The sequence below is a fragment of the Vibrio variabilis genome, assembly GCF_003263785.1.
Taxonomy (GTDB): Bacteria; Pseudomonadota; Gammaproteobacteria; order Enterobacterales; family Vibrionaceae; genus Vibrio; species Vibrio variabilis.
On sequence record NZ_JYJK01000085.1, the window covers coordinates 1 to 57,671 of the forward strand.

Annotated in this window: 45 protein-coding genes and 12 pseudogenes (1 of these 57 running past the window's edge); 26 read left to right on the forward strand and 31 right to left on the reverse strand. The window is 45.0% G+C overall.

Annotated elements, in window-relative coordinates; genetic code table 11:
* Positions 1–255, reverse strand: a 255-nt coding sequence (locus tag TZ48_RS14725; RefSeq protein WP_162674600.1) for a redoxin domain-containing protein, incomplete at its 3' end; no start/stop codon positions are given.
* A 361-nt stretch (positions 256–616) separates the two neighbouring features.
* Between TZ48_RS14725 and TZ48_RS14730 the strand changes: the two are divergent.
* The 4 genes and pseudogenes from TZ48_RS14730 (at position 617) to TZ48_RS14745 (ending at position 4,250) form a co-directional block, all read left to right on the forward strand.
* Positions 617–1,986, forward strand: a pseudogene (locus TZ48_RS14730) (glutathione synthase).
* A 167-nt stretch (positions 1,987–2,153) separates the two neighbouring features.
* A pseudogene (msrP, locus tag TZ48_RS14735) lies at positions 2,154–3,160 on the forward strand (protein-methionine-sulfoxide reductase catalytic subunit MsrP).
* Complete coding sequence (gene msrQ / locus TZ48_RS14740) at positions 3,160–3,828, forward strand: protein-methionine-sulfoxide reductase heme-binding subunit MsrQ (RefSeq protein WP_112479710.1); 669 nt, start codon at positions 3,160–3,162, stop codon at positions 3,826–3,828. Before msrP ends, msrQ begins: the two are co-directional and overlap by 1 nt.
* 110 nt (positions 3,829–3,938) lie before the next feature.
* Positions 3,939–4,250: a hypothetical protein gene (locus tag TZ48_RS14745; RefSeq protein WP_042500037.1), complete on the forward strand. Its 312-nt coding sequence runs from the start codon at positions 3,939–3,941 to the stop codon at positions 4,248–4,250.
* A 48-nt stretch (positions 4,251–4,298) separates the two neighbouring features.
* Here TZ48_RS14745 and TZ48_RS14750 read toward each other — a convergent pair whose 3' ends face one another.
* The 5 genes from TZ48_RS14750 to TZ48_RS14765 form a co-directional block, all read right to left on the reverse strand.
* Positions 4,299–5,330: a hypothetical protein gene (locus TZ48_RS14750; RefSeq protein ID WP_112479711.1), complete on the reverse strand. Its 1,032-nt coding sequence runs from the start codon at positions 5,328–5,330 to the stop codon at positions 4,299–4,301.
* A complete protein-coding gene (locus TZ48_RS14755) occupies positions 5,327–6,643 on the reverse strand; it encodes an esterase/lipase family protein (RefSeq protein WP_239670895.1) in 1,317 nt (438 codons plus the stop codon). Before TZ48_RS14755 ends, TZ48_RS14750 begins: the two co-directional genes overlap by 4 nt.
* Before the next feature lie 56 nt (positions 6,644–6,699).
* The gene (locus TZ48_RS14760; RefSeq protein ID WP_112479713.1) at positions 6,700–7,365 is read right to left on the reverse strand and encodes a hypothetical protein; all 666 of its coding nucleotides are present in this window, start codon (positions 7,363–7,365) and stop codon (positions 6,700–6,702) included.
* Positions 7,341–7,514 (reverse strand): hypothetical protein, encoded by a 174-nt coding sequence (locus TZ48_RS24435; RefSeq protein ID WP_162674601.1) that lies wholly within the window; start codon positions 7,512–7,514, stop codon positions 7,341–7,343. The genes TZ48_RS14760 and TZ48_RS24435 overlap by 25 nt, the downstream gene beginning before the upstream one ends.
* Before the next feature lie 219 nt (positions 7,515–7,733).
* Positions 7,734–8,756: an AraC family transcriptional regulator gene (locus TZ48_RS14765; RefSeq protein ID WP_112479714.1), complete on the reverse strand. Its 1,023-nt coding sequence runs from the start codon at positions 8,754–8,756 to the stop codon at positions 7,734–7,736.
* A 123-nt stretch (positions 8,757–8,879) separates the two neighbouring features.
* On the opposite strand from TZ48_RS14765, the gene TZ48_RS14770 reads away from it, so the two are divergent.
* The 6 genes from TZ48_RS14770 to TZ48_RS14790 all read left to right on the forward strand — a co-directional run bounded on the left by TZ48_RS14770 (position 8,880) and on the right by TZ48_RS14790 (position 12,191).
* Positions 8,880–9,191, forward strand: a complete 312-nt coding sequence (locus tag TZ48_RS14770) for a hypothetical protein (protein ID WP_112479715.1) — start codon at positions 8,880–8,882, stop codon at positions 9,189–9,191.
* Between the two features lie 11 nt (positions 9,192–9,202).
* Positions 9,203–9,832, forward strand: coding sequence for an arginase family protein (locus tag TZ48_RS14775; protein WP_112479716.1), 630 nt, complete (start codon positions 9,203–9,205; stop codon positions 9,830–9,832).
* A gap of 9 nt (positions 9,833–9,841) precedes the next feature.
* Entirely contained in the window at positions 9,842–10,621 is a 780-nt protein-coding gene (locus tag TZ48_RS14780; RefSeq protein WP_112479717.1) for an aminotransferase class V-fold PLP-dependent enzyme, read from the forward strand.
* Complete coding sequence (locus tag TZ48_RS24440) at positions 10,609–10,749, forward strand: hypothetical protein (RefSeq protein ID WP_162674602.1); 141 nt, start codon at positions 10,609–10,611, stop codon at positions 10,747–10,749. Before TZ48_RS14780 ends, TZ48_RS24440 begins: the two co-directional genes overlap by 13 nt.
* Positions 10,749–11,171 carry a globin family protein gene (locus tag TZ48_RS14785; protein WP_112479718.1) on the forward strand — a complete coding sequence of 141 codons (423 nt, stop codon included), beginning with the start codon at positions 10,749–10,751 and terminating at the stop codon, positions 11,169–11,171. Before TZ48_RS24440 ends, TZ48_RS14785 begins: the two co-directional genes overlap by 1 nt.
* A gap of 96 nt (positions 11,172–11,267) precedes the next feature.
* Complete coding sequence (locus TZ48_RS14790) at positions 11,268–12,191, forward strand: polyprenyl-phosphate transporter (RefSeq protein ID WP_112479719.1); 924 nt, start codon at positions 11,268–11,270, stop codon at positions 12,189–12,191.
* 64 nt (positions 12,192–12,255) lie between these two features.
* Here the strand turns inward: TZ48_RS14790 and TZ48_RS14795 are convergent, their stop codons facing one another.
* The 4 genes and pseudogenes from TZ48_RS14795 to TZ48_RS14810 all read right to left on the reverse strand — a co-directional run bounded on the left by TZ48_RS14795 (position 12,256) and on the right by TZ48_RS14810 (position 15,429).
* Entirely contained in the window at positions 12,256–13,347 is a 1,092-nt protein-coding gene (locus tag TZ48_RS14795) for a porin family protein (protein WP_112479720.1), read from the reverse strand.
* A gap of 2 nt (positions 13,348–13,349) precedes the next feature.
* A complete protein-coding gene (locus tag TZ48_RS14800; protein WP_420822942.1) occupies positions 13,350–13,781 on the reverse strand; it encodes a hypothetical protein in 432 nt (143 codons plus the stop codon).
* Positions 13,782–13,907: 126 nt separating this feature from the next.
* On the reverse strand, positions 13,908–15,011 hold the full coding sequence (locus tag TZ48_RS14805) for a porin (RefSeq protein WP_112479759.1): 1,104 nt from the start codon (positions 15,009–15,011) through the stop codon (positions 13,908–13,910).
* A gap of 2 nt (positions 15,012–15,013) precedes the next feature.
* Positions 15,014–15,429: pseudogene (locus tag TZ48_RS14810) on the reverse strand (hypothetical protein).
* A gap of 165 nt (positions 15,430–15,594) precedes the next feature.
* Here TZ48_RS14810 and TZ48_RS14815 point away from each other — a divergent pair.
* From TZ48_RS14815 to kdgR, 3 genes are all read left to right on the forward strand, one after another.
* Positions 15,595–18,354: a hybrid sensor histidine kinase/response regulator gene (locus tag TZ48_RS14815; RefSeq protein WP_112479722.1), complete on the forward strand. Its 2,760-nt coding sequence runs from the start codon at positions 15,595–15,597 to the stop codon at positions 18,352–18,354.
* A gap of 97 nt (positions 18,355–18,451) precedes the next feature.
* A complete protein-coding gene (locus TZ48_RS14820; RefSeq protein ID WP_112479723.1) occupies positions 18,452–19,156 on the forward strand; it encodes a DUF445 domain-containing protein in 705 nt (234 codons plus the stop codon).
* Between the two features lie 192 nt (positions 19,157–19,348).
* Complete coding sequence (gene kdgR, locus TZ48_RS14825) at positions 19,349–20,131, forward strand: DNA-binding transcriptional regulator KdgR (protein WP_112479724.1); 783 nt, start codon at positions 19,349–19,351, stop codon at positions 20,129–20,131.
* A 74-nt stretch (positions 20,132–20,205) separates the two neighbouring features.
* On the opposite strand, the gene TZ48_RS14830 is transcribed toward kdgR, so the two are convergent.
* The 5 genes and pseudogenes from TZ48_RS14830 to TZ48_RS14855 all read right to left on the reverse strand — a co-directional run bounded on the left by TZ48_RS14830 (position 20,206) and on the right by TZ48_RS14855 (position 26,008).
* Complete coding sequence (locus TZ48_RS14830) at positions 20,206–20,823, reverse strand: right-handed parallel beta-helix repeat-containing protein (RefSeq protein ID WP_112479725.1); 618 nt, start codon at positions 20,821–20,823, stop codon at positions 20,206–20,208.
* Positions 20,820–21,413, reverse strand: a complete 594-nt coding sequence (locus TZ48_RS14835; RefSeq protein WP_112479726.1) for a hypothetical protein — start codon at positions 21,411–21,413, stop codon at positions 20,820–20,822. Before TZ48_RS14835 ends, TZ48_RS14830 begins: the two co-directional genes overlap by 4 nt.
* Before the next feature lie 282 nt (positions 21,414–21,695).
* On the reverse strand, positions 21,696–23,480 hold the full coding sequence (locus tag TZ48_RS14840; RefSeq protein WP_112479727.1) for a sodium:solute symporter family transporter: 1,785 nt from the start codon (positions 23,478–23,480) through the stop codon (positions 21,696–21,698).
* A gap of 428 nt (positions 23,481–23,908) precedes the next feature.
* On the reverse strand, positions 23,909–25,060 hold the full coding sequence (locus tag TZ48_RS14845) for an iron-containing alcohol dehydrogenase (RefSeq protein WP_112479728.1): 1,152 nt from the start codon (positions 25,058–25,060) through the stop codon (positions 23,909–23,911).
* 130 nt (positions 25,061–25,190) lie between these two features.
* A pseudogene (locus TZ48_RS14855) lies at positions 25,191–26,008 on the reverse strand (sulfite exporter TauE/SafE family protein).
* 242 nt (positions 26,009–26,250) lie between these two features.
* Here TZ48_RS14855 and TZ48_RS26360 point away from each other — a divergent pair.
* From TZ48_RS26360 to TZ48_RS14875, 4 genes are all read left to right on the forward strand, one after another.
* Complete coding sequence (locus TZ48_RS26360) at positions 26,251–26,541, forward strand: cyclic nucleotide-binding domain-containing protein (RefSeq protein WP_112479731.1); 291 nt, start codon at positions 26,251–26,253, stop codon at positions 26,539–26,541.
* A 269-nt stretch (positions 26,542–26,810) separates the two neighbouring features.
* Positions 26,811–27,146 (forward strand): YidH family protein, encoded by a 336-nt coding sequence (locus TZ48_RS14865; protein ID WP_112479732.1) that lies wholly within the window; start codon positions 26,811–26,813, stop codon positions 27,144–27,146.
* Positions 27,143–27,424 (forward strand): DUF202 domain-containing protein, encoded by a 282-nt coding sequence (locus TZ48_RS26365; RefSeq protein ID WP_112479733.1) that lies wholly within the window; start codon positions 27,143–27,145, stop codon positions 27,422–27,424. The genes TZ48_RS14865 and TZ48_RS26365 overlap by 4 nt, the downstream gene beginning before the upstream one ends.
* The gene (locus TZ48_RS14875; RefSeq protein WP_112479734.1) at positions 27,421–28,734 is read left to right on the forward strand and encodes an anaerobic sulfatase maturase; all 1,314 of its coding nucleotides are present in this window, start codon (positions 27,421–27,423) and stop codon (positions 28,732–28,734) included. The genes TZ48_RS26365 and TZ48_RS14875 overlap by 4 nt, the downstream gene beginning before the upstream one ends.
* 154 nt (positions 28,735–28,888) lie before the next feature.
* On the opposite strand, the gene TZ48_RS14880 is transcribed toward TZ48_RS14875, so the two are convergent.
* From TZ48_RS14880 to rhaB (TZ48_RS14900), 5 genes and pseudogenes are all read right to left on the reverse strand, one after another.
* On the reverse strand, positions 28,889–30,262 hold the full coding sequence (locus TZ48_RS14880; RefSeq protein WP_112479735.1) for a sulfatase family protein: 1,374 nt from the start codon (positions 30,260–30,262) through the stop codon (positions 28,889–28,891).
* Between the two features lie 47 nt (positions 30,263–30,309).
* The gene (rhaM, locus tag TZ48_RS14885) at positions 30,310–30,624 is read right to left on the reverse strand and encodes an L-rhamnose mutarotase (protein WP_112479736.1); all 315 of its coding nucleotides are present in this window, start codon (positions 30,622–30,624) and stop codon (positions 30,310–30,312) included.
* A gap of 11 nt (positions 30,625–30,635) precedes the next feature.
* The gene (rhaD, locus tag TZ48_RS14890; protein WP_112479737.1) at positions 30,636–31,448 is read right to left on the reverse strand and encodes a rhamnulose-1-phosphate aldolase; all 813 of its coding nucleotides are present in this window, start codon (positions 31,446–31,448) and stop codon (positions 30,636–30,638) included.
* Positions 31,448–32,712, reverse strand: a pseudogene (locus TZ48_RS14895) (L-rhamnose isomerase). The gene rhaD and the pseudogene TZ48_RS14895 overlap by 1 nt, the downstream one beginning before the upstream one ends.
* A 12-nt stretch (positions 32,713–32,724) precedes the next feature.
* On the reverse strand, positions 32,725–34,098 hold the full coding sequence (gene rhaB / locus TZ48_RS14900) for a rhamnulokinase (RefSeq protein WP_112479738.1): 1,374 nt from the start codon (positions 34,096–34,098) through the stop codon (positions 32,725–32,727).
* A 701-nt stretch (positions 34,099–34,799) separates the two neighbouring features.
* Between rhaB (TZ48_RS14900) and TZ48_RS14905 the strand changes: the two genes are divergently transcribed.
* Positions 34,800–36,299, forward strand: coding sequence for a BNR-4 repeat-containing protein (locus TZ48_RS14905; protein WP_239670896.1), 1,500 nt, complete (start codon positions 34,800–34,802; stop codon positions 36,297–36,299).
* 71 nt (positions 36,300–36,370) lie between these two features.
* Here TZ48_RS14905 and TZ48_RS14910 read toward each other — a convergent pair whose 3' ends face one another.
* On the reverse strand, positions 36,371–36,628 hold the full coding sequence (locus TZ48_RS14910) for a hypothetical protein (protein ID WP_112479739.1): 258 nt from the start codon (positions 36,626–36,628) through the stop codon (positions 36,371–36,373).
* A 298-nt stretch (positions 36,629–36,926) separates the two neighbouring features.
* Positions 36,927–37,619: an oligogalacturonate-specific porin KdgM family protein gene (locus tag TZ48_RS14915; RefSeq protein WP_112479740.1), complete on the reverse strand. Its 693-nt coding sequence runs from the start codon at positions 37,617–37,619 to the stop codon at positions 36,927–36,929.
* A 304-nt stretch (positions 37,620–37,923) separates the two neighbouring features.
* Here TZ48_RS14915 and TZ48_RS14920 point away from each other — a divergent pair, with 304 nt between their 5' ends.
* On the forward strand, positions 37,924–38,514 hold the full coding sequence (locus TZ48_RS14920) for a DJ-1/PfpI family protein (RefSeq protein WP_112479741.1): 591 nt from the start codon (positions 37,924–37,926) through the stop codon (positions 38,512–38,514).
* A 164-nt stretch (positions 38,515–38,678) separates the two neighbouring features.
* Here the strand turns inward: TZ48_RS14920 and TZ48_RS14925 are convergent, their stop codons facing one another.
* Positions 38,679–40,124, reverse strand: coding sequence for a BNR-4 repeat-containing protein (locus TZ48_RS14925; protein ID WP_239670897.1), 1,446 nt, complete (start codon positions 40,122–40,124; stop codon positions 38,679–38,681).
* 165 nt (positions 40,125–40,289) lie between these two features.
* A complete protein-coding gene (gene rhaB / locus TZ48_RS14930) occupies positions 40,290–41,666 on the reverse strand; it encodes a rhamnulokinase (protein ID WP_112479742.1) in 1,377 nt (458 codons plus the stop codon).
* Between the two features lie 337 nt (positions 41,667–42,003).
* On the opposite strand from rhaB (TZ48_RS14930), the gene TZ48_RS14935 reads away from it, so the two are divergent.
* On the forward strand, positions 42,004–42,963 hold the full coding sequence (locus tag TZ48_RS14935; RefSeq protein WP_162674605.1) for an AraC family transcriptional regulator: 960 nt from the start codon (positions 42,004–42,006) through the stop codon (positions 42,961–42,963).
* A gap of 235 nt (positions 42,964–43,198) precedes the next feature.
* Here the strand turns inward: TZ48_RS14935 and TZ48_RS14940 are convergent, their stop codons facing one another.
* From TZ48_RS14940 to TZ48_RS14950, 3 genes and pseudogenes are all read right to left on the reverse strand, one after another.
* The gene (locus TZ48_RS14940; RefSeq protein ID WP_239670898.1) at positions 43,199–44,290 is read right to left on the reverse strand and encodes a glycoside hydrolase family 88 protein; all 1,092 of its coding nucleotides are present in this window, start codon (positions 44,288–44,290) and stop codon (positions 43,199–43,201) included.
* Positions 44,291–44,482: 192 nt separating this feature from the next.
* Positions 44,483–45,339: pseudogene (locus TZ48_RS14945) on the reverse strand (nuclear transport factor 2 family protein).
* A gap of 112 nt (positions 45,340–45,451) precedes the next feature.
* Complete coding sequence (locus TZ48_RS14950) at positions 45,452–46,330, reverse strand: helix-turn-helix domain-containing protein (RefSeq protein WP_112479744.1); 879 nt, start codon at positions 46,328–46,330, stop codon at positions 45,452–45,454.
* A 124-nt stretch (positions 46,331–46,454) separates the two neighbouring features.
* Between TZ48_RS14950 and TZ48_RS14955 the strand changes: the two genes are divergently transcribed.
* Complete coding sequence (locus TZ48_RS14955; protein WP_112479761.1) at positions 46,455–47,291, forward strand: helix-turn-helix domain-containing protein; 837 nt, start codon at positions 46,455–46,457, stop codon at positions 47,289–47,291.
* Between the two features lie 98 nt (positions 47,292–47,389).
* A pseudogene (locus TZ48_RS14960) lies at positions 47,390–48,728 on the forward strand (MATE family efflux transporter).
* Between the two features lie 20 nt (positions 48,729–48,748).
* Here the strand turns inward: TZ48_RS14960 and TZ48_RS14965 are convergent.
* A pseudogene (locus TZ48_RS14965) lies at positions 48,749–49,646 on the reverse strand (LysR family transcriptional regulator).
* 107 nt (positions 49,647–49,753) lie between these two features.
* Between TZ48_RS14965 and TZ48_RS14970 the strand changes: the two are divergent.
* Positions 49,754–51,771: pseudogene (locus TZ48_RS14970) on the forward strand (alkyl/aryl-sulfatase).
* A gap of 65 nt (positions 51,772–51,836) precedes the next feature.
* Here TZ48_RS14970 and yegD read toward each other — a convergent pair.
* Positions 51,837–53,188, reverse strand: a pseudogene (gene yegD / locus TZ48_RS14975) (molecular chaperone).
* Between the two features lie 163 nt (positions 53,189–53,351).
* Entirely contained in the window at positions 53,352–54,059 is a 708-nt protein-coding gene (locus TZ48_RS14980; RefSeq protein WP_239670899.1) for an acyl-CoA thioesterase, read from the reverse strand.
* Between the two features lie 243 nt (positions 54,060–54,302).
* Here TZ48_RS14980 and TZ48_RS14985 point away from each other — a divergent pair, with 243 nt between their 5' ends.
* From TZ48_RS14985 to TZ48_RS14995, 3 genes and pseudogenes are all read left to right on the forward strand, one after another.
* A complete protein-coding gene (locus TZ48_RS14985; RefSeq protein ID WP_112479746.1) occupies positions 54,303–55,295 on the forward strand; it encodes a zinc transporter ZntB in 993 nt (330 codons plus the stop codon).
* Between the two features lie 82 nt (positions 55,296–55,377).
* Positions 55,378–55,922, forward strand: a pseudogene (locus TZ48_RS14990) (TetR/AcrR family transcriptional regulator).
* A pseudogene (locus TZ48_RS14995) lies at positions 55,919–56,966 on the forward strand (alcohol dehydrogenase family protein). Before TZ48_RS14990 ends, TZ48_RS14995 begins: the two co-directional pseudogenes overlap by 4 nt.
* Positions 56,967–57,011: 45 nt before the next feature.
* Here TZ48_RS14995 and lpdA read toward each other — a convergent pair.
* Positions 57,012–57,671, reverse strand: the 3' end of a protein-coding gene (gene lpdA / locus TZ48_RS15000; protein WP_112479747.1) for a dihydrolipoyl dehydrogenase. The gene runs 750 nt beyond the window's last position; only the last 660 of its 1,410 coding nucleotides appear in the window; its start codon lies beyond the right edge, outside the window; the stop codon is at positions 57,012–57,014.

The window sequence follows — 57,671 nt, forward strand, 5'->3', positions numbered from 1 at the left end:
GTCTGAGCTGTCGTGCCATGCTTTGTGCGTAAAGTGTGTGTCTGTTGATACTGAGTAAACTTCTACGCCGCGCTCTTGAAGTTCTGCATAGTGGTCTGCAAGGTCGCCAAGCTCTGTTGGGCACACGAATGTGAAGTCTGCTGGGTAGAAGAAGAATACAGCCCACTTACCTTTCACGTCTTGCTCTGTGATTTCTACGAATTCGCCTTGTTTGAATGCTGTTGCTGAAAATGGCTTGATAGTCGTGTTGATCATAATTTTACTCTCTCAATCTGGTCTTGTTATTTGGTGTGGCACTGTCCTGCGCCGATGGATATATATTGCAATGAGAGCGCGTTTTTGAAAATTCGTCTGTGCCTATCTATTCAATTGGTATTTTCTATCACTAGTGATTGGCTTTAGCTATCGATGTTGACAACCTAAAAATTGGCAGTATTATTTCGACTTTATTGGAAATGTAGTTAACCTTAGTTTTTATTTCGACTGGCGTCATCAATCAAGCCATCATCCACGAAGATGAAAAGCGTCAACCATTGCCAGGTTATAGGTACGAATAATGAACACCCCAGCACTTGCTATCCAAGATGCCATCAACTGGATGATGACCCACAATGTCATGTTAAAAGCGACGCCAGGAAGCAGCAAACATGCTGCCGTAAGCCTCACGCCTGCAACGATTTCCGAAGCCCGCTTCAATGCACTTAGTGAATCAGCGCCTATCTTTGGTCAATTGATCAACGCGGTGGCTGAAAATCATCAGTTTCTTCAAGAAGCGATTGAACCCGTTGCCCAAGGCGATGCGTTTTTCCGTGAGCTACTTGCGATGCACAAAGCGATTCACCAAAAAGGCAATGCCAAACGTACGCCGCTGCTCATGATGCGCACAGATTTTATGGACGACCAAGAGCTGGGGCCACAACTTATTGAGTTTAATGGCATTGCAGCAGGAATGGGCCGTTTGGGCAGCGTACTCATGAACTTCATCGCTATCTGCAAAAGCAATCTCCAAATGCGTTTAGCAACTGGAACGAAAACCCGCATGCAAAACTTATCGATAACTTGGCTATCACCCGTTTAGCCGAGGGAATTGTGCATGCAGCGCAGAGCATTAAAGCGCAGACTGAAGAACAAGACCGCGCTAAATTTTTAATGGTGGTGCAAGAAAATGAGGACAACATTTTCGATCAGTTCTTGCTCGAACAGCAGTTGCGTGAGATGGGTATTGAAACCTATCGACGCACCTTCAAACAGCTACATAGCTCACTGACCACCGGAGAACATGAGCGCCTAATACTCGATGGTGTGGGCGGTATTGATGTGGTGTATTTACGAGCGGGTTATCAATATTGTGATTACGCCGCGCATGATCTGGATAGCAAAAAGTGCTGTGATACCTTAATGAACACGCGTATTTTCATTGAGCAACATAAAGTTGCCGTCAATGCGACAGTGAGCCAGCAACTCGCCACCAGTAAGCGAGTGCAAACACTACTCACGTCGATGACGGCTGAGCAACTGACACGTTTCGATCTGACCTTGGAGCAAGCAGAGCGCGTAAAAGGTCTCCTCGGTGACATGAGGCTGGTGAATGAGGAAAGCTACGACTTTATCAGCACTGAAGATGTCGACAATTGGGTGCTCAAAAACCAAGGAGAAGGCGGCGGACACTGTATTTTTGGCGAGGATATTCCTCAAAAATTGCAACAACTGACCCCGGATCAATATGAGACTTGGGCGCTGATGCGACGAGTTCGCCCAGCACCAAGACGAACGCCAGCTCTCGTAGTAAGAGAGGGTGTGGCAGATACCGTCGATGACCTAATTAGTGAACTGGGACTTTTCACGGTTCACTTAGATGGCAAGCAGGTGACTGCAGATGGTGGATATGCTGGCTATTTGGTGCGAAGTAAAGCATCAACGACCACCGAAGGCGGTGTACATAGTGGATTAGGCGTCCTAGACTCTCTTGCGTACGAGGATAATTGAGCGCCCTTTTGTACAATGTCAGCAAAATCTGCGCGGGCAGGCGTTCCAGACAACGACGACATCCAAAACAAAAAAATGAAAGACTTTTTGCTCTAACTCGGTCTAATTAAGCCTATAAACGATAAATTCGTCGATTGCGAACACGCAAGCATCATCAGGGGAAGAGCATGTTTATCAAGAAGAATCATCGCTGGGCATTATCAGAGAACGACGCGACGCCAGAGTCCGTGTACAAAGAGCGTCGTGAGATATTGAAAAAGCTCGGGATTGCTGCAGTGGGAATGCCGCTTGCTGCCAATGCACAGGCGGGCATCTTTGACATTTTCTCTTCCAGTGAAACCAAAGCAACAGCTGACCCAAGAATCGATCTTTCTGTCACTAAGCCCGAGCAATATCAAGCCAAGTTATCGCTAACCCCAGAAAGTAAGGTACTTAAATACAATAACTTTTACGAATTTGGCACCGACAAAGCCGATCCAGCCAACAACTCATCTGAGTTCATCACCGACCCATGGACAGTGGAGATCGATGGCTTGGTCAACAACCCAATCAAGCTCGACTACGATGACATTTTTAATAAGTTTACACTTGAAGAGCGCATCTACAGACTTCGCTGTGTAGAGGCTTGGTCGATGAACATTCCGTGGATTGGTTTTCCCCTTGCTGACCTAATTAAAATGGCAGATCCCCAAAGCGGAGCGAAATACGTGGCATTCGAAACGCTTTACGATCCAAAACAGTTTCCCGCTCAACGCTCATGGAGCAGTATTGATTACCCTTATGTCGAGGGACTAAGATCGATGAAGCGATCAACCCGCTCACGCTTATCTCTGTTGGACTTTACGGCAAAACGCTTGCCCCGCAAAACGGTGCACCACTAAGGCTTGTTGTGCCATGGAAGTACGGTTTTAAAAGCATTAAGTCCATTGTTCGTATTCGCCTTACTGACAAAGAGCCGCCAACAACCTGGAACCGCTCTGCACCAAGCGAGTATGGCTTCTATGCCAACGTCAATCCACAAGTCGATCACCCAAGATGGAGCCAAGCGAGCGAGCGCTTTATTGGTGAAGGAAGCCTATTAAGCAGTCGCAGGCAACCTACCTTGATGTTTAATGGTTATGAAGAAGAGGTCGCACACCTATACAAAGATATGGACTTGAGGAAGTTCTATTAATGAAGCTCTCTCCTAAGTCCATCATTGCGCTAAAGGTGCTCATTCATACTGTGTCACTCGGCTTTTTTGCTCTACTAGTCATAGCCATCAACAATGACAGCTTAGGGGGCGACCCAGTACAGAGCATTATTCATTTTACCGGCATCAGTGCGCTCAATACTCTGTTTATAACCCTACTCGTTTCACCTTTAGCAAGATGGAGCAAACAGGGTCTGTTAGTACGAGTGAGACGGTTACTCGGCCTTTACAGTTTCTTCTGGGCTGTGTTGCACCTTATCGCCTTTGCGACGCTAGACCTTGGGTTAGACTGGAGCCTACTCGCCTCAGAGATCGTAAAACGACCGTACCTCACTGTCGGTGCTGCTGTTTGGATTATATTGCTACTGCTATCGGTTACATCGACGCAAGCCATGATGCGCAAGCTTGGTTCAAAGTGGCAAAAGCTGCACAACTGGGTTTATTTGGCGGCGATACTAGCGCCTATCCACTTTTACTGGTCAGTTAAATCAGAGGTGGCAGAGCCAATCATCTACATGCTCATCGCTGTATTACTCTTAGCGGCGCGGTGGAAAAGTGCTAAAAAAGCGGCTTGGGGTAAAGGCTTGATTGAGTGCTTATCGAAGGATTTGAACGGCAGCGATGACCGAATGGCTAAAGTGTGCGGTTGAGCCATTTGATTTCTGTATTTGTTGATTAGCCAGAAGTTTTTTATGAATCAAATGTTTTAACATTGCGTTGTTCGCAGTCGTTTTAACACTGACACAGATGGTGATAGAAAATGGAATTAACAAGTACAAGCTGTACGCCTCGCCAAGCAAACATCAACGCCGCTCTCGGTTCTCTCGTCGTTGTCGCAGCCGCAATCTTCTTTATGGATATTTTGGATGGTGCCCCATCAATACTCTTTGCTCTTGTCGCATCGATCGCGTGTATCGCGAACTTGCGCCATTTGTTTGTTCAGCCAAATGCAGATACTGAAGAAGTCAAAGTGACCACAGAATCCGTTGAAAGCGTCTCTGCCGCTGAGCAACCAACGCCGCCACAAAAAGCGCCGCCACGTAGACGACCAAATCTATATTTAGTTAAGTAGCCACTTATAAAAAGGTTCAAACACTGCGTTAAATAACCTTCTAATACATCACTCAGAGTTTTGATGTAATCGCTCAATCATGGTTCTTACTTCTTCACTATTAAAGTCTTGGCGATGCAGTGTTTTATCTATCGCTCGAGTCATAGAGGGGCTTCGAGACTGGGCCTTCACTATAAGTCGCTCTACTCGCGGTAGGGCTGATGCACTTTGTATGGTGCTCCATTCGATTAGTGCCACGCCCGCTTCATACTGCCCCATCATCGCTAGAGATTCCAACGAAGCGTCAACTAATGCAGGAGTAGACTCTTTACTGGCGATCACATCTTTAAGTTGCGGTACCAAACGCTCATTGCTTAAGTAAGACATACTAGACAGCGCCCAGCCAACCTTACTATCCTGTTGTTCACTATTACTCCCACCGGCGACGGCAATTAAAAACTCTAGGTCACTTTCAGCAGCATTTTGAGCGATGCCACGAGCCAGATCTCCCAAATAAAGGCTATCATTGGGCAGCTTGGCAAAGCTGGCCTTCAACTGCTCCATATGACGGTCGCTCCTCGTTATGTATCGCAATGATTGCTTAGCTGCGTAAATGGTATCAGAGCTGGGTTCAACAAGTGCTCCCAACGCTTCTAGCAAGACAGCGACCGATTCTGGTGTATTAATCGACGCTAACAAACTAAGGAGGTATTCATGGGTGCGCTGTCCATCATCTGGGAGTAACAACTTTGCCCTGATCTCATTGTAGACAGCAGTATTGGGTTGTCGCTTTAGTGCTTCTATGAGGCGCTTTTCGATATCGAAGCTTTGATTACCCTCGGCGCGAGTGTCTAAAAGAGTTTGCCAGAGCGACTCCGACGACCAAACCGTTTCCATTGTTGCATCTGATTCAACGGTCTCGATACTGTCTTTGCTTAACATGGAGCCTGCAGTGTTCAAAGGTTCAACGGTATCCCGCGTGGATAGGCTTTCGACCTCTTCTTTCTTAGGCTCATCGACTCTACCGCCCCATGTACTCACCACGTAAACACAACCCAAAAACCCAGCGAGCAATATGGTACGTTTCACTGCTTGATTCATTTTGCGTTGCTCCAACCTATTGCATCTAAGACGTCTCTATAAGAGTTGAAGATATCTGTCACTTGCCTGGTTTCATCGATATGCACAATATTAGAGCTGTTATTATTCGAAGAGAAATCAACGGTCTGACCGTATTGCTCTAGTAATAGGCTCAACTTTTGGCTCGCCAATGGCACGATGCCATCACCAACCAAACTATCTCTAGTCTCACCATTTTCTACGTAGCGCAGTGTGCTTGGGTGGGGATGATCACCCTTAAACGGCGCTCCATAATCATAGAGATCATAAACACCTACATACTTTACATCAGTATCTAGTATGCCAAACCTTGTCCCACTGTATGTGAGCTCTGCCAACGACACCCCATCAAGTCCCCATACGCTACTATTTAAACTTGAAATATCTTCTGACTCTGGAGATAGAAAACCTACACTAGGCGCCATCAAGTCCATAACATACTCTCCAAGTTGGATACCCCAGTATTTTCTCTCACCAGCCAGCATCTCAATAACTTCCCAGCTATCCTCACACACACTGCCATCCTGTCTAAATTGAGTCTTAGGAGTGCACCTTTCTTCCATATATGTAAAAAATCGACCAAGTGGTGAACCTTGATGGGGAGTTCCCGTCGTAATGAGGGCTTTTACATGCTCTTTGAATTTTGAATCTAAGTTCTGGATATACGCCCGCGCAGCTAAACCTCCACGACTGTGACCAATGAGCACGACTTCAGTGTCAATGCCAAACTGATCAACTATTTGACCTATTGCCTCCTCGACCTCCTTGCCGAGCGAATTAAAGTGCGAATAATCTCCATTACACCCAATTGCTAATTCACAAATTTTCCCATCTAAACCTGTAGGCCCCAAATTGCCATAGCGATCAAAGCCACCAAAATCTAAGCTAAAGCAAGACTCTTTGCGATCATTAAACTCGGGAAGAGTAGTGATGCTCTCTTGCCATGTCAGAGTTTGGCACTTTCCCGCATAGAAGCTGTCGTCATCAATGATAGCTTTCCATGTTGAAGAGTCAGAAGCGAGACCATGCAGCCAAAGTGTCGCTTTCGCTATCTCTATCGTGTCCAGTTTTGCAGTGAGCTGATACTCGGCGTTATCCAAAGCCGAAAGCGCGATGAAATGCCGGCTCCCTGTTTGTAACCTCTGCAAACAGGTCTCCTCAACAGAAGCACTCTGGTTTGAACGACAGTCGTAGTCAAACTGAGTCGGTATCGCGGTTTGACTGACGTAGAGATCAACATCTCCAGAAAGTTGCGACAAGCCAATATTGAGCAAAATATCTTCCGGTGTCTCCACCACAAAGTAGTGCCATTGTCCCGCTTCAATTGAGTCACTAAATGGGGATGAAAGCGTCAATGCTGTAGGGCTAAAGGATGTATGCTATCCACGTCATATGGGTTGGCATCATTTTCATTAGGCACACCATCTCCATCGATATCAGGGTCATCACTGTCAGCAACCTTGTCCCCATCGGTATCTCGTTCAAGCACATTGCTGGAGTTGCGGACCACGTGAACAAACTGTTCCGGATCAGATTGAATATCGGAATAATTTTGAAGCTCGCGAGTAATGTCTGCTGGATTCTTGATTTGCTCCTCAAGTTCACTCGGTGAACTCGGTAACAACGATAGACGAACCAAATCCTCGGCGATTAATGTCATCCGCTCATTCTGACTGGCAATAAAGTCACCAAACAACGAATCGGCATCTATCTGCATTTGAGCCGCGAGTTGACTTCTCGCCTTTTCGAGAGAGATGCCTGTCTGAGTATTCAAGTACAGTAAAGTAGTAAACGGTGTAACGACCGTCTGACCCGGAGGCGCTACCATTAAAAAGTCTTGTGTCACGTATTGCTGAAAGCCTTGATCAAAGGTCTCGCCAGCATGCGATTGTACGTACACAGGATAAAGTGAAGCATCAAGGCTGTCTGGCACTTGCAGCGTTGCAATCCCTTTTGCTTGTGTGAGTGCTGAGATTTCGCTTGCACCTGTATCTAGCCAAGCCGTTGCGCCAACCAAATAACCATCGACAGCGTAATAGCATAGTCAGTGTAGACCTCTGGAATGGAAACTTTAGGTGCACCATTTTCCTCACCATCACCACCTCCGCCTCCACATCCTACTACCCAAAGTAGAGAAAGTACTGACACCCACTTGCTTTTATACATGGCTTGACTCCTTGTAATGCCATTTAATCTGTAACTTGTTAGCGTGAATTCAAAACAATACCAATCTGATTGCATAATCAACCTAACACACAAAAAAAACGAAGCAAGTTATGTGGTTAGTGACTGTTAACAAAAGCACAGTTGGTATCACGTTATGTTTAAGGAGCGGTATTAAATGGTGAGGCCTAAACGCGGAGTCAAAACTCTACTTTCTAACTCTTAAAACGGGGATTTTTCTCTCAATCGATACTGCAAAGGGGAAATGGTGTAGAAGGATTTAAAGCTACGTACAAAAGCGCTCGCCTCGCTGTAATTTAGAGTTTCTGCGATGGTGCCGATATCCAGCTCCGTACTTTTTAGCAGTTGTGATGCTACCGTCATCCGAGTTCGTAAGACTATTTCACGTAAGCTAAGCCCTTCGCGTTGCAGGTAAAAACGCAGCTGTCTTGGGGTAACAGAAAACTCATGAGCAACATCTGGCACCGTACTTTTAGTAAAGTGCGAGCTAACCACAACTTCAGACACCCTTCGTTCTATGTTGGTCAGCTTGTTACCATCAAGACTATCATTTGGTATCAATGGGTTAGATAGCAAAAGATCGATATTTGAATGTTCGAGTGAAATCGGATCATTAAGCCAACTAGTGGGGAGTTTGATGAGTGTTTGCGGCTGATTGAAACGCAGTGTACAACCAGAAAAGAGAGCTCGATACTGCTCAACGTAATGCGGCGCGGGATAGCAAAAATCGAGCACCAGCTTGTCCATATCCGCACGCTGACCAAGAATGATTCGGATCAGTAGAGCCCAATATCCCGCGGCAAAGTCTTCACTGAGTAGCTGCACCGCAGCATCGTTAACATCAATACCTGGCACTATCGTTAAGTAGTCAGACGCTTCCACCAGCGACTCTTGATAGTATGTCGTCGTCATCGCCAAAAACTGCTGAGAAAGCGTCAACCCCATACGAACACTAGAACTGGCGGCAACGACGTAGCCATATAAACCAAAATCTTGCACAGTTACGCGCTGATAAAGTTTCAAGTACAGACCTGGTATGAATGTATTGTAATGGCGCACCCAGTGCTCAGCTTGTGCCAAGTCCATATCCGCCTGATTATTGACACGCTCTGTCAGTTGGCGTTTAAGTGACAGAGCCATTGGCGGCCGCTCGTTTTCAAGCACCTCTATTAAGTACTGAACGATCACTTTAGCAAAATAGTGGTTTTGTTCGCGTAAGTTCATCCATGTCTCAAAAATCAATCTCTACATGTCTAAAATGTCAATTTTCTAAAAAAGTGTCAATTATTGAACTTCGGAAACTGCAAAGATTAGGGCTTAAAACACGACGACACGATAGGCCATTCTATGTCTGAGAAGATCCCTAATTTCTATGCCTCTCCACGCACCTTTATGGGCGCAGAGCGCATCCACAACTTAGCTGAACACAAACTCGACTATGCGATGCTTGGCGTTCCTTACGCTGAAGGGACATTCGCCCCTTATATTCAGGCGGGACAAGCAGACATGCCTAATGCCCTTCGTGATAACCCTGTGACCATTTTCTTTGATATTGGCGATGTCGGGCTCTACGACGTCGATACCGATTTAACCCTACTTGAAGGCATTAAAATCGGTGATATTGGTGATGTCGTGATAAGCCAGGAGAAGGAGAGTTAAACAGAAGCCGCATAACAAATAGCGTCAAAGCGATCTTAAAGTCAGGTGCCGTACCTATCACTGTCGGAGGCGATCACTCCATCACTTACCCGCTGGTTCGTGGTTTTGAAGACTGCGGATACCAAATCGATTTTCTCTACTTTGATGCTCACCTCGACTTTGCGGACATGCCGCTGCAGTCTGAGTTTAATCACGGTACTCAAACCACACATATCCGTAAGCTCCCTTTTGTGCGAAACATTACCGTTATCGGTGCACGCAACTCTACCGCCGCAGAATTTAGGCGAGCGAAGCAGGCGGGGATTCGAATCATTCCCGTTAGCGAAGTCGACGCACGCGGCGCAAAGGCGATCATGCAAGAAGTGATTGATGCCAATGTACCAACCTATGTATCACTCGATATCGATGGTATGGACGCAATTTACGTTCCAGGCACGACCCACCCAGAGTCGGGCGGTATGACGTTCAAACAACAAAAAGATCTGTTGTTTGAATTGAACAAAGCTGCGAAAGGTAACGTTTGTGGCTTTGATATTGTCGAGCTTTGTCCTGCTAATGACGTCAATCACGTCACCGCCCTTACCGCGTCTAAACTCACTGCCCTGATGATGGGCTATCGTAGCCATTTTTTGAATAAGTAGGTCACCATTATGCCAATCATGAAACACAACCAATCCTATTTTCCTAAGACTGGATACGGCAAAAAAGACGTTCTCAACAAGCTTGATGAACTCAAGCAAGAAATGGTACCCGTTGAGGGTGGCCGCTTTGGTATGTACTCACTAAAAGGCAGTGAAGATATCCAAGACATCGTAGAGCAAGCCGCGCTGAAATTCTTCTCGTTCAACGCGCTGTTTACATTTATGAACAAGCCAGCAGGTCAAATCGAAGATGAGCTCATCGAGATGATCCGTGAAATCTTCCACGGTAACGATGACATGCGCGCTAACTTCACAACCGGTGGGTCTGAGTCCATCTACTGTGCAATGAAGGCAATGCGAGATTGGGCACGCGAAACGATGCCGCACATTAAAGAACCTGAGATCATTCTTCCGTACTCAGCGCACTCTGCGTTTTCTCGCGGTGGCAAGTACTTCGGCATCAAGATCGTTCGAACGCCAGTTGCCGCAGATAACCGCGTGGATATCGAAGCGACCAAAGCCGCCATCAACGAAAACACCATCGGTCTTGTTGGCTCTGCGCCATGCTGGCCATTCGGTGTTTACGATCGCATTGAAGAGCTGTCTGAGTTAGCAACAGAGCAAGGTCTGTGGCTTCACGTTGATGCCTGTGTGGGTGGCTATCTTGCCCCTTCGTTAAGAAGGCAGGCTACGAGCTTCCAAACTGGGACTTCACCGTACCGGGCGTGCGCTCTATTTCCGCTGACATGCACAAATATGGCTATGCGCCGAAACCAATGTCGACTGTGATGTATCGCGGTGGTGACGAGCAGTTCCATCACTACACCGTCGTTGATGATTGGCCGTGTGGTGCGTACTTCACCCAGTCATTGGGGGAAGCCGTACTTTCGCTTCAACAGCAGGGGCATGGGCGGTAATGAACTATCTTGGTGAAGAAGGCTACGTTGAGAACGCACAACGCATCATGACCATCAAACAGATGATCATTGATGGCCTAGCTGAATCCGCTGATCTTCGCACCGCTAAAACGGATCTGTCGCTACTGATCATCGACTCTCCTACGCTAGATATCACCAAAGTCGTGGGTGGCATGTCCCAACGAGGCTGGAGCCTGCTCGGCAATGCACAGCCTCCCGCTATCCACTTGGCCATTGACCCTATTTCCGATGAGCAAGTCGAACGAATGCTTAATGATTTCCATGAAGTGGTCGAAGAAGTGAAGTCAGGTGAAGCCGATCAACAAGGTTCACTCGCCTATTCAGGAGGGCAAGGCGAAGGCTATATGCCGAAATGGGTGCGACAGGTATTCGATATGCTTCCGAAAAAACTGTCAAAATAGGCTTTTCAGTAGTAAGACGTGTAGACCAATTGACTCGTGCACTTCAACGGGCATGCATATATACTCTGCATCAACTTTTTAAACCAAGAAGAAACCATGAAGAACTATCTGACTACATTCTTAAAAGGAATGGCGATGGGTGCAGCGGACGTTGTACCTGGGGTATCGGGAGGTACGATCGCCTTTATTACTGGTATTTACGATACGCTACTTGAGAGTATTCGCCGCGTGAACCCAAGTCTATTGGGTATCTGGAAACGTGAGGGCTTTAAAGCGGCATTTGACCACATCAATGGCTTTTTCCTCATCGCTCTGTTTGGCGGTATTTTGACGTCAATCCTGTCATTGGCCAAGTTCATCTCTTGGGCGTTAGAAACGCATCCAATTCCAGTATGGTCATTTTTCTTTGGCCTAATCATGGTATCGGTGTACCACATGATTAAGCAGGTTGAGCAAAAGACGCTGTCTCGCTTTGTTTTCTTATTACTCGGCGCTGTGTTTGCCTACAGCATTACAGTGCTTAAGCCACTGCAAATGGACCCAACCAGCCTAAACATCTTCTTTGCTGGCTGTATTGCGATTTGTGCGATGATTCTACCAGGTATCTCAGGCAGCTTTATTCTTCTATTGCTTGGCATGTACACACCGGTATTAGGTGCTGTTAAAGGTCTTCAGCTAGATGTTATGGTGATTTTTGCGATGGGCTGCTTGATTGGTCTACTATCGTTCTCACACGTGCTGTCTTGGTTACTAAAGCGTTTCCGTGATTTCGCGCTAGTGTTCCTTACAGGTCTCATGCTTGGCACCTTGCCTAAGCTTTGGCCGTGGAAAGAAACTATCTCATGGCGCACAAACTCAAAAGGTGAGCAGGTACCACTTATCCAAGAAAACCTATCACCATTCAATTTTGAATCTGTGACAGGTCAACCTTCGCAACTGGCGATTGCTGTTGTCCTGATGTTGGTAGGTATAGGCCTAGTGCTCGCGCTTGAGAAAGTAGCGGAAAAAGGTGAGAAATAACTCCACCATGTAGAAGGAAAAGGCTCACCTAGTGAGCCTTTTTTGATCGTACAGAGGATGCAAGTTAGAAGACAAAGTTGACCATGATGGTGTAGAGGTTTGCATCGGTGTCTTGACCGGGAGACTGAATGAACGGGCCACTTAACGGACGACCGAATGGATCTTCTCCGTAACTCTTAAAGCGTTGCCACTCACCGTTAATAGAGACGTTATTCATCACATCATATCGAAGCCCGAGTGTAACACTGTCGCCATCTTTTCCACTGTATGGGTCATTCTCATCACTTTTCTTTAAACTCTGACCATACACAGCGTATGGAGTCAGCTTGTTGATGCGATAAGCCACACTTGCATACCAAGATGAGTTGAAGTCGTTGGTTTGCCCCTCTGCAGTCAGTTTAAGTGCGTCAAATTCATATTCTGCACCTAGCGTATAGATATCCGTAGTCGTATCCGGTGCATCCAACACCAACTGCCCACCGTTGATAACCGTTCGCTGATCATATTTTGAGGTTAAATACGCGAAGTTCCAACGATAGTATTCACCTGCCGCAACTAAGTTAATACCTCCTGTGTATTGAGTCTCTACTTCCACCACCAGTTGCGGATTAATGCGAAGGTCGTTGGTGTCTTTGAAACCAATATAAGGGGTGGCGGTCAACTGCAAGCTATCCGACAAGGGGTAGTTCCATACGGCACTCAATCCGTTGTATGCCGTGACACCAGCCAACGCATTGTATACCTCTTCTGGAGGCCTAGCGGTATTGTAAGCATGGCCGACGTAGTTGTACTCTGACAGCAAGAACAATGGCAATCTCAACCGGCCCGCTCGCAACTGGACATTGCCAAACGTGTAACCCAAGTAGGCCCACTCAAGCTGCGGCTCACTCCAATTATCCTGAGGTCGCTTTACCACCTGAACAGAGGCGTTAAAGGCATCGTTGTAGTAGTCAAGCTGTAAGCCCAAAATAGTATCGCAGTCAAAACAGTTTTCATCGTTGATAGCGCGGTTGACCATCAAAGGGGTTTCATTATCAGAGCGCGCCCAAGACAAAGAGCCGAATCCGCTCACGGAAAGATTGTCGTTGATATCAATCGCTGCTGACACTGAAGTAGACAATGCGCCAAGTGCGACAACAAGAAGTTGTTTTTTCATTATTATTTCTCCTCACTCACCACATAGAGTACGTTCGCTTCACTCGGCACCGCGTCCAGCGGCGCATAGCCAATCCTGTTTGGTTTTTCAGTCAGCCACGCCACCAGCGTGGTCACATTGGCATTGTCTATCTCTTTTGGGGGTCTTGCTTTGCCAGAAAAGGACAGGCTTGCCCAATAGGCGTTCATTTGTGCCACATCCTTACCGAGCAAGGAGTGGTAAAACTCAGAACGTTCGCTAGAAGCCTCAGGCCAATCTGCGAGTTCCACCCTTTTTCCTTGAAGTGATTTTGCTTTTCCTCGATACAGCATCCTTGCCTTACTGCGGCTGAGCTCAGCAAAATCTTGATTAAAAGTAAAAACGGCGTAGTCGGTCGCAGCAAAAGCACGACTATCCGGTGGAACAAGTAAAAAACCAACAAAGCACATGGCCATGATGACCAGTATTTTGATCGGTCGAGTTTTCGCAGAAACACTGACTAACCGCATCATCACCTCTTTAGTTGGCCATCCATTACATAGACTGGTTCTTATTTGTAAAACTAGTTACCAAGCACAACACTAGAAGACAAAGTTGACCATTAAGGTGAACACACTAGCACTGTTGTCTGGCAAAGGTGTTGACGGTATGGTAATCGACCTTTCTGGCGCAAATGCACCTGATCCATCATTGAGCACTTGTACATACTGATACTCAGCATTTATGGATACATTGTTTAGCAAATCGTATCTAACACCTAACGTCGACGTCATATTAGAGCGCTCACCTTCTTGATAGAGCTGCCCGTAAGCGATGTAAGGAGTAAACGGCGCCATTCGATAACTAGCTAAACCATACCAATCCATACGCCGCGATTCTGTCTTTTGGAACTCAAAGGTTGTTTTGAGAGCGCCGAACTCATATTCAGTGCCGATAGAGTATATTTTGACCGCATTCCTTTCGGTGCCGCTAATTGGAAACTGAGTTTCGAACGGTACGGTAACAAACCCAGTCCCCGATGAGGTCACATCAAACTCACCATCCATCACCGAGAAATTCCAACGATAATAATCGCCAATCAGCTTTGCGTTTAACCCGTAAAGGCGATCGGTTTCAAAATCGAGCTCAAAGGTTGGGCTAAACACAACTTTATTATCATCATTGAAGCCCACGTAAGGAGTCAGCGAAAGCTGGAGTTCATCAGTTAAATAATGATTCCACGTAACTGCAAAGCCGTTATAGCCAGTAATCCCAAGAAAGGCGCCGTACACTTCTGTAGGTAGCCTTGCAAGGGTATAGGCCTGCCCTACATAAAAATATTCAGATGCTAGATACAGAGGCAACCGTTGGCGTCCCGCTCGAATATCAAAATCACCCACTTCATAGCCAACGTATGCCCACTCCAGGGAAGGGTTGCTCCAATTATCTTGCGGTCGTTTTACGCCTTGAACCGATGCTTTAAATCCGTTGTTGTAATAGTCCAGTTGCAGACCAAAGGTAGTATCACAATCAAAGCAGTTCTCGTCTTTGATGAAGCGATTAATAAATAACGGAGTATCGTTGTCAGAACGAGCCCAAGACGTAGAGCCAAAGCCACTAAATGATAGGGTTTCAGTAAGTTCAATCACGGCGTGAGCTGGTGCGCAAAGTGAGGCTAGTATGAGTGTGTGAGACAGTTTCTTTATCATTACTTGCCCCCTTCAACCACATATAACACATTGGCACCATCAGGCAGCGCGCCAAGAGGGGCATAGCCGATGCGCTCCGGCTTCTGACTTAACCAATCAACCATGGCATCGATATTGGCGGCATCGATCTCTTTCGGGGACGAGCTTTACCAGAAAAAGAGAGGCTCGCCCAATAGGCATTCATCTGCGCCACATCTTTTCCTAACAATGATTGATAGAACTCCGCACGTTCCGATGAGCTTTCAGGCCAATCAGACAACTCTACTCGCTTACCTTGCAATGATTTGGTTTTACCTCGGTACAACATGCGCGCTTTACTTCGGCTGAGCTCGCTGAAGTTTGAGTTCATTGAAAAGATGGCGTAGGACTCTGCCGCGCTCACTTTAGGCGCATACAAAGAGGCGATGACAATCATGAGGCCAACCACCAACAAGCCTATGATATTAGCGAGATTTGTACATTCGAGCGAATGCCGTTTTTTAATCATTATTATTACACTCTAGCGGATTCCTTTCCTAGACTAACCATAGATTAGTTTACAAAAAGTGATGTTCAAGAATATTCACTAGGAAATCGGAATATGAATGCTTTAAACAAGATGTCGATCAAAACTCGAATCATTTTGATGGCGGTTTTGCCATTAATTGTGATTTTGGTCTTTTCCGCCTGGGAAGCGTTCCGAACACAGAAAAACCTGCAACAAATGTCGGTACTTTCCCATCAATCACAAGCACTTGGATATCTAGGAAAGTACAGCGCCATTCTTCATCAAGCACGTTTAGAGAAACTGCAGCGAACATTTGACGGTAATAAAAATGTTATATTTCCGAAACTAGACGAATGCCTCGATAAATTACAACTTGTGCTAGATAAAGCTTATTATCTGACAGATATAGATACCGTCCAAAATACGCTTAATGAACTTCGAGAGGCACAAGCAGAAATAGAGTTTGTAACCGACATTGAAGAGCTCGAAGATTGGAGCTCTTGGGTCGAAGAGCTGATTTCTGCCCTCATTGCTAAACTTGAAAGCGTTAAAGTCGATACTGGCTCACGCTCTATTGAATCTCACCTTAGTGCTCTATTCACTCTGGAGTGGATACGCTTTTGGGCAACCGAAGAGAACTGGTTCATTCATATAGACATCTATGAAGGGCACGGCGTAAATCATGGACATCATGAAGAAAGCCACGAAGCCTTGGCCACTCTATTTGAAAGGCAACAATATCTCATCGACCGATTCTTGAATATCAACGCTGATGCCTCACAAGTCAGCCTACTACTCAAAACCTTTTCTGATGACTCGTTTATCGAGAGTATTCAATTTCGCGATCGCGTGTTAAATGACGAAGGAGCCAAGCCCAAACTAGCGGAGATAATAGCCGGAGTCGAGGCTCTAGACCGTCGCTTAGATTTGATCCAGCAAGCAACAGAGCAAATCAATACACAGCTTTCGAGTGATATGAGGTTAGGGATCAGTGCCCTGGAGACGAGGTTGTGGCTCACCATCGGGATTACCGTCTCTGTGATGCTAGCGCTACTCATTCTGAGCTTAAATATCGCTCGTCGCATTATCTTTTTCTTAAATAATACGCTCGAGACATTTGAAAGAATTGAGAAACATGACGGTGATACTGTGCTGGCCTCAACCGAAGGGCACGATGAATTTAGCCGCTTTGGCCGGCAAATGAATCGCTTGATCGAAGAGCGCCGTGAGAATGAAAGACGCATGGTGGCGGCAAAAGAAGAAGCCGAGCGCGCCAATGTCGCGAAAAGCTCCTTCTTAGCCAACATGTCCCACGAAATACGCACCCCATTAAATGGTATTATCGGCATGTCAGGGATCTTGTCGGATTCCCAGCTCGATCCCGTGCAACGCGACTACCTCAACACCATAGAAACCTCATCGCAGACGCTGCTGATCTTGATCAACGATATCTTAGATATCTCTAAGATCGAGTCGGGTAACCTGATCATCTCGCTTAATAGCTCAAACTTACGTGAGATCGCTTATGACACGATCGCCATCGTGATGTCGAAAGCCAAAGAAAAAGATCTCGATCTTCAAGTGCGCTTCACACGCGGCATGCCCCACATGCTCATTATCGATGATCACCGTCTGCGCCAGATCTTAATGAACCTCATGTCCAATGCCGTCAAGTTTACCAGTAAGGGACATGTGGGAATCACCATCGATGTTGAGCATACTGGTGTGGAGCGATGTGCGCTGACGATAGCTATCGAAGACACGGGAATTGGTATCGAGAAAGAAAAACAAGATTCGATCTTCAAGCCCTTTACTCAAGAAGACAGCTCGGTCACCCGCCAGTTTGGAGGAACCGGTCTAGGATTGGCGATTTCTTCTCAACTGGTCGAGCTGATGGGAGGACGAATAGAGATCGACTCAGAAAAAGGCAAAGGCAGCCGCTTCTACTTCACCATAGAGTCAGGTATTGCGCAGGAGAAAGCGCCAGTGTCACCCCTGTTGAATCAGACGCAATTTGTTATCGTCACCCATCAACAAGAGTTTGCCCAATCGGTGACCGATGAGCTCACTCACTTCGGTTTACAGCACCAAGTGATACACACGCAGATCGGTGACATAAAGGATGTTACCAGCAACAGCATCATCATTTATTGTATGTGTGACAGCCAACGTGCTCGCACTGACTTAATGAAACTTAGCGTCACCTGGTCATCGACTCCTATTGTTCTGGTTCAGCCACAAAACGCAGCTGCAGGTGACTATCAGGGGCTGATTGCTGGATTGGTCACCTACCCTCTACTCGGTGCTCGATTAATTGATGCACTCTCTAATGCACCAAAACAGCACCAAGCGATGGGTAAAACGAGGGAGCCCAAACTCGAGGTGGTCGGTAGCGGCGATCCCGAAGACCATATCAGGGTCAGGCCGACCCAAGCGACAATGCAAGAAGTGGCAAAGAGTCCTGATAACCAATCCATCTTGCTGGTAGAAGATAATCTGGTTAACCAAAAAGTGGCCTCTTTATTACTCAAAAAGTCCGGCTATAACGTCGACATAGCCAACAATGGGCAAGAAGCGTTGAACTTGTTGTGCGATGACAACAATTACTATCACGTGGTGCTGATGGATTGCATGATGCCAGTGAAAGACGGTTTTACCGCATCGGAAGAATTTCGCATGTATGAGGAGCAGTACAACAAGGCACGAACGCCAATTATCGCACTTACGGCTAGCGTGCTCGATGACGACATCCAGCGCTGTACAGACAGTGGTATGGACGATTACGTCTCTAAGCCCTTTAACAAGTCTGTGCTGCTAGAGAAAATCAAAACCATCCGAGAGCTACCTGAGTAGTTTCTACCCTTCACTAACAAACCGATTCAACACGAGGCTTTTTATGCGCTGATTTTTTCTCTAAAATCAGCGCAACGTTTTTTATCAAGATCGAATCATGGACAAGAGCTTCATTACCAATTTCATCGCACTTGCGCTACTTGGTGCGGGTTATCAACTGGATAATAGCCTGCTGCTGTACGCGGGTCTTTTCGCGTTCTCTGGTGCCGTTACCAACTGGCTTGCCATTCACATGCTGTTCGAAAAGGTACCCGGCCTTTATGGCTCCGGCGTCATTCCCGCTCGGTTTGAAGATTTCAAACTGGCGATCAAAAACCTCATGATGGAGCAGTTCTTTACTAGCGAAAACATCGACCGCTTTCTGAACAAGGAGATGAGCTCGGGAATCAACATCAACCTTGAGCCAGTGCTGGAGAAAGTCGACTTTAACCCAGCTTTTGACTCTCTGGTTGAGGTCATCGAGAACTCTCAGTTTGGTGGCATGCTTGCCATGCTCGGCGGCTCAGAAGCACTTCAGCCGATGAAGCAACCATTCGTCGAGAAAATGCAGCAAGCCGTCATCGACATTAGTCAAAGTGACTCGGTCAAACAGGCGCTGATTGAGCAGCTTGAATCCCCAGCCATGCTTGATGAGGTGAAAGGCAACGTAGAAGCGATTATCGACCAACGCCTTAGCGAGCTAACGCCAAAGCTTGTGAAAGAGATTGTTCAGAAGATGATTAAAGAGCACTTAGGCTGGCTTGTCGTCTGGGGCGGCGTATTTGGTGGGGTAATTGGGGTAATTTCTTCGTTGGTGATGTAGAGTCCAACTCATATCTGCAAAAAGTTCGACTTCGTGCTCAGTCGAACTTTTTTATTTGAAAGTACTAAATCTGCCTGTCAACACTGCAAATCTTTGCCTTTAACTCAAAACTAATATTTATCAAAATAACAACACAGAGTTTGCAGAACTTTGTGTAATTACTGTTTGATTCAAGTTTAACGAGGGCATGAAATGGAAAAAGCAACCCAGCCTGGCGCCGTTTCCTCAGTTCTGAAGGTGTTTAATCTCGTCTCTGCTTTAGCCGACCAAAAAGAAGCTGGGCTAACTGAGCTCTCAAAGCAATTGAGGATGTCAAAAGCAACGACTTTTCGCTTTTTACAAACGATGACGAGCTTAGGGTTTGTGCATCAAAACAGGGAAGCAGAGAAGTACTTACTAACATCGAAGCTATTTGAGCTCGGTTCAAAAGCGCTAGACCATGTTGACTTAGTCGACGCCGCAAGAAAGGAGATGGCAGCAGTCTGCAGTGCTTTTAATGAAACTGTTCATCTTGGAACCATCGATGAAGACGCTATCATTTACCTCCACAAAATAGATTCAGACTATCACTTTCGAATGCACTCAAGAGTTGGTCGACGAAACCCTTTGTATAGCACCGCACTCGGAAAAGTTCTCATGAGCTACCTGTGTGAGTCCGAAATCAGAGAGTTGCTCACTCATGTGGAGTTCAAGGCTCACACAGACAAAACACACAGAACTATTGAGCAACTGTTAGCAGAACTAGATTGGGTTAAATATCAACATTATGCAGAAGACATTGAAGAGCAGGAGCCAGGGCTACGATGTATTGCGGTGCCTGTGTTTGACCGATTTGGTGAAGCCGTAGCTGCAATTTCACTCTCTTTTCCAACAAGTCGATTCGATGAGCAAAGAAAACTCGATTACCTCTGTTCATTGCACCATGCTGCTCGAAACATCTCTAAATACCTCGGGTATCACCACTACCCAGTCTAGCGCTTGGGCCTCATGTCATTTTCGTACAAAGAGCCACTCATCTAATGAGAGGCTCTCTTTCTAGCAGATCACAGTTAGATTCTATTCACCCACTTGTCGAGTCTAAAGTAGATATTCCCCTCAATAGTAACGTTCGTTGTTTCTCTGCCATCCTCCGGACGAAGAACAATGCCCCATGTCGTTGTGTCTCTCTCGCGTGAACCGTCTTGCGTGATTCCATTGATAATATTATTTGTTACACGATTACTGCCCTGAACCCCATTAAGCGCGATACCTTCGTATTGTTTTCCGTACTTGTTTGTAGGTGTTGGGGAGTTGGCAACAATCGAGCCGAGATTGTCGATACGATTACTATCTATCACCACATCATTGGCGCGCTCAACACTGATGGGTCTAACCGAATTTGACACACTATTGTCAGAAATATTAATGTTTGTTGCAGTCCAACCATCGTAGACTCTCTTAATACTCAGACCTACTACGACATCGTGCATCACATTGTTTTGCATCTTGATATTGTCAGCGCCTCGTTTACTCGTGATACCATCATAAGCTCTTTCTACATAGTTATTGACGAGTGTGAAGTGGTCGCCATACTCTCCTGACTCGCCCCCAGCAGAGACATAGATTGCAGCATCTCGAACGCCAAAGAAGCTGTTGTTTCTGATGGTTGCTTTTAGTGCGCCTGTCATGAGTATTCCACTATCTCCCCCGCCAAGTAATAAGGATCCGTATCATTTTCAGTGCCAATAAAAACAATATTCTCTATGAGTAGTTCATTTAGTTTGCTCTTACCTGAGCTTGTCGCGCCACGGATTGAAAGCGCGTCTGCTGTCTGCTTCGTTCCCTCTCTTCCCGCCGGCGTTTTGTAACGAAGGGGAACGACGGTCGAAACCTTAGCTTTGGACATGTTGAAGGTACCACCAATCCAATCAAAGTTCGCTAGCACACCCGCACCGCCACATTCATCCGATTTTGACGCATGAGTATCAAAACTAAACATATCGCCATCCAACTGCTCAGTAGCGATAAACCTAGCCTCACTAGCATCTACTTTTAGATCGTTTCTCAAGTAGACTTTTGTATCCTGGCTGATGTAATAAGTCCCTGTCAGTACCAACTCAGAGCCTGTATTAGTTGCCTGTTGGAGGGCAGTTTGAAGTTTACTCGTATCACCCTTTGGGTTTATAGGAGCAGAAGTACAGTCTTCGGCGGCTGCCGCACTCGATACCAGTGCGAGAATCAGAAAAGGTAGTATTTTTGACAAATGATTGCAGTTCATAGTTTTCTTTACCTTGTTTCGGTTACTGTTTAAATGTTCAAATTAGTATTTTTTACTTATGTTTTTGTTATATATGATAGAGGACTCAAAGCGTCCACTTTGACTAATTATTTAACTATTTAACGTTAGTATTCACTTAACAAGGTAATTTATTGCCAGTGGTAATGTCACCATTTGCCTTCACGCGTTTTAGCCGCAGATTGGATTGCACTGATGCTTGCCGTAAACAAAAAAACCCTTAACGAGAACTAACTCATTAAGGGTTTCGTCTTTGTATTATATCTAAGCGATTGCTGATTCTTCCGTTACTTTCGTACTTTCAAGTTTGCGCTCAGACTTGACCAGCAAGGTACCGATCAGAGCGAGGATTGCTGCGATAATGACGAACAGCATTCTTCCCCAAAGTGGGTTTGGAACTAATGTCAGGCAGAGAATAAAGACTGACGCGATAAGTACCATTTTACCCAGCACATTGTTCTGTTTATTGTCCATTGCAACACTTTCTAGGCTATCTTCTACAACAACTTCAGTGTCCACGTTAGTAAAGAACTGTTTAACCTCAGCCTCTCGTTGCGCAGGCAGTCCTTTGTAGAAGAACTGTGAGCAAACAAAGAATGGCAGTGTAATCGACATATGTCCGATTAAGCCTAACGTTACCGACTTCATTTCGGTATATTCACGAGATGTAAGCGGTTGATCTAAACCTAGAATCGATTGTAGCGCTTCCGGTGTCAGTACAAAGGCAATAAAGCCTGACACACACATACCGACGAGAACTGTACCCCAACCAGCCCAATCAGGTGTTTTCCTAACAAAGAAACACATGATCGAAGGAATAAGGATTGGGAAGCCAATAAGCGTGCTCACCAACATCGTTAAATCAAACAAACCAAACTCTTTCAATGATGTTAGGAAAAGCGCTGAAATAATAATGACGATACCAAACAGAGCCGTCAGTAACTTACTCACAAAGATAAGGTGAGACTCAGAGTGGTTTTTACAGAAGTATGGTTGATAAACACTTTTCAGAATAATACCAGCATTGCGGTTCAGCGCAGAGTCCATCGAAGACATGGTTGCGGCAAACATCGCAGCGAGCATCAAACCAACCATGCCCACTGGCATTTCACGACTTACAAACATGAAGTAGGTTGCATCTGCGACTTTATTACCAAGTCCAGCCAATCCCCAAGTGCTTGTATCTGGATAGTGTGCCGCTACATACCACGCAGGTACAAACCAAAGCAGTGGACCGATAAGCATTAACGTCCCCGCCAAAATCGCAGCTTTACGAGCATTTTTGGTATCTTTTGCCGCAATGTAACGGTAGGAATCTACCATGTTGTTGGTGCTAAAGAACTGTTTAATAAACATGAAGATAAACCAGCCAACAAACAAATACGCGTGGTTGTATCCGTCACCAATAAATGGTTGCTCAGGAAGACCGGCCTCAAGAAGTGGTGTCAAGCCACCAGATTTCCAAATTGCCACTGCGCCCGTTACCAAGGTCATGGTTGTCAGAATAATCATCTGCATGAAGTCTGAGGCGATTACCGCCCAGCTACCACCAACCAAGGACATGAACAGCACAACTGAACCGGCGACGACGATAGTGAGCTCTAAAGGAAGTCCGATTACCGCGCTAGTGAATACCGCTAGTGCATTAATCCAGATAGATGCCTGAAGGACGCTCAGTGGTACGTTTGCCCATGTAAAAATCTGCTCGTTCACTGGACCTAATCGCATACGCACACCTTCAAGCGGCGTTTCTACACGCATTTGGCGTGCTTTTGCAGCAAAAAACAGATAGTTACATAGGTAGCCTAGCGCGTTTGCGTAAAAAACGGTTGTGGCTACTGCAAATCCACCTGTGAGTGCCTTACCCATGTGACCAGTAAACGTCATGGCGCTCACTGCTGTCATGAATGATGTGGATCCCACCATCCACCAGAGCATTTTACCGCCCCCACGAAAATAATCACTTGTGGAGTTACTGAAGGATTTAAATAAGACCCCAATTGCCACAAGGAAGCCAAAGTAAACCAGTACGATTGCTATATCAACCATGTTTCTTCCCTTTCATTTATTTTATTTCAACGTAATTTATTCTAGTTTGCTCGTTTTTCCCGAACATTAATCACAACCCCAAACCAATAGATAAGTGACAAATGAAGTTGGAATAAAAATCCATTCCATTTATTCACGAGTCACAAATTTTCATTTGAGAACTAATTTCACAATCAATTAAAACCAACATAGTCAAGTTACAATCTATAACGATTTAGTGAAATGATAATTTTTGGTAATTTTGAGGGCAAAATTTGCATTAGTATGTAAATTCAAATAACTGACCGTTGATCGCGTCAATGGATGTGCAAGCCCAACAGTTCAAAAAGGTAATCACTAAGATGATCCGCCGGCAAAACCATAATAAGTTCGAAACAAATGAGCCCGTCATCAATGACGGGCTCTGGTAAAGAACTCATTGGGTAAAACTACCCTAGCGACTTCATGTACAGCGCTAGAACATCATCAGGGGTCATGCTCACAGGGTTTCCTCCTGCGCACGGGTCTGCCAATGCACTATCCACCCAGACTTTTACATCATCTTCTGTGACGCCTAACTGGCCAAAGCCGGCGGGAATACCAACGCGTGAGCTGAGTTCACGGATCGCTTTTACAGCTTCGATACTCGCTTGCTCTTCTGACATCCCGTCAGTATTGCACCCTAGGGCAACTGCCAGCTTCGCAAATTTCTCTACCCTATGTAGTCGATTAAACTCACACACTAGTGGCAAGAGAATAGCGTTGCATACTCCATGCGGTAGGTTTTTATGTGCGCCTGCTGGATGGGCCATGGCGTGAACCATACCCAATCCTGCGCTATTAAATGCCATACCTGCTAGGAACTGGCCTAATGCCATTTTCTCTCGCGCTTCGATATTTGAGCCATCCTCGACGGCATGAGGTAAGTACTGACTAATCACGCGAACAGACTCTAGCGCAGAGTGATCGGTTAAGGTGTGTGCCCCCACTGAAACGTATGCTTCAATCGCATGCGTCAGAGCATCCATACCCGTTGCTGCCGTAACATCCGCGGGCAAGCCAACCATAATGCTAGGATCATTCACCGAGATATCCGGAATAATATTGCTATCGATAATAACGCACTTTACTTTGTTCTTTTCATCAGTAATGACAGCATTACTGGTCACCTCTGCAGCGGTCCCTGCTGTTGTATTGATAGCGAATAGCGGTACGCCTTGATTCTTTACATTGTTCACCCCTGTATAAAGAGTGATGGGTTGTGGATTTGCAGTCAGGATTTTTACCGCCTTCGCGGTATCAATAGCACTACCTCCACCAAAACCAATAATGTAGTTGGCACCGGACTCTTCGTAGGCTTGATAGGCTTGGTCAACCACTGAGACGGTTGGGTTTGGAACGGTATCGGTGAAACAAGTGAATGATAAGTTGGACTCTTTAAGAGCAGTAATCAGCGGATCAAGTAAACCCAGTTCCTTCAATGCATTGTCTGCAATAATAAAGCCATCTCCAATCTCTTTCGAGACTAAATGACCAACCAATTCATTGATCGCATGTTCCCCAGAGATATTAATTTTGGGTAGTGCCAAAGTAAAAGCCATATTTATTCCTTGTAATTAACAACTATATATTTACAAATGATCACAGATCGATAATTCAAACTCGACCACAAACTTTTAGAGCGCTGATTCATCAGCGATAGAGACTTGAAGCAAATTCTAGGCTCGATATCTAAAGCGTGAGATACGCAATCAAACTGACCAAAATAACGATCATGGTCGCTGAATAAACGTGGCGTTCGGACATGCGTTTCATCAAATGAGCAGCCACAGGAACACCAAGAAATGAGCCGATGAAAAACAGGATTGCAGTATGAATATCTGACTGCCCACCTTTCGCATAACCTGCCGCAGCAATGGCAGATAGCACAATGCCAACACTACGGAAGAGCCAACAGCTTTCTTAATATCCACATGCAGCACATTGTTGAGAACAGGGAGAAGCAAAACGCCCCCACCAACGCCTGTTGAGCCCAAAACGGAACCACAAAACATACCAGAGACAATCGCCTTTTTAGTGTTCGTTTTAGGTTCACAAGTCATGCCCTGCCTGACCTTAGACGAGCTTCTGTATTTAGAGAACACGGAAATCAAGGAACCAACCATTACAGTAGTCACCAACCAAGCCACCATCTGCTCTGTCCTTTGTGAGTAAAACGGATGTGTGCTGAAGTAAACGACCAACTGGGTGACCATCAAGGTAACTGGCACCGCCCCAACAAAAAGTAGCGCTATCTTGTTCCAAGATACGTTACGAGCTTTTATGTGTACTAGGGAAGCGTTGATTTTTACCATCGCTGAAATCATACTTGCGGTGCCTACCGCCAACACCGGAGACATACCACAAAATAACTGCAACATGGGTATTAACAGCACGCCTCCGCCAACGCCCGTTAGTCCCAAACACAAACCAAATATGCTTCCCAAAATCAGCTTCAATACCACTGCATCCGCAGACCACACGTTCGTCAACAACTCATAAAATGGCATAAACCATCTCCTTAAGCGAGCAAAACAAAACACCTTTTTAATAAATTCAATCTAACGTACCGATTAGTGTTTGATTTATGGCGCTGATCATATTTCGTCTGTTTTTTTTGCAGTACACTAACCCTTCCAGTAGCACGCAATGACGGCACTATGACAATACCGATACCAACATCGCTGAAAGAAATGACCAGTAGACTTACCGTTGGAAAGCGAGAGGCCGTCTACTTTAGCCACGGCAAAGCATCTGGTTCTATCGTGTTGAAAGTGGATTTATAGGCCTTTACCAGGTAGCAGAAACCGGAAAAGAATCGTTACTAAGATTGTATGGGAAGGGCTCGTATTTTGGGTATCGCTCTCTATTTACCTGTCAGCGCTATCCCGCAACGGCAAGGGCAATGGAAGACAGTGTTGTCAGTCGGGTGAATGTCCACTCTTTTGAAGACTTGCAACACCTGTCCCCCTCACTAACCAAAGCCTCACAACCGAGGTATGTCAAGAGTTGGGCGAAGCGAGCGACGTCTCGTTCAATTTAGTGCTTTCAACGCTAAAAACAGGATCATCGATGCGATACAGCACTTCTTTAAGCACTACCCCCACTACCCTTGGACCTATCGCGAAATTAGCGAATACAGTGCTACCGACATCACGACTGTGATTCGTTTTTGTAAATCACTCAAACAAGCCGGTGTGCTTTGCAAACACCATCGCAAACCCCACCCGCTCGATCTATCAAAACTGACGAACACCCACGGGATGTCCAAGGAAAGCACTAAATGAAAAAGCTTAGATCTAAGAAATCACCATGCGTGAAGAAGGGAACGCTCCGGATTATCGCTTCTCACTCGCCAACGAAAGAACCTATCTAGCGTGGATTAGAACATCGCTCGCCTTGTTAGCCGGCGCTATTGCTCTTGACCAACTGACTCCAGAGCTTGCAAACCCATCAGTGCGACTATTGCTTTCTTGTTTCCTGTGTCTCTGCTCAGGCGCGGTTGGGATCTATGCTTACCGACGATGGTCCCGCAACGAACAGGCGATGAGGTTAAACCAAGAGCTCCAATACACATCGAACATGAAGATTATTAGTGGCACCATTTTGTTGCTTACCTTCATCATCGCGTTGGCCATCACTCTATGAGTACGGTAAATGGTCTGCAGTTAGAACGTACCGTCTTGTCTTGGCTACGGACACAGTTAGTCCTATTTGCCATCGGTGTAGTATTAATAAAGGTGTCGATCACTCAAGATACCACTCTCATTTATCTATGTGGTGCAACGGCAATGCTGGTTGCCGTCATGTGTTCTCTCTCCCACGGGAAAGCGATCAAGTTTTTTACTTCAATAATAATAATGCTGTTAGCAGCAGCCTACGCCTTAACCATGCTATCTGAAGTCTTCATAGGAAAACTACAATGAACCAAATTACCAACTGTCATGTGATGGCTAAGCCATCCGGCTCGGTATGTAATATCGACTGTGACTACTGCTTTTATCTAGAGAAAGAGAAACTCTATCCAGATAGACAGAAAGAGAAACTCTATCCAGATAGACAAAAGAACTGGCGTATGGACGAGGAAACGCTTGAGGTATTTATTCAGCAATACATCGATGCGCAGCAGGGCGACACTGTTCAATTTGCCTGGCAAGGAGGGGAGCCTACACTCCTCGGCGTAGACTTTTATCGCACCGTAGTGGAGTTGTGCGAGCGCTATCGAGGTAATAAAAAGATATCACACGGCTTTCAGACTAATGGAATTTTGATTAACGACGAATGGTGTGAGCTGTTCAAACAAAACGACTTTTTGATTGGTATTTCGATTGATGGGCCAGAAGATCTTCATGATGCCTATCGCACCAACACGAGCGGGAAAGGTACTCATCGCAAAGTTATTGGCGCGATCGAGTTATTAAAAGAACATGGTGTCGAATTTAATACCCTTACCGTCGTCAACGATAAGAACGTCAAACATCCGCTTAAGGTCTACCAGTACTTAAAAAGCATTGGGTCGACCTTCATTCAGTTCATTCCTTTGGTAGAGCGACAAGAATCCGACCTGCTAACAAACGATACTTGGTTGGTTAACCCAGATCAAAAAGATGGCAAGGTCACGCCTTGGTCGGTCCAACCCGATGAGTACGGCCAGTTCCTAAATACCATCTTCGATTACTGGGTCACCAAAGATGTGGGACGAGTATTTGTTCAGCAATTTGATACCACGTTAACGACCTGGCTTGGGCAACCGAGTCCAATATGTGTATTTTCGCCAAGGTGTGGACATGCTTTTGCGATTGAGGCAAATGGCGACCTATTTCAATGTGATCACTACGTCTATCCAGAGTATAAACTTGGCAATATCCACGACCGTACGATCCAGTCGATGAACAATAGCGAAGAAGCGATTAATTTCGGACTCAATAAATCCAATCAACTAAATAGCAAATGTTTGTCATGCCGATACCGATTCGCTTGCCATGGTGGCTGCCCGAAACATCGCTTTTTGCCAGGACCAACAGGTGAACTCGACCATAACTATTTGTGTCAAGGATACTTTAGCTTCTTCGACCATTCTCAGCATGCGATGGCCTACATGGCTAAGCTGATCAAAAGTGGCCAATCACCAGCCAAGATTATGGAGCAGTTTTCGAATAAACCGACGGAGAGGGTGGGTAGAAATGACGCTTGCCCATGTGGCAGTGGTAAGAAATATAAGCGCTGTTGTGCTTAGATGACGTCAGGTGATAGTTAATTATTGAGAAGACAAAGTAACCGAGCGAGTAGACTAAAAAGCTCGGTAGCAAAAAAGTCCATAGTGGCGACACTATGGACTTTATCTTTTAGCATAATAGCGACAATTTAGGCATTAACTATGCCTCTAAAAACTAAGCTTCTAAAATTTCAGGCTTCGTTCCTTCAATGCGATAGATTTCATCAAGAAGAAGTTGTCGTAGCTTTTCTTTAACTGGTTTCAAATCCTCGTTAGCAACTAGGTTTTCTAACTGATTAGGATCGTCTACAAGGTTGTATAAAAACTCTTCTTGATAAACCGCACTTTCTTTCTCAATCAAGCCACTTTGGTCCGGAGCCGATACCGAGTATGTCCATGTGTCAGTACGAATAGCACGGCCAATTTGTGACTCACTGATCTGAATGAAACTCACATTGTCTTTCTTGGCATTATCAATGTACAAATCTTGCAGCGGTTGACCTTGCATGTAGCTCGGTACATTGATTCCAGCAGCCTTTAGCAGAGTCGGAACAACATCGATAATACTCGCGTGGTCATCAATCACCTGACCTGCTTTCGCTCGTGGATCGTAAATCACGAAAGGAATACGGATCGAAGAGTCATGACATGAACGCTTGTATTCGCTGTTACGTGTCTTGAAGTGAGAGCCGTGATCACTCAGATAGATGATGACTGTGTTGTCATCTAGTCCTTTATCTTTTACCGCTTGGCGGATTTTACCCACGTTTTGGTCTAGGTTGTGACAACATCCTAGATAGTCTGGGTACTCCTCAGCCCAATCACCATCAACAAATGGTTCTAAATCGCCAGGCACCTTAAAGTCACTCCATTTCTCCTGCGAGCCATGTGGGCCTTCATAGGTTTTACGATCATTCTGATGATGCGGCTCTAAGTAGGACAAGAATAAGAAGAACGGCTTCTCTTCTTGGTAATTACCGATGTAATCGGTAGTTAAGTCAGTTAAAAAGTCCGCACGATACACATCTTCATCCCAGCTGACCTTGTTACCATCGATGTCGAACATGTATCCACCGTAGCCATGTGAAGTGCCCTCTAGGATATCTGATGCAACCCAGAAGTCTTTATAACCACCGCGATACTGTTTTGGTATTGCTGTGAAGCAGTTATCGATGGTTTCACCTGAACTCTCTGTTGGTGCCGCTACAACAAAGCCTTCATGAGCTGTGTTGTTTGACGCTAGGTGCCACTTACCTACGTAACCGACGCTGTACCCCTCGTCAGAAAGAAAGTGAGCCACGGTTTTTTGACCTTGAGGGAGAATGATGTCATTTCGGAAACAACCTGTTTCGGTTGGATATAGCCCCGTTTGCATTGTCGAACGTGTAGGGCCACATACAGGGTTAACTGTAAATGCGTTCTCGAACATGACACCATCGCGGGCAAGCTCATCGAGATTTGGGGTCACGGGCAATTCCTGACCGTAACAACCTAACGTATCCCAACGCTGTTGATCGCTAAAAATTACAATGATGTTCGGCTTGTTCATATTTACCTCTTGATACTTATTTGTCTCGTAGCTTTAGCTGATCGTTATTACGCTAGATAAAACATCTCTGTTAACTCTGTCGACTTTGGACTGCTATCAGGATTCGTCTCCATGATATCTTCCATATAACGCCACCATTCCTGACAAGCTCTAGTTTTTGAAACGTCGTTCCATTTATCTATAGATTCTAACTCTACATAGCCAAACAGACAACCAGTCTCCTGATCTAGGAAGATAGAATAGTTGTTTGCTCCTGCCTCTTTAAGCACCGCGACTAGCTCGGGGAATACGTTATCATGGCGCTTTTTGTATTCTTCAAACTGACCGAGATTAACTTTGAGTTTAAACGCTTTTCTAATCATCCAACGCCTCCTCAAGCCAACGCTTTTTCATTCAACTTAACGTTGAATGCAGACTCTAGTTCTTTGAACTCTTGCGGTTGAATAGTCTGTCGCTTACCACCCATTGCAAGAACTTTTACCAGTATCTCTGCGGCCTTCTCTGCCGTATCCATCAAGCCAAACGCGAGACTTAGGTCTTCTGCAGAACAGAACGTGCCATGGTGAGCCCAAATAGCAACATCGTACGTTTTCATCAACTCACTCGTGTGCTCTGCGATAGCGCGGCCACCAGGTACCATCCAAGGAACAATACCCACGCCAGCAGGAAATACCACCGGACACTCAGTCGCCATTTCCCATAGCTCACGAGTAAATGTCTCCGCTTCAAGCGGTAAGACAAAAGTAAGCGCGATTAAGTTTGTTGTGTGAGAGTGCATAACGACTCGATGTGCACCGCCGGTTGCGTCAAATTTGACTGAGTGGTTCATAAGATGCGCTGGTAGCTCACTGGTCGGCTTCGCATTATTAATAAGCCCCCAGAGTGTTCGGTACTGAGTACCATCTTCTGACACTTGGATAATTCCCGCATTCTCTTCAATGCACACATCTACGTTTCGAAAGTACTTACCGCTACCTGTAACGATAAAGTATTCATTAGCCAGATTAGCGACCGTTACACCAATGTCTGCCCATTGCGATACCTCATCAAAAAATGGACGAGCCTGTTCGACTTCAGATTCAGTTAAACGGTAGGACAAGTTGCCACCATTACGCTCATGCCACCCTTTTAGCCAGGCATCGTGGGTCGTTTTTTTAAACTCTTGTATAAATGCTAACTTATCCATTATTTGCCTCGCTTAAACAAAACGTCTTGCTCGTATAGTTCGACCGCTCTAAACCAATCTTCGTTTGCTGGTACATCGTTTGACTCACAGAAGTAGTTCCAAATATCACCCATTGGGTAGGTTTTTAACTCTTCCATTAGAACTAGGCGCTGAGTGAAATCACCTTCATTCTGCAACTCAGTCAACTTGTCATGCGGCATAAGCATGGCTTCAAGCAGTGCTTTTTGCATATTGCGTGTGCCCAATACCCAAGCGGCTACGCGGTTGATACTGGCATCAAAGAAATCTAGGCCAAGGTAAACGTTATCCAAGCTATCAGTACGAACCAGCTCTTTTGCTATTTCTCTAACTTCATCGTTTAGCGTTACGACATGATCGCTGTCCCAACGAACAGGGCGAGTCACATGCAAAGCAAGCTCGTCTTGATAAAGCAACATAGATGAAATCTTGTCAGCAACCGACTCCGTCGGGTGGTAATGGCCATTGTCTAACAAGCAAAGTTTATTGTTCGCAATCGCATACCCCATATAAAACTCATGCGAACCAACCGTGTAGGATTCAACACCAATACCGAATACCTTTGACTCTACAGAGTCCTTGTTGAACTGCTCGTCAACGTCAACTGCGAAGATCTCATCGAGTGACTCTTTCAAGCGCTGACGCGGCTCAAGACGATTGCTTGGAGTATCTTTGTAACCGTCTGGAATCCAAATATTTGTTAAACAAGTTTGATCTAACTCCTTACCGAAGTATTCGCCAATCTTACGAGAAGCAATACAGTGCTTAATCCAAAAGTCACGGATCTCTTTATCAGGATGAGAGAGCGTCAAACCTTCACTCGCATTTGGGTGAGAGAACAGACTTGGGTTAAAATCTAGCCAAGACCGCGCTCTTTCGCCCATTCAACCCAGCCCGCAAAGTGCTCTGGCTTTAACTCATCGCGATCAACTGCGACGCCATGTGTTTCAGCATATAAAGCATGAAGGTTAATTTTATGCTTACCTGGGATAAGGCTCAGTGCCTTATCTAAGTCCGCTCGTAACTCTTGAGCATTCGTCGCTTTACCTGGGTAGCTACCAGTAGCAGAGATACCACCAGACAGTTCATGAGCCGCTTCCTCGAAACCCGTGACATCGTCGCCCTGCCAACAGTGAATAGAGACCTTAACCTCTTTTAATTTCTCTAGTGCAGCATCAACATCAATGCCCCATTTAGCGTAAAGTGATTTACTCAGTTCGTATCTATCTTTTAAACTCTGTTCCATGATAATTCCTAATTAAATGCTGTTTCTAATATAGTTTTTCGCTTGTTTTAAATGAGCAATCTCACCCATAGATAACATTTGTACAATGATATTTCCCATTCCAGTCGCCTCCACTGGACCGACAATAACTTCTTTATTGGTTTCCTGTTCAATAAGCTCGTTCAACAACAGGTTCTTGCAACCTCCGCCAATAACATTGATTTTATCTACCGTTTTACCGGTAATACTGACAAGTTCTTCAATATACTGGTTATAAGATTTAGCCAGACTTCGATAAACACACATGCAGACTTCACCCGTTGTTTTGGGGATCTCCTGCCCTGTTTCTTTACAATATTCGCTAATTTCTTCAATCATGTTTTTGCTGACAAAAAAGCGTTCATTGTTGACATCGATGACGGATTTAAAATGACTCGCCTCTCGAGCAAGATCAGCTAGCTCCGCGTAGGAGTACTTGTAATCCAGCATCCTTGAAACTTCTTGAACTATCCAAAGCCCCATGATGTTCTTCAAAAATCGAAATCGTTTGTTGTATCCACCTTCATTGGTGAAATTACTGTTACGAGAAATATCGGAAACAATCGGTTTTTCTAGTTCAGTACCCAATAGTGACCAGGTTCCAGAACTCAAAATCACCCCATCATCATCCAGATCGAGAACACTCGCAATAAATGCAGACGCGGTGTCATGCGTTGCTGGCAACACGACTTCACAGTCAAATCCGACCGCTTCTTGTATTGTCGACTTCAGATTGCCAAGACGATGACCTGGATAGTGAGGCTTAGCAAAAATATCTTTACTAGTGCCGCATACTTCCAACAAGTCTCTATCCCAATCATCACTATCAACGTTCAACATTTGAGTTGTGGTTGCATTGGTATACTCATTGGCTTTGACTCCAGTTAGGAGATAATGAATATAATCAGGGATCATTAAGAAAGAGCATGCTGCTTTCTTATTGCTTGAATCCACAGAGCTCATCTGATATAGAGTGTTGAACTCCATAAACTGAATGCCTGTTTTACGATATATTTCTCGATGTCCAACTTGATCGCAGACGTCAGTCATAACACCTTTAGTACGACTGTCTCGATACGAAACTGTATTACCTATAACGTTATCGTCGCTATCAAGAAGAACAAAATCGACACCCCAGGTATCAATACCGATGCTTGTTGGTATTTTCCCCAAAAAAACACATTGCTTTAGCCCCTTAATAATATGGCTAAATAGCTTATCGACTTCCCAACATAACTGATCGTCGACAGATACAAGCTTATTCTCAAAACGGTATATTTCTTCAAGCACTATTTGTTCATTTTCAATATGACCTAATAAGTGCCTTCCACTAGAAGCACCTATATCGACTGCCAAAAAGTAATTCATAACTATCTCCCAGTGTTTGTATTAATCATACAAGAAAAAGTAGCAGGCAAAATGCGCTAAATTGCCCTTAATGGTGTCATTTTTTGCAGTCCTGACCCGATAATCTACGTTGAGCCTGCTTTGTTTCTTTTAATTTAATATCAGTAATTTACATGTAAACTTTAGCTATCTCTTATCGCTAACCGTGTTAGAGCAAGTCTCAATACTTGGAACTCCTAAAGGAAAGAGATTAGAAGATCGGTTATCAATCACACTAGAGGCGCATAGCAAAATGGTCAGCGGAAATGACTAGTCAGAGAATTTATCGTTACGAACGAACAGCAGATTGAAGCAAAAAAACCGGTTACCAATTTTGGCAACCGGTGTACTAGAGTCACCGTAAACGAGGGAGTTCATTCAAGACCCAAATAACACATAAATCATGTCGAATGTTTATGTTAGTTCAAGTTCTCTTCGCGTACTATAGCTGTTTTCTGCCAAAAACATGGTTAATTTTTGCCAAACAATCCCACAATCATCATTCCTTTTAGACGCACTGACTTAGTGCAATTATTGCCTTTTTCATACCCAAAAATAGACATAGAAACCGACAAGATCAGTATCTAATATCAGTCAATATTTACCTAAAGTTCGTTGTCGAACTGTAATTAACAATCTCAATATTAACTAATCACGCAATAATTATTATATAAGGAATCTAGATGAAACCTACCAATGACAACCCATTACCCCAACAATTCATTAATACCAAATTACCTCAGTTTAGAAAAAGAGTGCTGGTATCGGCCATAATGCTCACACTAGGTACCATATCATTCAGCTCTTTCGCGAATAAGACGGCGCCAAATGAGGGCGAAATGGCTGACTACTTTGCCAATAACGGGTTTGGAAACTCTCTCGCATTAGTCCAAGCTCCAGCCGGAATACATGAGAAAGGAGTCACCTACCTCACTTACCAAGGCGATCTCGAAGACCCCTATGTGGTTTCCTACAATCACAAGACCAAAGAGTGGCAAGGCCCGATCAAAGCGGGTTTTAGTGAGTTAGGTAAGGATAACTATTGGGCACCATCTGGCCGTGCCATCGATAACCACGGTAAGCCTACCATGATCATTGATGATCTGGGCTACCTCCACATTTTCTTCGGTGGGCATGGTGGCAGTGCACGACATGGTGAAAACCCGCTGGGCGATGTTCATGATGGCAAAAATAAGCATATTGTTTCCAAAAAACCCCACGACATTTCTGAATGGGTAGAGCTTGACAATATCCCTCCCTTTGGTAACTACAACCAAGCAGTGAAAATGGACAACGGTGATATATACCTGTTCTATCGTCATGGTGCCCATGAGAGTGACTGGGTATATCAAAAATCAACAGACCACGGTCGCACATTCGAAGCACCGATATCATTCCTCAAACATAAGGAACGTGAAGACGTTGATGCTGTTGATAGCTGGTATGCATGGGCAGTGAAGGGGCAGGGAGATGATATCGTCATTACTTACGATTACCACCTGTGCTGGAAAACTCATGCTAATAACGGCAGAGGACACACCACCGAACGCCACAATACCTACTACATGGTTTTCAATACCAAAGAAGGGACATGGCGCAACGTCAAAGGTGAAACATTCGAACTGCCAGTAACTCGTGAACTCGCCGATGAAAAAACACTCGCTTTGGATACCAAAGATAAATGGACCTTCAATGGTTCTGTTCATTTGGACCAAGATGGCAACCCACATATTGGCACAAATATTGGTATCGATTTAGGTGTTAAAAAGACGGGCGGACCAAAACAGACGTCTCACATTCGCTGGACGGGCGAAGAATGGGTAGGCGGCAATCCAGTCAACCCTGCTGCAGTGAACTGGGGAGTCGATACTCGCGGTGATTTCTTTATTTCGTCACCAGACAAAGTAACATTTGCGCTGGGCTATAAGGAGAAAGGAGATGGTGTCGTTGCCTACTTTACTTCTGAAGATGGCGGCCAGACATTTGAAAAGAGCACTGAACTATTGCGCAGAGCGAAGTCTGGTTGGGCAATGTCTGCCATGATCAGCAACGCTCACCCTGATGCTAGGCTGTTTGTTGCTGAGAAAGCAAAGGGAGAGAAGCAGTGGCGCAAGATGTACCTTCTCGGCGATAGCGGACCTGTCCAAAGGTCACTGAGTGCAGCAAACACACGAACTGAATAGCCGCGAAAAATCAAGCTTCAACTCACCAACAATAAGGTGAGTTGAGGCTTTTTATCACCGAAAACTGGGCATTAATCTGTCCCCATATCAATGATCAAATCTAAATCGTAGTCATACTTTGCTTCCAAGCTCAGGTTATTACATTCTTCCGAACTAAGACTCCAAGATTTATTCTCGATTCTGGTTCGCATCTCGTCAAAGAACCGCACTTGATCTTGCGTGCTATTCGATGCTATTGCAACGCCATATGCCTCACACACATCTTGATCTGTCATTGCATAGGCGCTTAATGACATACAAACTGAAACTACTGCAACAATTACTTTCATGACTTATTCCTTATTTCAATGACTGGCCTCGAAAATAAACATAGAACAAGTCACACTTTTAGCCAAAGATATTTTTTAACTCTATCAAAAAAGGCAAAAATAAACACTTTATAGAACTAAAACAACTAACATGCTTTAGAATCGTTGGTGTATGAGAATATGAACGTTGGCATCTAGTTAGTAGTTGATACTTACCGGTTGGTTACTTATAAAAAAATCAGGCTATCAAATGATAAGCCTGATTCACTCGAAGTGCTGATAGAGTCGTCAATAAACAAGCTACTCGACGTTTACAAGACTAGAAGCTATACAAGAAACCTAGCCTTGTACGAAGCTGGTAGTCTTCCGAACTATGGTGCACAGGTACGCCAGCCAACGTCATAAATGGAGTCCAACCTTTAGCAATTTTATAATATGCTTTTAGCTCTAACTCTTGTTTAAACTCATTCCCATTGTAGTACTTCTGACCGTCCAAACCCTTGTGGTAATCGTACTGCAACCCAAGCCTAAGTTTGTCTAGAGAGTAGTTTAGGTTGACTTGATACTGGCTCTTTTCAGATGTGCTTTCGCCTTTGCTATTAGGTGTTTGGCGCACAAAATACTCGTGCTTATATTTAAGCTCAGTAGAGAATCCTCCCCCAAACTTATAGACAAAACCAAGTTGTGGTTTCCAACCAATACCACTCGCTGTCGCGGTTGCTTGAATTTGAGGAATGAGTCTTATTGTGTCGTTGACATCATAGCGATAGCCAAGCTGCACTTCACTGCTAGACAATGCATAAGTGCTCAGTGTCTCCCCTTTGTGCACAGCTTGCACCCCGAAAAAGGTTTTTCCCGCACTACCACCAGCTTTGATCAAAGTAGCATTTTTTTGTTCCGGCTTAAAAGGATCAGACAAGTGCTCTTGACGAACCATTAATACAGCAGAAAAGACAGAGGTACTTAAGAGAGAGGATACAACTGCCAATGTTATTAGATTAACTTTTTTCATTTATCAATTCCTTGAACTTATTATTTTTCGGCCAAGTTTCTTAATTTTTACTCTCGGCGTAATTAAAAAACCTGTTTTTTAGACATTTTAATTCTTGCAGTTATTGACGTTTAATTTAAGATTAATCTTTGTTAACAAAGGAGACAATTTCTGCACAAGGAACAGACAAAAACATTATTTTGTATTACAAACCCATATGCGCAACATATGATACCTAGCTCGGCAAAAAAATTATTGATTATGGTCAGGACAATATAAATACTAATCGTTATTTGACTACATTTTACAGATAAGGTGATATGGTATGAGAACAGTTGCGCTATTATTAAGCAATGGATTTGAAGAAGGCGAGGCAATTAATGTTGTTGATATATTGCGTCGTTTGCAGATTTCAGTCACCATATTGTCTTGTGAACTTGAGATGACACTCACATCCTATCATGGCGTAGAAGTCGTGGCGGATGAACGGTTCGCTGACAATATTGAAAGTGATTATGAAGCTGTCATTCTTGTGGGTGGGCCGCCTAATACGGACAAACTCGGTAACGATAATACAGTAGTTCAATTTATTAAGAGGCACATAGACAAAGGAGCTTACATAGCTGCCCTCTGTTCATCTGGAGCCAAAGTCCTAGCTAAGAACTCATTACTAGGCTCCCACCGCTATGTGTGTTGTGGTGATTTTTATTTAAACTATTCCGATGGCTCGTACATCAATCAACCGGTCGTGATTGATGGTCAATTTATATCTGGTCAAGACTATGGTTACACCATCGACTTTGCATTCGCGGTGGCACAGACCTTACTGGGGGATACGAGAACAAGGTCAAGTGAGATGACTGATGTCGATTGGGTCGCAAAACATATCAACTACCGTCGTTTTACTGACTATTAACTTTAATGGTAGAGTCAAAGATCTAGATTTTCCACAATCGATAATATGAAACAAGCCAACAAGAACATCATCTTGTTGGCTTGTTATTTATATCGCTTCCAATTAGAGATCTAAATCTATAACTTGTAAATAAAGCGGTCGAGAGGTGCCTTGCGAACGTTCCATTAGGTAGTAATACAACTTACCATCTTTGATATGAACCTTACCATGCTAAATTTTCGCTCGGACTGAGACTCATAAACTCGCTCGAACTCGTTGGTGCCGCCTTTTGCTTTTTCTACATATGGCTTACCGTCCTTACTCAAGCCAATGATATAAATATTTTCACCTGCAGTGTATATATTTGAAGCGCCGACAAAGTCTTCAGATATAATAAACTCTTTTTCACCTGCAGGTTTATAGGAATGTAGATGAACCATTTCAAAGTCTGGGCGCTTGTTGTCTCTGGACTTAACACGACTGATCATGTGTATATCGCCCTTCTCTGTCACTGTCCAATCAAAGTTTTGCACTATGTGTACCGAATCTTTCTCAGTATGCGAAATGTAGTCGCCAGGCTCGAAAACTTTAATTTCATCAGAGTTCACTAATGGGAAAGTCATGCTCTCACCCTGATGGTTCTTCCACTGACCATCGCCATTGGGACTATCAGAATATGCGTAGTAAACGCCATTTTGGTAAACGAATTTATCCTCTACATTAGCGCGTTGTTGGAAACCAACACGAAGCTTGCCGTTGACGTACTTCATGCTGCCATACAAACCCCAGTCATACGCGTTGCCATGAGACTTAGCATCGAGAACATTAAACTGTTTCCAGTCCGACCAATGACCCTGCTGCGCATCATAGTGGGCAAAAACATAGCCGCCGTTATTGTTGCCACCCTTGCGCATATATACCAGTAGTGTTCCGTCATCGTTGGTGTAGAAAGTCGGATAAGTTAGACCATGGTAGCTATCATAATCAATCTTGCCACTAAGAGTTAAGTGCTTGTAATCATTACTACCTTGGCTTAGTTTACTGCTATCTTTAACAAATTTTTCAAGCGTGAAGTCTTTATCAGCAACTTCTGCGGCTCCTGGCACACTATATGAGTAGCGGAAGTAGTCTTCGCTAAATGAGCCATCCGAAGGTCTATCTGTACCATAAGCATGCATATCATAAAGTAGATGGATGGTGCCATCGATTGGACTTATTTCAACTGCAATAGTGTTATGTGACTCACCGATGTGTGGCTGATTTAGAAAGCCTGTATGTTGATGCGGGAACTCAATGGTTTTTATCGCTCCAGTTTTGGTGTTTAGTCGACTTAGCATTACGTGCCTGTCTTGCTTACCACCACGATACCAAGTCATGAAAACATAATCTTTGTAGGTTTTTACACTGTCTCCATGGGCAGAAATTTGAGGCCCAAACTTAAAGTCATAAACATCTGAGCCATTGTCCTCGGCATGTCGAGCTTTTATTCGACTTCCGTCAAAGTGAAGGGCGCCATCGGTGATTTTCACTTCACTTTCGAGCGAAATTGCAGCATTCGCTACACCAGCAGGTACAAATAACATTGAGCCCAATATAGCGCTCGCACATAAGCTAAATTTAAAATTACTCATTGACATTCCTATCATAGTTATTTTATTTCACGTAAACTTGCCACTTAATTTATATTCACATATAATCATTCATCAATATAAGTGACGTTATATTTACTTTATCAAGAACTACTACGACAAAAAACACATACTATTGCAGTAAAAAGCAGCAATATTTGCATACGTCTATACTTTGCTGCATTCAATGATTTTTTTAGCTCTATAAATATCCGAAACTTCCTCCATAGCAATCATCTGGGAAACTATGTTACCTATACCTGTTGCCTCGACTGGACCAACAATTATGTCGCAGCTTGTTTCCTCTTCTATTAATTCATTGAGAAATTCGTTCTTACATCCTCCACCAATAATATTAATTGTTCTGATATCCTGTCCTGTTATTTCTGACATTTCATCAATATACTTCTTGTAACAAATAGCTAGACTACGGTAGACGCATACGCTAACTTCCCCGACCGTAGAAGGTGGTGTTTGGCCAGATTCTCTACAATAATTAACTATTTCTTCTATCATATTGTCGTTAATGAAAAATCTTTGGTCATTGACATCAATAACGGACGTAAAGTCTTTTGCCTCCCTTGCCAGATTAACGAGCTCCGAATATGAGTATCGATGGTCAAGGTTTCGGGACACTTCTTGGACAATCCACAAGCCCATAATATTCTTTAGAAACCGGTAGCGTTTATCTACTCCACCCTCATTAGTAAAGTTTTTTAATCTTGACTGTTCACTAACGATCGGCTCTAGTAGTTCCTTACCTAATAAGGACCAAGTTCCCGAACTGAGAATAACGCCACTATCTTCAATGTTTAAACTACTCGCTATGAATGAAGCTCCAGTATCATGAGTGGGTGGCAGAATCACTTCACAATCAAAGCCCAGTTGGTCAACTAATGCTTGCCTTAGATTGCCGACTTTTGATAGCGGTGGCATAACTTCATGGAATACTTCTTGTTTTAGTCCAACAAAGTCAATGAGTTCCTCATCCCATCTGTTGGTGTCTATGTTATACAGTTGTGTTGTTGTGGCGTTGGTATATTCGTTCACTTTTTTCCCTGTTAGCAAGTAATTGAGGTAATCAGGGATCATAAGGAATGACTTGGCTTTGGACTTTGCCTCTTCGGATAGTGTCTGTAACTGACAAATGGTATTGAAGTCCATAAATTGAATACCCGTTTTTGCATAGAGTGTTTCACTGCCAATTTGGGAGCAAATCTCCTTCATCACTCCATTGGTTCGTTTATCACGATAAGACACGGCATGACCGATCATACAATCTTCACTATCCAAAAGGACGAAGTCGACCCCCCAAGTGTCAATACCCAGTGCTTTGGGTTGTTTCCCCTGCTTTGCACACTTCTGAAGACCCGTAATTATCTCAGAGAACAGATAATCTAGATCCCAACAGAGCTGATCGTCTACTTGATAAATTTGATTGTTAAATCTATGAATTTCTTCCACCTTGAGCCTACCATTGTCCAAATGGCCTATCAGGTGTCGTCCGCTTGATGCACCAATGTCAACTGCCAAAAAGTAATTCATTACAACCTCCGATGCTTACTGATCGTGTAGTTTAATTGACAATAACTAGCCTATAAATACAGAGGTTTGCACTCCAAAACATCATTTTTTGCTTGTTTTCACGACGACTTTTTCCCCGCATTGTTGTCAGTATCGCGATCGTGACCGACACCCAAAATTTCACCGTTTGCGTTTCCCTATTGTTGACCACAATCACAGTTAAACCGATGGTTCAATTTTTTTTTGATTTTGTGTGTATATTTGATTTGGTTGCAGTGTAAGGCAAATCTTGGTTGTAAGTGAGCCAATGTTTGCGTCACACCACATCGTTAGAACCGTGCACTGAATGAGGTTTATTATGGATAGAGGGCTGTATGACTTCATGGAAAAGATGAAGTCCACCAATGTTGAGGAAGAAGGAATCATCCATAAGCAATCTGGTATCGATAATAGTATTTTTACCGACAGATACCGGAACATAATATCCTTTGATAAGGTTTGCCCTTCTGGAAAAATGATTTCTATTAGGAAGCATACACGTTTTATACATTATCCTGCACACAGCCATGATTATGTAGAGATATGTTATGTCCTAAACGGAAAATCGGTTCAAGTAGTCGAGAATGAAGAGGTGGAACTGTTAACAGGGGATCTCCTGTTTTTGGGGCCTGGTGTTACTCACGAAATATATCCAACCGGTGATGATGATATAATAGTAAATTTCATTATTCACAAAAAGTTCTTCAGCTATATCTTCGAATTTATCAATGAGTCTTGTAATTTATCTAACTTCTTTACCGATGTAGTATTCAAAAAATCCGCTACTTCAGCACTTATTTTCTCGACCAAAGAAAAAAGTCGACTTGAGGGCTCCCTTAATGAGATGCTATCAGAACTCGATGGTGATGAGGATTTAGTGGAGCCTCGCGTTAAGTTCTTGCTCGGTATCCTTGTCCTTGATCTAACGCTTGAAGAGCCTAAAAGAATTGAGAAAGTATCTTACGATAAAGGTGTTCTCTGTAAAGTCATTACTTATATGGAGAGAAACCTTAGAACAGCCAACTTAAATGAGATCTCTGATCAGCTTAAAATGAAAAACTACAACTTATCCAAGCTGATAAAAAAAGAAAGTGGAGTGACATTCAACAACCTACTTAGGGAAATAAGATTCAATAAATTCTGTGAGATCATAAAGATTAGGAATATAAGTATTAACGACCTTGCAATAGAGGTGGGTTTTTCGAATACCAGTGATTTCTACAAGAAGTTTAAAGCTAAGTTTGGTGTATCTCCGAGAGAATATCGTAACACCCATTAAATATTATTTTTACCACCTCCATTACTGAGGCATTTTTGACCAGCTTTCCAGTCAATTGAGAATCACATCCCAAAAAAATTGTGAATAATAACGCCGATATTACATATCGGGCGTTATTATTCATGTCTCGTAACTCAAAGTATATTGTTCAATGCTGCTTGTCAGATCACCATTTCTTCGGCGATCGATTTTTCTTTCTCAGACGATAGCTTTGTCACCAGTTTCGATAGAGCTTCTACAAAGTAGTAGTCACCATATATAAGCGAGCAATTAACCCCAACCCTTTAGGACAGTTGAACGCCCCTCCTGTTAAGATTCCCTGCTGGGTATCGTCCCCTGCCGTGCAGTAGTTCTCGTAAAGACTCTTGAGGATTCGATTAGCAGCATCAAAGTAATGCGCTTTTTTTGCTTCATCGTCAACAAGCTCAGAGATAAGAAGCATACCGCTCGCAGCACACGCTGCAGCTGAGGTATCTCTTGGCGTATTTTCATCCCTTGGAGCTCTAAAATCCCAATGTGGAACTGAATCTTCAGGTAACTGGTTAATAAAGAAGTCAGCGGTTTTCATGGCCGCTTCTAGGTATCTTGGCTCTCTCGTGTATTTATAACTTAGTGCACAGCCATGAACCGCCCACGATGCGCCTCTACTCCAAGCAGAGTCCTCATTGTAGCCTTGACCACCATAATAACTTTTCACATCGCCAGTCATATAGTCAAACTCAACCATATGTCTTACCGAGCCATCTGGTCGAATAAATTCTTTAAGCACCGTATCAGCATGTGCCATGGCAATCAGTTTGAACCGCGGTGCATCGAGTTGATCCGAAGCCCAGTACAGAAGAGGCAAGTTCATCATACTGTCGATAATACTCAATCCTCTCGGGTCTGCAGCACTGACATCATTCTTGTTCCAAGCCGTTAAGAAGCGCCCATTGATGTTAAATCGACTCGCCAGATGACTCGCGGCTCTAAGTGCTCGATTTTTAGAACGCTCGTTACCAAACAACTCATACTGTTTGATCGAAGTAAGTTGCCACATAAAACCAACATCATGGTGGATATTGACATATTCATCGAGTGGGCCATCCATGGTCTTCTCACGTGCTATGGCAATGTCTTTGAACGGTTGGTAGTGCTCTTTCTCATATAGCAACCACAGCAGGCCTGGCCAGAAGCCGACAACCCACGCCCAAGGAGCGTGGGTATCCTCATAACGCCCCTCCGATGTCATGGAAGGAAACTGTACTGAAATGTCTTCGCTAGTAAATTTGACTTTCTCAAACACACTTTTCCAAGCATCATGTGCCCACGTTTTCTCTGAATCCATTGCTATCCCTCTACTTCTTTCGGTGATAATTGCGTTAAGTCAACAGCTCAAATATAGGGGAATCATCATTGAAAAAACATGTCTGTTTTTGGTGTAATCAGGGATGATCTTTGCTCTCGTCAACTTTTGAGCATTGAAAATACCAAGAAGGTCACTGCAAAAAGTGACCCCACTTGCAGCAAGTAAGTGTCGCTATTCGAAACCAAACTTACCGTTAGCGTTTTTCCACTCTGACTTAGGTGGAATAACTTCTATCGTATCCCAATGTTCAACGATTTTATCGCTCTCTACTCGGAACAAGTCGTAAAATGCCACGTGTTGATTCATGAACTTACCTTCACTGACGGAAAGAACAAAGTTGCCTTCTCCAATAATTAAGTGGTTTGCGTCGTATACCATTGGTATACCTGCTTCTGCCAGCGCCTTCATCGCGACGCCTAATCCACTTAAACCGTCGGCAACACCCTTATTGTGTTGAATGTAATCAGAGTCTTTATCACCTATGAACATTCCAATCTTCGACATGTCGCCCCCATAAGAATGGTTTTCACAAAGTCCGTGACTAAGGCTTTGTTGGCGTCGGTTTTATCTAGGTCTCTGATTTCTGTTGCGCCATCAAACTGGGTTCGACCACTTGGATTGGGCTTGGCCACCTCTTGCAAGTTATCCCAGTGCTCAACGATTAGACCGTCTTCAAAGCGGAAGATGTCAAAGCCAGCCTTAGGACCAAAGAAATTGTATTCCGTGTGCAGCGCTACATAATCACCGTCTTGAATAGTGCGAATCACATTCGCTTTCGCGCTGCCCTTGGGAAGCTGCTGTAACACCTCGCCAAAGCCCGCCAGTCCATCAGCCACACCCAAGTTATGTTGTGTGTAATTTTCGGGATTGATATAGCCGATGGCACTTTGATCGCCAGTCTCAATGCTAGAAATGACGGCGATGGCCTTTTCGCGATTGGTCATATCCTCTGCGTTTGCAACCACGGAGGCAGTTATGGCTGAAGCAGCTACAGCAGTCGTAGCGAATAGACGAGTAAGCTTGTTCATATTGTTTTCCTCTTGTTAGCTCGGAAACAATAATAGGAACAAGCTCAATGGAATTCCGTGTAGAAGTGAGTCGGAAAATGGTCAATATCGAACCCAAGACACAGGTTCTCGGCTAAATTTGAGGGTCGGCATACTGCTTTTGGAACTGACTTGGCGTCATATCTGTTTGGTTTTTAAAGTACTTAACAAAGTTACTGGCATCTTCAAAGCCAAAATCATAGGCGAGTTGCTGAGTTGTCACACTACTCACCACCAAACGACGTTTCATTTCAATCGTTACAAACGCATCGATCATCTGCTTTGCGGTGAGATCCGTTGCCAGCTTGCAGATCTGATTGAGCGTTTTATAGGTCGTACCGATCTGCGAGGCATACCAATTGGCGTCGCGTGTGCGCTCATAGTGACTTTGTAGAAGATCAAAAAACCGCGCTAACTTGACGCTTTGCTCCTGAGACAGCTTATCGTGACGCTCTTCCGGCCTTAGCCTGTGCAGCATCAACGCGAAGGCAGAAAACAGATACATCACGACCAAAGGATCCGCGTTGTCATGAGATATCTCCTTTAGCACCTCGTCGATGATTCGTTTGGCACTCAGGCAAGTTTCATTATTTAAAGCCAGCACGGGAGAGCGAGATTGATTAAGATGAGTGGGCGTATAGTTAGGCAGACGCATGTTGGCGTGGACTTGATCGAGAAATTCCTGGGTAAATATCACCACCTTGCCGACAGGTTGAGAGGCAAAATCGAAGCAGTGAACCTGTTCGCGGCGCACAAAGACAATACTCCCAGACTCAAATGGGTAACTCTTGAAATCAACCATGTGATTCCCAGACCCACGTTCGATATACACCATCATAAAAAAAGTGATGCGATGAGGGCGCTGCGGCGAGTGATCTTTATACTCACGTTGGTACAGTGACTCTAAATCAAAGATTTCGAGCTCTGCCTGATTCGATCTTTTATGGTCAAAGCCAATGGTCGGTATCTGCATCCGTCCTCCACACATTTCTGCTTGTATTTTAGTTAATTTTTGCGCACAACGACACCGTACGTTTGGTCGCAATCAGCAATATTGAGTGTCATAATTGAAAGGTGGTGTATATGGTAAGGTCAACATGAGCAATAAGATAAACGTTATCTCCCTCCCCAAAGGAAATCCCTGCCAAATAATCGACAGTGCCATCGAGAATGACGGAGGGATTATTGGTGCTCATCGACATGACTACTTTGAAATCATTTGGTGCTTAGATGATGTTGGCAAACAGAGCATTGATTTTGTGGAATACCCAAGTAGAAAAGGGCGATTTTTCACCATCGCACCGGGGCAGGTGCATGAGACCGCTGAGCTCACTGAAAACTATCGTATGATGATTTTCTCAACCGATTTTCTTGAAAACCGTCCGCGCCACCAGCGTATGTTCAATGCGGTGTTTCGCGCTCACGATGACCAACAACCCTATTTTGATACGTCTGATGAAGGGGTTATCTATTTTGAACCTCTGTTTAACCTCCTCTTGGATGAATTTTACCAACCGCAAACCGATTGGGATTTGATTGAGTCACTGCTTACGAGTTTTTTGCGCTACCTGTTAAGGTTTTCCATCGAGACAGAAGACAAAAAGGTGGTTAAAGATGCTCGCATGACCAAAGTACTTGGGTTGATTGAACGCCACTATCGCTCACAGCGCCACGTTCAGTTTTATGCCGACGAACTGTCCATTACCGGTAAACGACTCAACGAGCTGACTAAGAAACATGTCGGCAAGACGATCACCCGCCTTTTGCATGAGCGAATCTTATTGGAAGCCAACCGCGACTTGGTGTTTTCCACCAAAACCGTAAAAACCATCGCGTTGGACTTGGGGTTTGACGACCCTTCCTATTTTGGACGCTTTTATCGTGCTCAAATGGGGGAGTCCCCTGCTGAATTTCGGAAACGCACTTCCAAATAGTGCCAGATAAAGGGCAGTATCTCCCTTTCTTAGCCCCTTTTGGTAACGATAATACCAGTAATAGTGTTCTTATTACTTTCAACGTATTTTGGTTATCCATGAGTATAAATCTAAAATCTGATCCGATTCAGAAGTCGTTTATTCAGTATTTATTGCCTGCACTATCGGGCATGGTCATCAAATCCATCTTCATCATGGGAGATGCGTGGTTTGTGGGCAAAGGTGTGGGTGCGGAAGGTCTTGGCGCTATTTCATTAACGATTCCGGCTTTCTCTATTTTTACCGCACTGGCATGATGATAGGTATTGGTGGCGCTGCACTGATGTCGATTGAGTTTGGTAAAGGCAATCTCAATAGCGGTCAGACCTTGTTTAGCCAGTCGATGCTCGCGACAGCGATCCTCACCACGATGACTGTTGTATCTGCTTTGATTTGGCTTGATGAGATCATTGCGCTCATGGGAGCCAGTGGCTATATGGCGCAGCTCGCGCATGATTACCTAAACATCATGCTCAAATTCTTTGTGCTCTATGCTCTCGCTTGGGTCATGTCTTGCTTCGTGCGTAACGATACTAACCCCAAACTCGCTATGTATGCGATGTCTGCGGGCGCCATGACCAACTTAGTTTTAGACTATTTCTTTGTGTTGAAATTTGGGTGGGTATGAAAGGCGCAGCTTATGCGACTGCGATTGCTCAGGGTGTTATCGCGCTGATTCTTCTCACTCATTTCGCCAGACAAAAAGGGCAACTGCGTTTGAGTTTGGAGGGTTTAGGGCTCGATCGTGTCGGTCAGATCTTAAAGATCGGCGTTCCGACATTCTTTATCGAGATCACCGCTGCACTGACCATTTTGCTGTTTAACTATGTGCTGCTTAGCCAGTTTGGCGAGAGTCATATCATCGCATACGGCTTAACGGCCAACGTCGGTGTGTTTGCTCTGTTTGTCATCGTTGGTATCAACCAAGCTTGTCAGCCGATCATCAGCTTTAACTACGGTGCCAGCAAAACCGAGCGCGTTTACAGCACACTCAAGCTTGGACTGGCCACTTCCATTGGCAGTGGACTCTTTTTCCTATCGATTATTTGGTTCACAGCGCAAGACGTGGCACGATTCTATTTGGGTGCAGACAGTCAATTGCTAGAGCTTTCCGCCACAGCTCTGCTTTTTTTCTTCTATGCCACACCGCTCATGGGGCTTAACCTAGTCGTCGCCAATCTATTTCAAGCGATTGCCAAACCGAATCAAGCCACCATTATCTCGCTAGCTCGCGGTTTTGTGTTTGTCGCGCTAGGGGTGGTGATTCTACCTAGTCTGTTCCCAACTAATGGTATTTGGGCAAGTATCCTATTTGCCGAGGCCGCGACAGCACTCATCAGTCTCGTATTACTGTTTGCCTTCTTAAGAAGGCAACAGATGACCCTATCGGAAGCATAACTAGATCTGCTCTCTTACGATCAACCTTGAACGTAGGAGAGCAATTTATCACGCAGCCATATATTGGCTTTGCTATTTTGCTCTCTCTTATGCCCCATCAACACGTAGTTTACCGGCAATGAGCTAAAGGGTACCAGCAAGATCTGCAACCCAAATTGCTCGGAAAACTGCTTTGCCATGTTCAAACTCGTCATACCAATACTTTCGCTGCTCCCAACTAACGCCATTAACGCTAGAAGCGACTCACATTCTGCGGCGACGTTGCGCGGCTTAATATGTTCTTTGGTAAAATAGTCCACCAGAAAAATCTCTTCGCGCCGCAACTTCAATGTGATGTGTTTTTCTTGGTAATACTCCTGAGCACTGATCGCCCCTGAATTCGAGGATGTTGCTTGCTGGCTATGACACAAATCTGATCTGAGAAGAACGGCTGGGTAAAGTAGCTTGAAGTCGAAGACTCAGAAAATTCAATCGCTAAATCAGCTTGCCTTAGGTTGAGCTGTTCACGTAGCTGCGCTTCGGTCACAGTTGTCGGAGACAACACAATTTCGCAGTTCCCTAGGCTTTTATCGGCTTCGATTTTGGGCACAAGGTTTAGCATCACTGGCTCAGTGGTGTACACCACGAAACGACGCTTTCCTTCGACAGAAAACTCTTGGGCATCGTTCAACGTGTTCTCGATAGCTCCAATGCCGGTTCTATTTGACGCGCCATCTCATGCGCCAAATGCGTAGGGGCAATTCCTCTCCCATCTCGAACAAACAGTTGTTGACCTAACTGGTTCTGCAGCCGCTTAAGAGCACCGCTGACACCAGGCTGAGTGAGGTCGAGTACTTCTGCCGCCACAGTAATGGATTGAAAGCGATACACGGTCAAAAATACGCGCATCAGATTAAGATCAAAATCAGACAGTTTCATACACATAGCCACTAGTTATGTTTTAACTAAATTTATATGCATGTTTGGTTATGAGTCAAGTCGATATAGTGACCTTGTTTCCTGTTAATACTGTGATGAGGTTTTCTATGCTTCGAGCGCTTACTCCTTCAACTATCGCTATCGCTGTTATGGCGTCATTCGCCGCTAACGCTGACTACGCTGGCCTTGAGGACTACCAAGGTAAACCTGCAAGCTCCCATACGCTGCAGGCCAATCAGGCGCTTGCTTCTACACTACCGTGGCAAGACACGTCTGCATTTGACCGCACCAAACGTGGACTTATCGCTGAATTTGGTACCCATGCTGCGGGTGAGCTGAAAAACCGATTCGAGTTTATGGCAGAGCTCTCTGTCGATGAGATCCCACCGACAGTCAATCCATCAATCTGGCGCCAAGGTATGCTCAACTATGCCGCTGGCGGCCTTTATGAAGTGACTGATGGTGTGTACCAGATCCGAGGCGCTGATCTCTCTAACATGACCATCTACCGTACAGACAATGGTTATGTGATTCACGATCCTTTGCTATCGAAGCAGGCGGCCGCGGCCTCTTGGGACTTTGCCAAACAGCATCTACCAAAAATCAACGGTGAGCACAAAATCACAGGCATGATTTACTCTCACATGCACGCGGATCACTTTGGTGGCTCTCGCGGTATCTATGAGTCTGGTGACTTTGCCGAAGGTGCGCCAATCTATGCACCAAAAGATTTCATCAAGGAACTTGCTGACGAGAACGTAATAGCAGGTACTGCGATGGGACGCCGCGCCAACTATCAATACGGAACAACGCTGGATAACGACGAGAAAGGCATTGTCGATAACGCACTGGGTCTGGGTACATCACGTGGAGAAGTCACGTTGGTAGCACCTACCACTGAAATCCAAGAACGCGAGAAAGTAATCACAATCGATGGTCTCGATTTCCACGCCATCAACATGCCTGGCGCAGAAGCACCCGCTGAGATCGTGCTTTATGTGCCTCAATATCGCTCTCTAAACACTGCTGAGCTGACTTACGACGGTATGCACAATATCTACACCTTCCGCGGCGCTAAAGTTCGTGACGCGCTGGTGTGGACGAAATACCTAACCGAGCTAAAGATGCGTTATGTTGATACGGGTCTTGTCGACAACATCCACGCTGCGCACTCCGCGCCAGTTTGGAATGATGCGAATACCCCGCAAAATGAAATTGCCGATTACATGACACTTCAGCGTGACAACTATGGTTTCATTCATAACCAAGCCATGCGTCTCGCCAACCACGGTGTGACTATCCATGATGTCGGTCGTGAGATTGAAAAGCTCGTGCCGGAGTCTCAAAAGCAAACTTGGCACACTAACGGTTATCACGGCTCATACAGCCACAACGCTCGCGCCGTTGTAAACCTGTACCTTGGCTATCATGACATGAACCCAGTGAACACCAACCCACTGCAAACACAAGACAAATCCTGTGTCTATGTGCAAGCAGCCGGGGCAGATGTTCTATACAACGCGGGTATGAAGCACTTTAAACAAGGAGAATATCAGGAGCTTCTCAGCTATTTAACGACCTGGTGCAATGCGACCCAAACAATGTGACTTACCGCTATGCGCTTGCAGACAGCTTCGAGCAGCAAGGCTATCAATCTGAAACCATGGCTTGGCGAAACTCTTACCTACAAGGTGCGGTTGAGCTTAGAACTGGCGAGATCCAACCTTCTATCAAGTTGGCCTCAGCAGACGTGATTGCCAACACACCAACGGGAATGTTCTTAGACTTCATTGCTGTTAGGCTTAATGCAGAAAAAGCCGAGCAAGCAGGTTTAGACTTTAACTTTGGTTTGTATCATCCAGATGTGGAAGAGCGCTACTACGGTGAAGTGTCTAATGCCAATATGAGTAACATCGAAGTCGATACGCTACCAGAAACTAATGTAGAGCTTATCATCCACAAATCGGATCTTACCCGAGTGGCACTTGGCCAGACATCACTTGATGAGCTGCTGAAATCAGGTCAAGCCGGTATCAAGGGCGATGCCGAGCTCATAGGCAAGCTCACGGCTTCACTTGATGAGTTTGATGGCATGTTTGAAATCTTACCTATGCCGAATAAGTAAGACCAACCACAAACGAAAAACCCAGAGCAACGTTCTGGGTTTTGTCTATCTGCGCAGTGCGCTTTTTATCTAAAACAAACATCTGCCATCGTGCCAACCCTGCTGTCACCGAGCCAAAGTAGTTGCCTGAGACCACTGGAATGTTTGGCAGCACATCTTGCACTGCTTTGCGAAGCACAGAAGAGCGTGCCGAGCCTCCCGTCATGTAAATCACATCCGGCAACGTGCCCGCTTGTTGCGCCGCTTCTTTAACTAGAGCTTGAATTTTCTTGGTCGGATTATCAATCGCCGCCGCCATATCTGCCTGACTGATGTCGATCCCCACATGTTCACTGTAGAGATCGAGCATCGCTTTGTATTCGGCATTTTCTTCGAGCGCAATCTTGGCTTTTTCCGCTTCTCGAATCACCGCGTAACCCAAGGTTTCTTGATGCAAGGCGACCAAACGATTCACTTTTTCCGGCTCTAACGCCTCTTTTGCCAATAGCCTAAGCTCTTTCAAGTTGTCGTGCGCATAGAACTTTCTTTGCGCTTGCACGTCGTTAATCGCAATCGGATTCCAGAACTGAGTCACTGGGATATCTAGACCAGATAAGCGTTTTGTGCCCATACCAAACGCATGCATAAAGCGGCGAAACGCGATGTAGATATCCAAATCATTACCGCCAACAAGTTGGCCTGTGTGGGCAATGAGCGATTGCTGTCTGTCGTCTTTGCCAACCCACGATGGCCCCATCTGAATATAAGAGCAGTCAGTGGTACCACCACCAATATCGACCACCAATACGTTCTTGTTTTCAGTCAGAGTCGATTCGAACTCAAGTCCAGCCGCAACTGGCTCATATTGAAACTCGACATCTTTAAAGCCAGCGCGATTTGCCGCTCGCAGCAATATCCCTTCTGCTTGTAGGTTAGATGCATCGCCACCTCGGCCGAGAAAGTTCACTGGGCGACCAATCACGGTTTGGTCAATGGTGCGCTCTAAATTCGCTTCCGCTTTACGCTTGACGTTACTCATCATGGCGCAAACCAGATCTTCAAAGAACGACAGCTGCATATCGCGCAGCCCCATCGCACCTAAGAAGGACTTTGGTGACTTGATGTAATAGACATCTTTCGGATCTTCTAAATAGAGATTCAGAGCTTGCTCCCCAAACAATACATCGCTTGGGATGACTTCAATACCTTCTTCACGGTTCATCTTGACAGCACGGCGTAATACGGCCTCACCAATGTCATCAGATGGACGAATGTCCAAACAGCGAAATAGGTACTCTGATACGGTTTCTGCTGTTGGTGCACACAGTGTTGATGCAATGTAGCAGTTATCCCCAACCAGCGGGATTTGCTCAACGCTGCCATTGTTTAAATGGGCTACGGAGCAGTTTGCAGTTCCGTAGTCAAAACCGATAGCCATAGGGATTACCTCAACTCGTGAAAAAGGCGGCAAAGAATAACAGCCTGAAAATGAAGTTCAAGCGCGAAACCGTAAACCCGGCACCAATCGACAGGTCAAACACAAAAATGGGGCTACGACTTGTCGTCGGAGCCCATTTGGGTTGTTTACACTGTAAAAGCTGCTAATCAAAGATGGCGATGCTTTGGCGACTTACGGCAACCAGATCGCCACGATTGTTCCAGATGTTTGCTTGCGCGTGCGCATAGCCTTCAGCGGCTTGTCTCGTGTGTGATTGGTAAGCAAACCAATCCTCTGGCTGCACCGAGCGATGGGGATGAATAAACTCGAGATTCCACATCATGGTACTGGCCGGTGCGGGAGTACTCATCATCTGCAATACGCCAGGTGGCCAAGCATCGACAAGGCATATCAAATGCGCATCTGAAATGGACTCAGGGGAGACCTTAAATCGCATCCACCCCCAAGTATGTGAGTCTTTACTTTCACTAAAAGGCAAGTGACCTCTAGCCAAAGCAAGATCGATATGGGAGGTGTAGTTTGGAGCGCCCTGCTCAATCGACGGAAATCGAGGGAGATCATCGGGTATTGGCATAATATGGTTGTCATTGTTTTTCACCACAATCTTGGACTCGCGATCAGCACCAAAACAACCTTGTTGAAACACAGCAACTTGACCATTTTGCACCAAACGAGCACTAAGTTGGGAAACACTCTTCCCTTCCCGGAGCACTTCTACCTCAAACGTAAACGGCACATCAACGAGGAGCGGACCAACAAAGTTGGTGTTGAGAGAGCGAAGTACACGTTCCCCACTCAACTGAGATTTCATCACAGTATAGAGCAGCGAGGCAGACAGCCCGCCAAACACGGTTCTTCCCTGCCCCATGACGCTGGGATCGACATATGTTCACCTGTTGTCGCACACAGCTCGGCTTTTGCGATTAGTTCGTCGAAATGCATCCCCACCACCTTATGTTAATGCTTTGTTACTCAACAATAACTGGTCGGATCGGTCGCTGCAAGGGGTGTTCCCTAATTTTGTTACACTTAACACACATCTTCGATTAACATTTTATTATTAATAAGCACAAATAATTAACTGAAGGTTTTTATGGAAACACAACCTAATAGCAGCTACCCAAACGGTTTGATACACGCCATTCAACTTGATGGGCACGGAGGTCTTATTCCTTGTAATCAAGATATTGATCAAGTTTGGCAAAAACGAGATGAGCCCGTATGGCTGCATTTTGATTACAGTGTCCCGAGCACGATTGACTGGATACAGCAATACAGCGGTTTAAATGATGTTGCTATTGATGGTTTGACCAGTGAAAACAGTCGCCCCCACATACTCAAAAGAAAGAACAATGTGCTTGCTAACTTCAGAGCCATCAATCTAAACCCCGAATCGGATCCTGAAGACATGGTGTCCCTGCGAATATGGACAGATGGAACTCGAATCATCAGCACGCGTCGTCGCCCGCTCATTTCCACCAAAGAAGTATTGGAATCTCTTGAGAGCGGAGATGGCGCTCAAACCATTCCTGAGCTACTCATCAATTGGCTTGATGCGATTACAACGAAACAAGAGAGCAGCCTAAATCAACTTGAAGATCATGCGCTTGAGCTTGAAGAAGCCGACTTTTCGACAGGCAGCAACGATTATCGAGAGCAAGTCAGTCACTTACGCAAGGTTTGCATCAAACTTCGCAGACACCTCTCTCCGCAAAAAGAGACATTGAATCAACTCGCAGCGTTCAATTTAGAGTGGCTTAACGAGCTCGATAACCTAAAAATCAAGGCACTACTCGATAGACAGCTGCGCTGTCTAGAGAATATAGAGATGCTGCGTGAGCATTCGATATTAATGATGGATGAGCTCAACGCTATCGATGCCGAAACGCTGAACCGGCGCACTTATGTATTCACGATCATCGCAGGTTTGTTTTTGCCGTTAGGCTTTTTCACCGGTTTGTTGGGCATCAACGTGGGTGGAATGCCGGGGACGGAAAATCCCTATGCATTTTGGCTCGTTACTGCACTGTGCGTAGTGTTTAGTGTGGGTTCCGTTGTTTGGGCAATGGCAAAACGGTGGCTTTAGCGATATCTATGGTGGTTGACGAGGGTAGAATGATTATTCTACACTGAGGGTAGTATAATCATTCTACCTTTTGAGATTGTCTATGTCGCAACAACAAATTGCTGAGAATCTAGAGCGCGCTTTCGCACAAAAAGGATTCGCAGAGCCGAGTGTCTCCGAGCTAAAAGCGCTGTCTGGTGTGAGTATGCGCACCTTATATAAATACTTCCCTTCCAAAGAGAGTATGGTCGTTGGCGCACTAAACCATCGACACCAGCGCTACATCGCCCTATTAGAGCAGTGCGCACAGCAAAGTGGCTAGATGCCACCCTTTCAGCCTTTGACTTTCTTGGCAGTTGGATGAAAGAACATGCACCAAAAGGTTGCCTGTCGGTCAATGCACTTGCGGCTTTTCCTGACAACACCGAGATAAATTCGACAGTTGAAAAACACAAACAACAGGTTATCGACTCTCTTGCCAAATTGAGTGGACGAGACGATCTTTCTAATGCTCTATTTGTTCTGCATGAGGGAACAACCACCGCTTATCCCATTTTAGGTGAATCGGCGATTACCGCTGCCAAAGTAGCTGTCACGACTTTGTTTTCTACCCATTCAAAAAGCCACATAAAAGGAATTCAACAATGAGCTCGGTGATGACAGGCGTACAACTAATTGGTCATGGTGACTTAGACCAACTAGAACTTCGCAGCGACATTCCGCTACCTTCGCCAAACGCCGATGAGGTTTTGATTAAAGTGAGTGCAGCTGGCGTCAATAATACCGATATCAATACGCGAATCGGTTGGTACTCAAAAGGCGACAACGACAGTGAAGATGCCGGTTGGGCTGGCAATGCGCTGAGTTTGCCTCGTATTCAAGGTGCGGACGTGTGTGGACATATTGTCGCGGTAGGTTCAAATGTTGACGCAAGTCGGATCGGCGAACGCGTACTGATTGACCCATGTTTGCGTTACGTAGATGGTCAAAGGCTTGAGCATTTCTGGTACTTTGGCTCTGAATGCGATGGTGGATTTGCAGAATATACAACTGTAGATGCTCGTCAGGCTTACAGTGTAAATTCACGCTACACGGACATTGAGCTCGCCTCATTTCCATGTTCATACTCCACAGCTGAGAACATGCTGACACGTGCAAATGTTGCCTTAGGCGATGTCGTACTCGTCACTGGTGCCTCTGGTGGAGTTGGCTCTGCAGCGGTTCAGCTAGCCAAAGCGAGAGGCGCAACCGTTATTGCCGTGACAAGCGAATCTAAAGCAGAGGCACTGCTTGAGATTGGTGCGGACAAGACGGTATCACGCGGTCAGAACTTAGTGGAAACGCTAGGCAATAACAGTGTTAATGTGGTGGTTGATCTTGTAGCGGGGTCACAATGGCCTGAGCTTCTAGAAGTTATGGCCCCAAAAGGACGCTACGCCGTCTCCGGTGCAATCGGAGGGCCTCTGGTTGAACTCGATGTTCGTACCCTTTATCTCAAGGATTTGTCATTCTTTGGCTGCACAGGGCTCGAAGATGAAGTGTTCCCGAATCTAATCAGCCGCATTGAAGGGGAGCAGATTAAGCCACTTGTCGGCAAAACATTTGAGCTTGCGGATATCAAACAGGCTCAAACTGAATTTGTTGAAAAAAAAACACATTGGTAAGATTGTTCTTAACGTAAGTACGTCTTAATCGGATCTAAAAAATGTGAGGGCGCTTCTGCGCCCTCTTTTATAATTATTTCTTTCTAGCTGGAAGCATATCCGTCATAGAGCCTTCCACAACTTCAGCCGCAAAAGCAAACGTCTCGGCTAGCGTAGGGTGAGCATGAACCGTATGGGCAATATCTTTTGCTCGTCCGCCTAACTCAAGCACAGCTGTGGCTTCGTGAATCAATTCACCCGCGTTTTCACCGCAGATACCAGCACCAATAAGAGTCCCCGTTTCCTTATCAAACAGCGCTTTGGTCACACCATTAGTGGCATTGACACTCTGAGCACGTCCACTTACTAGCCATGGAACCTTGCCCACGCTGTATTGCAAACCTTGCTCTTTGGCCTCTGTCTCGGTTAAACCGACCCAAGCAAGCTCTGGGTGTGTGTAAGCAACAGACGGAATGGCCGCAGGGCAGAACGTAGAATCCAAGCCAGCGATGTTTTCAGCTGCAACCTTGCCTTCATGAGTGGCTTTGTGTGCAAGCATGGGTCCATCGACAATATCGCCAATAGCATACACATGACCCACATTGGTTTGCATTCTGTCGTTAACTTTAACGCGCCCGTTCGCATCAAGTTCAACGCCCAGCTCATCTATACCAAGACGCTCAGTATTAGGCGTTCGACCTACTGCAATCAGCACTGCATCAAACAAGCTAGGTTCTGGGGCTTTTTTTCCTTC

Bases quoted from the DNA above. Each gene is read 5' to 3' on its own strand.
- msrQ (WP_112479710.1), top strand. From the start codon at position 3,160: ATGAAGCTCTCTCCTAAGTCCATCATTGCGCTAAAGGTGCTCATTCAT.
- TZ48_RS14745 (WP_042500037.1), top strand. From the start codon at position 3,939: ATGGAATTAACAAGTACAAGCTGTACGCCTCGCCAAGCAAACATCAAC.
- TZ48_RS14750 (WP_112479711.1), bottom strand. From the start codon at position 5,330: ATGAATCAAGCAGTGAAACGTACCATATTGCTCGCTGGGTTTTTGGGT.
- TZ48_RS24435 (WP_162674601.1), bottom strand. From the start codon at position 7,514: ATGTATAAAAGCAAGTGGGTGTCAGTACTTTCTCTACTTTGGGTAGTA.
- TZ48_RS14765 (WP_112479714.1), bottom strand. From the start codon at position 8,756: ATGAACTTACGCGAACAAAACCACTATTTTGCTAAAGTGATCGTTCAG.
- TZ48_RS14770 (WP_112479715.1), top strand. From the start codon at position 8,880: ATGTCTGAGAAGATCCCTAATTTCTATGCCTCTCCACGCACCTTTATG.
- TZ48_RS14780 (WP_112479717.1), top strand. From the start codon at position 9,842: ATGCCAATCATGAAACACAACCAATCCTATTTTCCTAAGACTGGATAC.
- TZ48_RS24440 (WP_162674602.1), top strand. From the start codon at position 10,609: ATGTCGACTGTGATGTATCGCGGTGGTGACGAGCAGTTCCATCACTAC.
- TZ48_RS14785 (WP_112479718.1), top strand. From the start codon at position 10,749: ATGAACTATCTTGGTGAAGAAGGCTACGTTGAGAACGCACAACGCATC.
- TZ48_RS14790 (WP_112479719.1), top strand. From the start codon at position 11,268: ATGAAGAACTATCTGACTACATTCTTAAAAGGAATGGCGATGGGTGCA.
- TZ48_RS14795 (WP_112479720.1), bottom strand. From the start codon at position 13,347: ATGAAAAAACAACTTCTTGTTGTCGCACTTGGCGCATTGTCTACTTCA.
- TZ48_RS14800 (WP_420822942.1), bottom strand. From the start codon at position 13,781: ATGGCCATGTGCTTTGTTGGTTTTTTACTTGTTCCACCGGATAGTCGT.
- TZ48_RS14815 (WP_112479722.1), top strand. From the start codon at position 15,595: ATGAATGCTTTAAACAAGATGTCGATCAAAACTCGAATCATTTTGATG.
- TZ48_RS14820 (WP_112479723.1), top strand. From the start codon at position 18,452: ATGGACAAGAGCTTCATTACCAATTTCATCGCACTTGCGCTACTTGGT.
- kdgR (WP_112479724.1), top strand. From the start codon at position 19,349: ATGGAAAAAGCAACCCAGCCTGGCGCCGTTTCCTCAGTTCTGAAGGTG.
- TZ48_RS14830 (WP_112479725.1), bottom strand. From the start codon at position 20,823: ATGACAGGCGCACTAAAAGCAACCATCAGAAACAACAGCTTCTTTGGC.
- TZ48_RS14835 (WP_112479726.1), bottom strand. From the start codon at position 21,413: ATGAACTGCAATCATTTGTCAAAAATACTACCTTTTCTGATTCTCGCA.
- TZ48_RS14840 (WP_112479727.1), bottom strand. From the start codon at position 23,480: ATGGTTGATATAGCAATCGTACTGGTTTACTTTGGCTTCCTTGTGGCA.
- TZ48_RS14845 (WP_112479728.1), bottom strand. From the start codon at position 25,060: ATGGCTTTTACTTTGGCACTACCCAAAATTAATATCTCTGGGGAACAT.
- TZ48_RS14865 (WP_112479732.1), top strand. From the start codon at position 26,811: ATGCGTGAAGAAGGGAACGCTCCGGATTATCGCTTCTCACTCGCCAAC.
- TZ48_RS26365 (WP_112479733.1), top strand. From the start codon at position 27,143: ATGAGTACGGTAAATGGTCTGCAGTTAGAACGTACCGTCTTGTCTTGG.
- TZ48_RS14875 (WP_112479734.1), top strand. From the start codon at position 27,421: ATGAACCAAATTACCAACTGTCATGTGATGGCTAAGCCATCCGGCTCG.
- TZ48_RS14880 (WP_112479735.1), bottom strand. From the start codon at position 30,262: ATGAACAAGCCGAACATCATTGTAATTTTTAGCGATCAACAGCGTTGG.
- rhaM (WP_112479736.1), bottom strand. From the start codon at position 30,624: ATGATTAGAAAAGCGTTTAAACTCAAAGTTAATCTCGGTCAGTTTGAA.
- rhaD (WP_112479737.1), bottom strand. From the start codon at position 31,448: ATGGATAAGTTAGCATTTATACAAGAGTTTAAAAAAACGACCCACGAT.
- rhaB (WP_112479738.1), bottom strand. From the start codon at position 34,098: ATGAATTACTTTTTGGCAGTCGATATAGGTGCTTCTAGTGGAAGGCAC.
- TZ48_RS14905 (WP_239670896.1), top strand. From the start codon at position 34,800: ATGAAACCTACCAATGACAACCCATTACCCCAACAATTCATTAATACC.
- TZ48_RS14910 (WP_112479739.1), bottom strand. From the start codon at position 36,628: ATGAAAGTAATTGTTGCAGTAGTTTCAGTTTGTATGTCATTAAGCGCC.
- TZ48_RS14915 (WP_112479740.1), bottom strand. From the start codon at position 37,619: ATGAAAAAAGTTAATCTAATAACATTGGCAGTTGTATCCTCTCTCTTA.
- TZ48_RS14920 (WP_112479741.1), top strand. From the start codon at position 37,924: ATGAGAACAGTTGCGCTATTATTAAGCAATGGATTTGAAGAAGGCGAG.
- TZ48_RS14925 (WP_239670897.1), bottom strand. From the start codon at position 40,124: ATGAGTAATTTTAAATTTAGCTTATGTGCGAGCGCTATATTGGGCTCA.
- rhaB (WP_112479742.1), bottom strand. From the start codon at position 41,666: ATGAATTACTTTTTGGCAGTTGACATTGGTGCATCAAGCGGACGACAC.
- TZ48_RS14935 (WP_162674605.1), top strand. From the start codon at position 42,004: ATGGATAGAGGGCTGTATGACTTCATGGAAAAGATGAAGTCCACCAAT.
- TZ48_RS14940 (WP_239670898.1), bottom strand. From the start codon at position 44,290: ATGGATTCAGAGAAAACGTGGGCACATGATGCTTGGAAAAGTGTGTTT.
- TZ48_RS14950 (WP_112479744.1), bottom strand. From the start codon at position 46,330: ATGCAGATACCGACCATTGGCTTTGACCATAAAAGATCGAATCAGGCA.
- TZ48_RS14955 (WP_112479761.1), top strand. From the start codon at position 46,455: ATGAGCAATAAGATAAACGTTATCTCCCTCCCCAAAGGAAATCCCTGC.
- TZ48_RS14985 (WP_112479746.1), top strand. From the start codon at position 54,303: ATGGAAACACAACCTAATAGCAGCTACCCAAACGGTTTGATACACGCC.